This is a genomic window from Azospirillum sp. CT11-132, from assembly GCF_047302835.1.
Lineage (GTDB): Bacteria > Pseudomonadota > Alphaproteobacteria > Azospirillales > Azospirillaceae > Azospirillum.
Map to the genome: position 1 here is coordinate 120,157 of NZ_JBGLZA010000003.1, position 53,951 is coordinate 174,107.

Below are 53,951 nucleotides of genomic sequence, written 5' to 3' on the forward strand. Positions count from 1 at the left end.
TCAGAAGCCGGTGGTGACCAAGTCGCGCAAGTCGATCGCCCAGTTCAAGCTGCGCGAAGGCATGGCGATCGGCTGCAAGGTCACGCTCCGTCGCGACCGCATGTACGAGTTCCTGGATCGCCTGGTGACGATTGCGTTGCCGCGCGTCCGTGACTTCCGCGGTATCCCGGGTGACAGCTTTGACGGCCGTGGCAACTACGCCATGGGTGTCAAGGAGCAGATCATTTTCCCGGAGATCGATTACGACAAGATCGATCAGATCCGCGGCATGGACATCATCATCGTCACTTCGGCGAAGACCGACCAGGAAGCCAAGGCTCTCCTGAAGGGCTTCGACATGCCGTTCGTGAGCTGAGGCTGGAGCACGACCATGGCTAAGACCAGTGCCATCGAAAAGAACAAGCGTCGCGCCAAGCTGGCCAAGCAGTACGCGAACAAGCGTGCGCGCCTGAAGGCAATCGCGAACGACAAGACCCTCCCGCCGGAAGAGCAATTCGCTGCCCGCCTCAAGCTGGCCGAACTGCCGCGCAACTCCTCGAAGGTGCGCATCCGGAACCGCTGCGAAATGACCGGGCGTCCGCGCGCGTTCTATCGCAAGTTCAAGCTGTCCCGCGTCACGCTCCGCGAACTGGCCTCGACCGGCCAGATCCCGGGCATGACGAAGTCGAGCTGGTAAGGAGGGTCCGAGAATGTCTTTGAGCGATCCGCTCGGCGATATGCTGACCCGCATCCGCAACGGTCAGCACGCCCGCATGTCCGTTGTGGTTTCCCCGGCGTCTAAGCTGCGCGTCAACGTCCTGGAAGTTCTGAAGCGTGAAGGCTTCATCCGCGGCTGGTCCGAGGAAGAACTGCGTCCGGGCGTCAAGAACCTGAAGATCGAGCTGAAGTACCACGAAGGCGAGCCTGTCATTAAGCAGATCGCCCGTGTGTCCAAGCCCGGCCGTCGCGTGTATTCGAAGATCGCTGACCTGCCCCGTGTCTACAACGGGCTGGGTCTGTCGATCCTGTCGACCCCGCGCGGCGTGATGTCGGACAATGAGGCCCGCTCCGCCAACGTCGGCGGCGAAGTCCTCTGCCGCGTGTTCTAAGGGGGATTGGCAGATGTCGCGCATTGGCAAGCATCCCGTGCCGGTCCCGGCTGGCGTCGACGTGAAGGTCGACGGTCAGCAGGTCACGGCCAAGGGCAAGCTGGGGCAACTCAGCATGACCCTGATCGACGACATCACCGCCTCGCTGGAAGACGGCAAGGTGGTGGTGAAGCCGGCAAACGACAGCAAGCGCGCCCGCGTCATGTGGGCGACCTCGCGCACCCTGATCAACAACATGGTCACCGGTGTCAGCCAGGGCTTCACGATCAACCTGGAAATCAACGGCGTCGGTTACCGCGCGGCCGTGCAGGGCAAGGAGCTGGTTCTCCAGCTCGGCTTCTCGCACGACGTGAAGTACCCGATCCCGGAAGGCATCACGATCAAGTGCGACAAGCCGACGGCCATCTCGGTCAGCGGCTATGACAAGCACAAGGTCGGCCAGGTTGCCGCCGAGATCCGCGGTTGGAAGAAGCCGGAGCCCTATAAGGGCAAGGGCATCAAGTACGAGACCGAAACCGTCCTGCGCAAGGAAGGTAAGAAGAAGTAACCGCCATGCTGAAGCCAAAGCAACTCCACGAGCGCCGCAAGCAGCGCGTGCGCGCGCAGATTGCCAAGAAGGCCGGCGGGCGCGTTCGCCTCTCGGTCTTCCGGTCCAATCTGCACATCTACGCCCAGATCATCGACGACGAAAACGGCAAGACGCTCGCGTCCGCCTCGTCGCTCGAGAAGGAGCTGCGCGAGCAGCTCAAGCACGGCGGCAACGTCGATGCTGCCAAGCGCATCGGCGAGCTGATCGCCGAACGCGCCAAGGCCGCTGGGATTACCGAGGTCGTGTTCGATCGCGGTGGTTACATTTACCATGGCCGGGTCAAGGCCCTGGCCGACGCCGCCCGTGAGGGCGGGCTGTCGTTCTAAGGAGGCCCGGATATGGCACGTGAACGTGGGGAGCGGGACAACCGCGACCGGCAGCCGCGCGAGCGGGAAGAAAGCGAGCTGATTGAAAAGCTCGTCGGCATCAACCGCGTCGCCAAGGTCGTCAAGGGTGGTCGTCGCTTCGGCTTCGCCGCTCTGGTCGTCGTTGGCGACGGCAAGGGTCGCGTCGGCGTCGGCTCGGGCAAGGCCCGTGAAGTCCCGGAGGCCATCCGCAAGGCGACCGATCAGGCCAAGCGCGGCATGATCCGTGTTCCGCTGCGCGAAGGCCGTACGCTGCATCATGACACCAACGGCCACTTCGGTGCCGGCAAGGTCGTGCTGCGGGCTGCTCCGGCCGGTACCGGCATCATCGCCGGTGGTCCGATGCGCGCGATCTTCGAGGCTCTCGGCGTCGCTGACGTCGTGACCAAGTCGATCGGCACGTCGAACCCGCACAACATGATCAAGGCGACGTTCGACGCCCTGACCCAGGTCACCAGCCCGCGGTCCGTCGCGGCGCGTCGCGGTCGTCGCGTGAGCGACATCCTCGGCCGTCGCGAGGCCGGCGCCGGACAGGAGGCCTGATCATGGCGGAGAAGAAGACCGTCGTCGTGACCCAGATCGGCAGCCCGATCGGCCGCAAGCACGACCAGCGCGAGACGCTGGTCGGTCTGGGTCTCAACAAGCTGCACCGGACCCGCGAGCTGGAGGACACTCCGGCCGTGCGGGGCATGATCGCCAAGGTCGCGCACCTGGTCCGCGTCGAGAACGAGGGCTGAGATCATGACCAAGCTTAATGACCTGCGTGACAACGCCGGTGCCCGCAAGGCGCGCATGCGCGTCGGTCGCGGTATCGGTTCGGGCAAGGGCAAGACCGCTGGCCGCGGCGTGAAGGGTCAGACCTCGCGTACCGGCGTGGCGATCAACGGCTTCGAAGGCGGGCAGATGCCTCTGCACCGCCGCCTGCCGAAGCGTGGTTTCCGGAACATCTTCGCCAAGGAATACTCAGTGGTGAATCTGGGCATGATCCAGAAGGCCATCGACCTGGGCAAGCTGAACGCCGCCGAGACCATCGATGCCGCGGCGCTCAACGCCGCCGGCGTCACCGGCAAGGTGAAGAAGGACGGTGTCCGTCTGCTGGGCAAGGGCGAGCTGACCGCGAAGGTTTCCTTCACGGTCGCCGGCGCGTCCAAGTCGGCGATCGAAGCCGTCGAGAAGGCGGGTGGCAGCGTCACGCTGACCGCTCCCGCCGCCGAAGCCGCCGAGTAAAGTTCCGCGACAAGCCCGCGCTTGCGCGCGGGCTTTCGTGGCACTACAAAAAGCGAAGTCGCGAGGGGCGGCCTGCGTCATGCAGTGCCGCCCCGTTCGCGCTTACGGGACAGGGATTGGACCATGGCATCAGCGGCCGAGCAGCTTGCCGCCAACATCAATTTCGGGGCTTTCTCCAAGGCGACCGAGCTGAAAAAGCGGATTTGGTTCACCTTGGCGGCCCTGATCGTCTACCGGTTGGGCACTTACATCCCGATTCCGGGCATCGATCCGCACATCCTGCAGGACGTGTTCAAGCAGCAGGGCAGCGGCATCCTGGGCATGTTTGACATGCTGGCCGGCGGCGCGCTGCACCGCATGACCATCTTCGCGCTCAACATCATGCCGTACATTTCGGCGTCGATCATCGTGCAGTTGCTGACCGCCGTGTCGCCGCAGATGGAGGCGATGAAGAAGGAAGGCGAGGCCGGGCGCAAGAAGCTGAACCAGTACACCCGATTCGGCACGGTGGCACTCGCCACGGTGCAAGCCTACGGCCTTGCAGTCGGTCTCGAGTCGATGCGCGGCTCCACGGGAGCGGCGGTGCTCGACCCGGGCCTGTTCTTCCGCGTCGCCACGGTCATCACGCTGGTCGGCGGCACCATGTTCCTGATGTGGCTGGGTGAGCAGATCACCGCCCGCGGCATCGGCAACGGCACCTCGCTGATCATCTTCGCCGGTATCGTCGCGGAACTGCCGCGCGCGCTGGTCAACACGCTGGAACTCGGCCGTCAGGGCGCTCTGTCGACCGTCTTCATCATCCTGATGCTGCTGATGGCCGTCGGCGTGGTGTTCTTCATCGTCTTCATGGAACGCGCCCAGCGCCGTCTGCTGGTGCAGTACCCGAAGCGACAGGTCGGCAACCGGGTGTTCGGCGGCGAAGCGTCGCACCTGCCGCTCAAGATGAACACGGCCGGCGTCATTCCGCCGATCTTCGCGTCGTCGCTGCTGCTGCTGCCGCTGACCGCGGTGGGCTTCGCCGGCGGCGAGGGGCCGGAGTGGCTGCAGGCGGTGTCGCGCTACGTCGCGCACGGCACGCCGCTCTATATGCTGCTGTACGCCTCGCTGATCGTGTTCTTCTGCTTCTTCTACACCGCCATCGTCTTCAACCCGACGGAGACGGCCGACAACCTGCGCAAGTATGGTGGCTTCATCCCGGGCATCCGTCCGGGCAAGAACACCGCCGACCACATCGACTATGTGCTGACCCGGTTGACGGTCATCGGCTCCGCCTACCTTGTGGCGGTTTGTCTCCTCCCCGAAATCCTGATATCCCAGCACTCGGTTCCGTTTTATTTTGGCGGCACCAGCCTGCTGATCGTGGTCACCGTCACGATGGACACGGTTGCGCAGATTCATTCCCACCTGCTGGCTCACCAGTATGAGGGATTGATCAAGAAATCTAAGCTTCGGGGGAGAAAGTAATGAACCTCATACTGCTCGGTCCGCCGGGCGCCGGGAAGGGGACCCAGGCGCGCCGTCTTGAAGACACTCGTGGTCTGGTGCAGTTGTCGACCGGCGACATGCTCCGCGCCATGGTGGCGGAAGGCGGGCCGCTTGGGCAGCAGGCGAAGGAGATCATGGCTGCCGGCAAGCTGATGCCGGACGAGCTGATGGTCAGCATGATCGCCGAGCGCATTTCGAAGCCGGACGTGAAGAACGGCTTCATCCTCGACGGCTTCCCGCGCACCGTGGCCCAGGCCGAGGCGCTCGATAAGATGCTGGACGAGAAGGGCCTCAAGCTCGACCATGTGATCGAGATGCGGGTGGTCGACGACGTGCTGGTGGAACGCATCACCGGCCGCTACACCTGCGCCAAGTGCGGCAAGGGCTATCACGACAGCTTCGAGAAGCCGAAGGTCCAGGGCGTCTGCGACGTCTGCGGCAGCACCGAGTTCAAGCGGCGCGCCGACGACAATGCGGAGACGGTGACCACTCGTCTGGCCCAGTACCATCAGCAGACGGCGCCGATCCTGCCCTATTACCAGGGTCGTGGCGTGCTGAAGGTGGTGGACGGCATGGCCGACATCGATGAGGTGACCAAGCAGATCGAGACGATCCTCGCCAGCTGAGGATCGCCGCCGGTCGAATGTGAAAAGGCCGCAGTCTCCTTCGGGAGGCTGCGGCCTTTTTCATCGTCGGGGCAGAATGCAGAGATCAGGCGCCGGCGTCGTCGGTGGTGGGCGAGGTGCCCGCCTGGACCGCCGGCTCATCGGTCATGGTGCGGTAGCGCGCCAGAATCCAGCCGAGATGCGCGGTGACGGCATTGGCCGCGGCGTCGGGGTCGCGCCGGGCGATGGCCTGATGGATGGCGCGGTGGTGCTCGATCATCAGCGCCTCATGGTTTTCCATGAAGGGCTCGGTGTGCTTCATCTCCACCATGTTGCCGAGGATGTCGCGGATGGTCGACAGCAGGTGGAGATAGACCGGGCTGCCCGACGCCTGGGCGACGGCGACGTGGAAATCCATGTCGTCGGCCGCGCGTCCGCCGTCGCGGTTGGTTTCGCTCATCGCCGCCAGGATGCGGCCGATGGTGTCGATCTGCTCCTGCGTTGCGCGTTCGGCGGCACGGCGGGCGGCCCAGCTTTCCAGGGCCATACGGATCTCGACGAGGTCGCACAGGTTCTGGTGGGTGCTGCGCACCATGGTGGTGAGGGCGCCGTCCATCACGCCGGCCGATGAGACCACGCGGGTGCCGCCGCCCTGGACCGCGGTGAGGAATCCCTGGGTCTTCAGCTTCTGCAGGGCGGCGCGGACGGACACCCGGCTGACATGCAGCTGTTCGGCCAGCTGGCGTTCGCCCGGCAGGCGCTCCCCCGGCACCAGCTCGCCACGCGCGATGCGGTCGAGAAGCTGTTGGGCCACCCACTCCGAAATGCGCTGCGAGGAGGAGGGGACGTGAGCGCTGTCGTCGGTGCCGGACACGGGTTGTTCCCCTTTGGTCGGAAGGCGGTTCATCGATGATCGGTCCTACCGGTAACGGTCCCCGCGGGTGCGGTCAATGGGGCACAGGCACGCTGCGGCGCCTTGCCCGCGGGGCGGAAAAACATTGCGGCGATGGTCCGGCGCCGACGGTTCAACGGCCGCAGGGGCGAGCCATCAGGATGCCCACCAGGATCACCGCGGCACCGATCGCCTGCAAGGGCCCCAGGGGTTCGTTCAGCAGGATCCAGGCGAGGATTGCCGCCGCCGCCGGCTGCAGCAGGAGGCTGACCGACGAGAAGGAGGCCGGCAAGTGGGCCAGCGCGTAGGCGATCAGGCTCTGGCCGCAGGCATGGCTGAACAGGGCGAGGCCGGCCAGTACCGCCCATCCATTTGCGCTCGCCGGAAGCATGGCTTCGCCGTCATACAGGCCGATCGGCAGCAGAACGGCGGCGGATATGGCGCCGCTCCAGGTCATGATGGTTGCGGTGGAGAACTCGGCGCGCAGCCGCCCGACCGACAGGATATAGCCGGCATAGAATCCCGCGGTCAGCAGACCGAGCGCATCGCCGAACAGGTGGTCGGCGTTTAGCTGGAAACTTTGGCCCATCAGCACGATGGCACCGGCCAGCGCCAGCAGCATGCCGAGGACGAACCGGCCGGTGATCCGTTCCTTGAACAGGAACCATGCGGCCGGCGCCACGTAGAGCGGGGCAAAGTTGGCCAGCAGCGTGGAATTGGCGACCGACGTGTAGCGGATCGACGTGTGCCAGATCGCAAGGTCGCCGGCGAAGAACAGCCCGGCGAGCGACAGGCGCGCATAGTCTGAAAGCGAGGAGGGTCGCCGGCTGGCCCGTCCGCCCCGCTGCCGCGATTCGCTGCCCATCCACAGCGCCAGGACCGGGGTGGCCAGTGCCGTGCGCCAGAAGCCGGTGGCGACCGGACCGACCTCCGACAGCCGCACGAAGATGGGCGCGAAGGCGATGCCCAGGGCGCCGATCAGCAGCGCGATCAGGGCGATGCGCTGCGTCCGGTACAGATGGTCGGCGGTGAAGGCACTGGCGTCTGGCATGGACCGCTTATATCCGCCGTCCCACCGCCGGGCCAGCGGGACGCAAGTCATGGCTGCCGTGCGTCTCCGCAATTCCCCTGGAGGCTGCCGGATGGGGTGCCGATCAGCGCGGCCGGATGCGGCGAAGCGAGACCGCCTCGTCGTCTTCGGCGCTGTAGTCATCATAATGGACCGGGCAGCGGCCGTCCTTGCGCGGCTTGTCCTTCACCGTCGCCGGATACCAGTCGCCCTTCCACTGGACCTCCACCCGCATGCCGGGCTGGCACAGCGACGCACCGGCCTGATAGGCGGCGTTTGGAGCCGACGCCATCGGGTCCTGGGCGGCGCCCGGCGGGATGGGGCTCAGCATCGGCGCCGCGGCGAGTGCGGGGGCAGGCTTCTCCTGGTCGCAGAAGGCGGTGCAGACGCGCTTGGCGATCACCTGTCCGCCGCAGCTTCCGCCGAAGCAGTCGCGATAGTCGGCCTCGCACCGCGCTTCGCAGTTGCTGTTGCCGCAGGAGTAGGAGCGGTCGAAATCGCTCACCGACTTCTTGATCGGCTTCTTCTCCGCCTGCTGGCGGTTGACATAGGACTGATATTCATAAAGCGCCCGCGACCGTGCCTCGTTCACGCAGGCCTGCTGCGACATGCCGCAATTCTGACGGCAGTAATTGCGGTTCTGCTGGCACTGGTTGACGCAGAGCCGGCCTTCGGCCGAGCTTGGCGGGACGAGGCTGTATTGCGTCTCGTAAACGGGTCCGCAAGCGCTGAGCAGCGCCATCACGGCAAGGCAGAGGGTGAGCAGGCGAAGCATGCGGGGCGTCTTCCGGGTGGGTTCGCGCAGAGAGGGAGTCGGAGCGTATCAGCTTGCCGTTCGGGCTACCACCATCGGGCGCGCTTCCGCCCGGCGCGGCGGTTGCGCTAGTGTGGCATATGGCTTCATCACCTTCCGAACATCGCCAGCCCGTCACCGCTCCCGCGCCGGCGCCCCGTGCGGCAGCGCCTCTGCTGGGTCCGAATGATCCGCCGCCGGCGACCACGCTGAACCCGGATGCCGGCGGGCCGCTGCTGCTGGTGTGCGACCACGCCTCGCGTGCGATTCCTGCGTCACTCGGCGATCTCGGTTTGCCGGAGGAACAGCTCTGCCGCCACATCGCCTACGACATCGGCGCGGCGGAGGTGACGCGGCGGCTGGCCGACCGCTTCGGCGCCACCGCGGTGCTGTCCGGTTTCTCCCGTCTGGTGATCGACCCTAATCGTGCGATCGAGGATCCCACGGCGATTCCGGTGGTCAGCGACGACGTGGTGATTCCCGGCAACCGCGCGCTCGATGCCGAGGCCCAGGCCCAGCGGGTGGAGGCGCTGTTCAAGCCCTATCACGCCGCGGTGGCGGCGGCCGTCTCGGCGATCCGCACCGGTGGACAGGTGCCGGTGCTGGTGTCGGTCCACAGCTTCACGCCGGCAATGCGCGGTGTGGCGCGGCCCTGGCACATCGGCGTGCTGTGGGACAACGATCCGCGCCTGCCGGTGCCGCTGATCGAGGCGCTGAAGGCCGATGGCCGCTGGTGTGTCGGCGACAACCAGCCCTATTCCGGCCGTGGCACGCTGGGCGGGACCGTGGAGACCCACGCGACGCCCGCCGGCTATCCCAATGTCCTGCTGGAGGTTCGGCAGGACCTGATCGCCACGCCGGAGGGTGCCGAGCTGTGGGCGCAGGTGATCGGCGATGCGCTGGAGCCGTTGCTGTCCCTGCCGTCGCTGACGACCATCCACCATTATCCGCGGGCCTGAACACCGAATGGAAAGCGCCGTGCCAATGGAAAGCGCCGTGAGCGAACCGTCCTTCACCCTCGGTCTGGAAGAGGAGTATCTGCTGGTCGACCGCGGCACGCGCGACATCGTGCCCAGCCCGCCGGACGAGATGCTGGAAGCCTGTCAGGAACAGGCGCCCGGCCGCATCCACCCGGAATTCCTGCGCTGCCAGATCGAGGTGGGAACACCGGTCTGCAGGACGCTGGGCGAGGCGCGGACCGAACTGGCGGCTCTGCGCGCCACGGTGGCCGGGGTGGCCGACCGCTATGGGCTGGCGCCGATCGCCGCCTCCACCCATCCCTTCGCTGCGTGGGAGCCGCAGAAGCACACCAACCGCGACCGCTACAACATGCTGGCGCGCGATCTGGGGGCGCCGGCCCGCCGGCTGATGATCTGCGGCATGCATGTCCATGTCGGGATCGAGGACGACGACCTGCGCATCGACCTGATGAATCAGGTCCGCTATTTCCTGCCGCATCTGCTGGCGCTGTCGACCTCCTCGCCCTTCTGGCGCGGGCGCGACATGGAGCGCCGGTCCTACCGGCTCAGCGTCTGGCACGAGCTGCCGCGCACCGGCATGCCCGCCGGTTTCCAGAGCTTCGGCGAGTATCAGAGCCATGTCGCGGTGCTGGTGAATGCCGGGGTGATCGAGGACGCCAGCAAGCTGTGGTGGGACATCCGCCCATCCTCGCGATTCCCGACATTGGAGATGCGCATCACCGACATCTGCACCCGTCTGGACGATGCGGTGACGGTGGCGGCGCTCTATCGCTGCCTGCTGCGCATGCTGTGGCGGCTGAAGCTGCGCAACGTCACCTGGCGGCCCTACAAGAACCTGCTGATCGAGGAAAACCGCTGGCGTGCCCAGCGCTATGGCCTGGACAGCGGGCTGGTCGATTTCGGGCAGGGCCGCATCGTGCCCTATGCCGATCTGCTGGACGAGATCATCGACCTGACCCGCGAGGATGCGGAGCATTTCGGCTGCACGGCAGAGGTCGAACGGGCGCGCGAGATCATCAAGCGCGGCACCAGCGCCCATCGGCAGATCGAGATCTTCCAGGCGGCGCTCGCCGACGGCGCCGACGAGGACGAGGCGCTTCGCCGGGTGGTCGACTGGCTGGCGGAGGAGACGATGGTGGGGGTGGCGACCTGAGGGATACGGCTTAGGCGCCGCCCCCTCCCAACCGCCTTGACGCGCGCGTCATGTCTCCATACGCTTCCGCACCGTCGATGCCGCTGGAATGCGGGTTGAACAGGGCTGGCAAATAAAAAGCTGAAAAGCGAAGAGGGCCGCTCGTCGTTGGCGGCCCTCTTCCAACATCAAGGGGAGGGAGGAGCATGGCCGGCGCCAAGTTCCTGAAGTTCGATACGCAGAGCCTGCATGCAGGGCAAAGGCCCGATCCGGCGACCGGGGCGCGGGCGGTTCCGATCCACCTCACCTCCTCCTACGTCTTCAGCGACGTCGATCAGGCGGCGGCCCTGTTCAATTTGGAACGGCCCGGCCACATCTATTCGCGCATCTCCAACCCCACCGTCGCGGTGCTGGAGGAGCGGCTGGCGACGCTGGAAGGAGGGGTGGGCGCCGTCTGCACCGCCAGCGGACAGGCGGCTCTGACGCTCGCCATCATGACGCTGATGGGGGCGGGCGGGCACATCGTCGCCTCCTCCTCAATCTATGGCGGCAGCCGCAACCTGCTGGCCTACACGCTGCCGCGTTTCGGCATCACCACCACCTTCGTCCATCCGCGCGACCTCGACGGCATCCGCGCGGCAATCCGTCCGGAAACCCGCCTTGTCTTCGGCGAGGTGCTGGGCAATCCGGGACTGGAGGTTCTGGACGTGCCGAAGGTCGCGGCCATCGCCCATGAGGCCGGCATCCCGCTGCTGATCGACTCGACCTTCACCACCCCTTATCTCTGCCGTCCGTTCGAGCATGGCGCCGATCTGGTCTTGCATTCCTGCACCAAGTGGCTGGGCGGGCACGGCACCGCCATCGGCGGCGTGGTGATCGACGGCGGCCGCTTCGACTGGGAGGCGTCGGGCAAGTTTCCGACCCTGACCGAGCCCTATGCCGGCTATCACGGCATCGACTTCGCCGAGGAATACGGTCCGGCCGCCTTCATCGCCCGCGCCCGTGCCGAAGGCTTGCGCGATTTCGGCGCCTGCATGAGCCCGATGAACGCCTTCCAGATCCTGCAGGGCGTGGAAACGCTGCCGCTGCGGATGAAGGCGCACATCCACAACACCCGCAAGATCATCTGCTTCCTGGAAGGGGAGCTGAATGCGGAGAAGGGGGCGGTGGCCTGGGTCTCCTACCCGGAGCTGGTGGACCATCCCGACCACGCCCTGGCCGCCCGGCTGCTGCCACATGGCGCGGGCTCCATCATCTCCTTCGGCATCCGGGCCGGTGCGCATGGAGGCCGCGAGGCCGGGCGCCGTTTCATCGAATCGCTCAGCCTGTTCTCGCATCTCGCCAATGTCGGCGACGCCAAGTCGCTGGTGATCCATCCGGCCAGCACCACCCATGCCCAGTTGGATGCGGAGGCGCTCGCCGCCGCCGGGGTGGGGGAGGACATGATCCGCCTGTCCATCGGGCTGGAGGATTGCGAAGACCTGATCGACGACCTGAAGCAGGCGCTGCGCGCCGCCACCAAGGGCTGAGGGCCGCGCCATGCAACTGACCGTCAACGGAACCCCCGTCTTCGTCCACACCGGCGGCCGGGACATCGATTCCGCGCGCCCCGCAATCGTGCTGATCCACGGCGCCGGCATGGACCACAGCGTGTGGAGCCTGCAAAGCCGCTATCTCGCCCACCATGGCCGCTCGGTTTTGGCGATCGACCTGCCGGGCCATGGCCGCTCCGGTGGCGAGCCGCTGGGCAGCATCGCCGCGCTCGCCGATTGGGTGATCGCCCTGCTGGATGCCGCGGGGCTGGAGCGGGCTGCGCTGGTCGGTCATTCCATGGGCGCGCTGGTGGCGCTGGACGCCGCCGCCCGCCATGGCGCCCATCATGGTGGGCGGGTGGAGGCTATCGCTCTGCTGGGCATCGCGGAGCGGATGCCGGTCCACCCGGACCTGCTGGCCGCCGCCCATGCCGGCGAACAGTCCGCCATCGATATGGTGATCGGCTGGGGCTTTGGCCCGCGTGGCCATGGCGGCGCCCAGGGTGGCGGTTGCCCGACGCCGGGGCTGGCGCTGATCCCAGGCGGGCGCCGGCTGATGGCGTCGGTTCGTCCGGGCGTGCTGGGCGTCGATCTGGCCGCCTGCAACGACTATGGACAAGGGGCCGATGCCGCCGCGGCGGTCGATTGCCCGGCGCTGTTCCTGCTGGGGGCGCTCGACAAGATGACTCCGGCAAAGGCCGGCCGGTCGCTGGCGGCCCGCGTCAAGACTTCGCAGGTCGTCGTCCTGCCGCAGACCGGACACATGGTGATGACCGAAGCCCCCGATGCAGTGCTGGAGGCACTGACATCCTTCCTGTCCTTGCGCCGGGGATAAAGACGACGGGATAAGTGTTTCAGTGCCGAAATCAATGGCTTGGAGTGGGGTTAATCCTGACATGAACCATTGATGCCCCCTGATTACTCTGCATGGCGGGATCGAAGCCATCCCGCCATTCGCAGCAGGCTCGGGGGGTATCATCTTGCAGGATGGCGAGCATCGCGCGACCGCACTGGCTGTCGGCGCCCTGTTCCGCGATTGCCGGGAAGTCGTCGCACTGCTGTCGGCAGACGGGTGCGTGCTCCGCATCAGTGACGGCGTCGCGGATCTGCTGGGCCACCCTTCGGACAAGCTGACCGGCGCGTCGTTCGACGGCCATATCCATCCCGACGATGTGGAGGAGGCGCGGCGCCGGTTCCAGCTGCGCGCGGTGGCCCCGGCCGGCAGCAGTGGCCGCGCCGTTTTCCGTTTTCGCCATGCCGATGGCGGCTGGCGCTGGCTGGAAGTCACCACCCGCAACGAGTTGGCCGATCCGGCCATCGGCGGGCTGGTGCTGACCGTCCGCGACATCAGCCACCACATCGCCCTGTCGGAACGCCTGCGGGCCAGCGAAGCGCGCTACCGCACATTGGCGGAGGCGGTCCCGGTCGGCATCCTGCAGGCCGATGCCGACGGTCAGGTGCTGTTCGCCAATGCCCGGCTTGCCGGCATCACCGGGCTGGAGCCCGACCGGCTGCTCGGCGATGGCTGGTTCGATGCCGTCCATCCCGACGACCGGGCTCGGGTGGCGGCGGACTGGCGGCTGGACGCGACCGGCGATCCGGCGCCGACCGATTTCCGCTTCCACGACTCCGAGGGGGCCGGCGTCGACCGGCGGGTGCTGTGCCAGCGCATGGCCCTGGAGGATGGCGGCACCATCGCCACCATCACCGACGTCAGCGAATATGTGCACACCGCCAACGCCCTGCGCCTGTCGGAGGCGCGCAACGAGGCGATTCTCGACACCGCGGCCGAGGCGATCCTGACCATCGACGAGGCCGGCGTGCTGCACAGCTTCAACCGGGCGGCGGAGGCGATGTTCGGTGTTGCGGCGGGGGATCTGCTGTGGCGCCCTCTCGACCGCCTGATCCCGCTGACGGACCTACGGGAGGAGGGCGGCGTCCGGCTGGAGTTCGCGCCCGGCCAGACCACCGCGCTGATCGCCCGTGACCGTGCGGTGGAGGCGGAGCGCGCCGACGGCACCCGCTTTCCCGTGGAGTTGTCGGTCAGCGCCAGCGAGGTGGAGGGTCGAAGGCTCTACACCGCCATTCTCCGCGACGTCACCGAACGCCGTCGGACGGAGGCGGAGTTGCTGGCGGCCAAGGACGCGGCGGAGGCCGCCGACCGCGCCAAATCCACCTTCATCGCGGCGATGAGCCACGAGTTGCGCACCCCGTTGAACGCGGTGATCGGATTTTCCCAGCTTTTGGAGGCGCAGGCCGGGCGACCGGTTGGCGACGCGGGGCGGAACGATCAGATGCGCGATTGTGTCGGCGCGATCCGTCAGGCCGGCGAACAGCTGTTGGCGATCATCGACGACATCCTCGACATGGCGCGCATCGATGCCGGCGGGCTGTCCTTGACCGAAGCGCCCGTCGATTTGTCGGCGGTCGCCGACCGGGCCGTGGCAGACCTGCGCTTTCACGCCGCCCGTCAGAGTGTGACGGTCGAGGTGGTGGCCGATGGCGGGCTGCCGCCGATTCGTGGCGACCAACGGCGCCTGGTCCAGGCGCTGGGCAATTTGCTGTCCAACGCCATCAAATTCAGCCATCCGGGGGGTACCGTCACCCTGACGGCGGCATTGGCTGCCGACGGCTGGGTCGGGCTTTCGGTGCGGGACCGGGGCGTCGGCATGCGGCCGGAGGACATCGCGAAAGCCCTGACGCCCTTCGCCCAGCTTGACCAAGGTCCCACACGCCGTCACGAGGGCGTCGGACTCGGACTGCCGCTGGCATCGCGTCTGATGGAGGCCCATGGTGGGACACTCACGCTGGACAGCGCGCTGGGGCAGGGCTGTACCGCCACAATCCGGCTGCCGCCGTCGCGCATCATGACCGTCGCCGAGGTGCTGGCGGCGATGTCCTGATCTGGTCCGCGCTGCCCGGATGTGTCAGAAGCTGCTGCTTAGGATCCACCCGACGGACGGATGGCGAAGGAAAGGCAGGTGTGCGATGGCGGATCAGGACAGGTCAAAGCCGGCGGTGGTGCTGGTCAGCGGCGGACTCGACTCGACGACGGTGCTCGCCATCGCCAAGGCCGGGGGCTATCGGGTCAACGCCTTGAGCTTCCGCTATGGCCAGCGTCATTCGGTGGAGCTGGAGGCGGCGCGGCGGGTGGTCGCGGCAATGGGGGTGGAGCGGCATGTGATCGCGGACATCGACCTGCGCGCTTTCGGCGGCTCCGCGCTGACCGATGCCATCGACGTGCCGAAGCACGACAGTGCCGCCGATCTGGCGGCCGAGCTGGGGGAGGGCATCCCGGTCACCTATGTGCCGGCGCGCAACACCGTCTTCCTGTCCTTTGCGCTGGCCTGGGCGGAAACGCTGGGGGCGTCTGACCTGTTCATCGGCGTCAATGCCCTGGATTACTCCGGCTATCCTGACTGCCGCCCCGAATACATCGCGGCCTTCGAAACGCTGGCGAACCTCGCCACCAAGGCGGGGGTGGAGGGCACCAGCCGGTTCAAGATCCATGCGCCGCTGATGCAGATGGACAAGGCCGCCATCGTCCGCTGCGGGCTGGAGCTGGGGGTCGACTACAGCCTTACCCACTCCTGCTATGATCCGACGCCGGAGGGGCTGTCCTGCGGCGCCTGCGACAGCTGTCTGTTGCGCCTGAAGGGCTTTTCCGAAGCCGGAACGACCGATCCGATTCATTACGTCAGCGGAACGAGTAAGTAGCCGGTTCCCGTCGCTCCTGGGCGTCCGCGGCCGCAATCCCGACTTGCCGAACAAGATAAAATTTTATATAAAAGCGTATCGATTTGTTCGGGACGACGAGGGAGCGCAAGATGGCCGCCACCTCCTGGATGGGACAGCGCCTGAGCGGCCGCGCCGCCCGGGCTGTGCTGCGCGAGCATCGCCGTGCCAATGCCCGTAAGCGCGGCTGGTCGCGCGACATCGCCCGCCTGATGCTGGTCGCCTCCGTCCTGGTGCTGGCCGTGCTGGCGGTGGAGATCGGCCGCAAGGCTGTCACCATCCTCGGCCACAGCGCCGCCCAGCATTCGGTCGAGATCGTCGGCTGAAGACTTGGCCGAGGACTTGGCTTAGGGCAGGACCACCACATAGCGTTTGGTGGTGGCCGCGACCACCGTCCAGCTTCCCGTGAAGCCCGGTTCGATAACGAAACGGTCCCCGGCTTTCAAGGTCCAGGAGCGCCCGTCGTCATGGGCGACGACGCTCTCGCCCTCCAGGATCTCGCAATATTCCCACTCGTCATAGACGATGCGCCAGGATCCGGGCGTCGACCGCCACGTGCCTGCGAACCGCTTGCCGTCATCCGACTCGTAGCCGTTCCAGGTGGTGAAGACCGGTGACCCGGCCAGGATGCGGTCGGCGGCAGGCGCGCCGGTTTCCGGCGTGATGCCATCGAGGTCAGGCAGCATGGACAGGGTCATCGAAGGTCCTTCTCACCAGTCGGCCAGCAGCGCCGGCAGGTCGCGGATCGAGTCCAGCCGGCGGTAGTGATCGTCGGGCACCTCCGCCTCCTCATGCGCCCAGGTGATGGCATAGGGGATGTGGACGGCGTGGGCACCGGTGGCCAGCACCGGCAGGATGTCCGAGCGTACCGAATTGCCGACCATCAGGAAACGGGCCGGATCGATGCCGTGGCGGTCCATCACCCGCCGGTAGGTGGCCGGGTCCTTCTCGCTGACGATCTCCACCGCGTGGAACAGCTCCGACAGGCCGGAGCGCGCGATCTTGCTTTCCTGGTCGAACAGGTCGCCCTTGGTGATCAGAACCAGCCGGTGGCGGCCGGCCAGCGTCTCCACCACCTCCGCCACGCCGGGCAGCAGCTCCACCGGATGCTCCAGCATCGCCTTGCCGAAGTCGATCAGGCTCTGCAGGTCGCGGGCAGGGACATGGCCGTCGGTGACGGCAATTGCCGTCTCGATCATCGACAGCACGAAGCCCTTGATGCCGTAGCCATAGACGCGGAGGTTCGCCCGCTCCGCTTCCAGCAGGCGGCGGTCGAGGTCGGTAGGGTCCGCAGCATGAGCCAGCAGGCTGCGGAAGCGGTCCTGCGTCATCGAAAACAGCGATTCATTGTGCCAGAGCGTGTCGTCGCCATCGAAGCCGATGGTGTCGAAGGTCTGGCCGGCGGGGGTAATGGGGCTGTTCATGAACCTATCCACTGGTCCGCTGAATTGATCCGTAAGTAAAACAATACATCGCCCAAGTAGGTCGGCCTTGTCCAGGGGCTGTCGATGCAGGAGGCCATTATTGTCAGCGTAGCGAACCGTAAGTATCCGCAATGACGCTTTTGCCACAGATCGGTGACATTCCATGGCGAGTTCTTCGCTGCCTGCAAAGCGGGCATGTTGCCGTCGGGGGTGGCAACATGGCGCAAAGGAGCGTAATTATATTTCCACACAAGGAGGACGTGATCGCCGACCGGCGGACCCTCCATAACAAGACATCTCAGGAATCTCCATCATGGCAACCCTTCTGCATTCGGCCGAGACCGGCCACAGCACCTCCACCTTCGCCCATGTCGTCGAAGTCGCGTCGAACCTGCTGGGCCTGTGGCGCCAGCGCATCGTGACCCGCCGCGAACTGGGCTATCTGGACGACCGTATGCTCCAGGACATCGGCTTCAGCCGCCTGGATGCCGAGCGCGAGATGTCGAAGCCGTTCTGGCGCGAATGAGCGCTTGCACGCCGGCCGGCGAACGCACCGGAAAAGGCCGTTTCCGTTGATCGGAAACGGCCTTTTTCTTTGTCCGGTGCTTGGCATGTCCAAAAGCCAGGCTGCATAGAAAAGCGGCTGCCGGAAAAGAAAAGCCCGCCGCCGGTGAAACCGGCAGGCGGGCTTTTTCTTGGGCCGAGTCTGGGACGGGCAGGGTGTCGCCCTGCCGTCTCCTCAGATGCAGTAGTGGTGCAGCGGCGCGAAGCCGTTGAAGCAGACGGCCGAGTAGGTCGTGGTGTAGGCGCCGGTGGCATGGATGCGCACGCGGTCGCCAGCCTTCAGACCCATCGGCATCTTGTAGTCGGCACGCTCGTACAGCACGTCGGCGCTGTCGCAAGTCGGGCCGGCCAGGATCACCGCCTCGCGGTCGTCTTCCTGCTCATCGCCCAGCACCTCGATCGGGTACTGGATCGCCTCGTCCATCGTCTCGGCCAGACCGCCGAACTTGCCGATGTCCAGATAGACCCAGCGCTTGGGATCCTCGGCCGACTTGCGCGACACCAGGACCACTTCGCTCTCGATGATGCCGGCGCTGCCGACCATGCCGCGACCCGGCTCCACGATGGTCTCCGGCAGGTGGTTGCCGAAGTGGGTGCGCAGCGAGTCGAAGATCGCCTGGCCATAGGCGGTGCATTCCGGCACGTCGGTGCGGTAGCGGGTGGGAAAGCCGCCGCCCAGGTTGATCATGCCCAGGTCGACGCCCAGCACCTCAAGCTCGCGGAACAGCTGCGCCACCTGGAAAATGGCGTGGTCCCACTGCATCAGGTCCTTCTGCTGCGAGCCGACATGGAAGGACACGCCATAGGGCTGCACGTCCATGTCGCGGGCCTTCAGCAGCAGGTCGCGGGCCATCGGCAGGTCGCAGCCGAACTTGCGCGACAGCGGCCATTCGGCGCCCTCGCCCGAGGTCAGGATGCGGCAGAACACGCGGGCGCCGGGGGCGGCGCGCTCGATCTTCTCCAGTTCCGGCTCGCTGTCGAAGGCGAACAGGCGCACGCCCAGTTCATAGGCGCGGCGGATGTCGCTTTCCTTCTTGATGGTGTTGCCGAAGGAAATGCGCTCCGGGGTGGCGCCGGCGGCCAGCGCCATCTGGATTTCAGGGACCGAGGCGCAGTCGAAGGCGGAGCCGAGACGGGCCAGCAGGCTGAGGATTTCCGCGGCCGGGTTCGCCTTCACCGCATAGAAGATGCGGGCGTCGGGCAGGGCGTCGTGCAGATCGTTGTAGTTCTGCTCGACCACGTCCAGATCGATGACGAGGCAAGGGGTCTGCGGGCGCTGCTCTTCGAAAAAGCGCGCAATCTTCTGGGTCATCTCAGTCTCCTGGGACGCAAGATGATGGAACGGAAAGGGCGAAGTCGGGGGGACGGAGCGGCCGAGCGGGCCGATCAGCAACTGAAAAAGCTGATCAGGCGCTCAAGCCGCCAATACTGGATTGCCCCGTACAGAACCCTGTTCTGTCCGTGTGGTCCAGGAGCGGCAGATTTCGGAGACGGGTGAGCACGCGCCCACCCACAACAACATCAACCATCGTAACCTCCAAGTCGCCGCCTTGTTTAAGGGACGGTCGGGGATCACGCGTTACGTCGTTGCATAACCACATCTCGGAGACGCCGAGGGGCGGGCCAGCGGCACGTGCGCTTGCGAGTTCGCGTTACATAGATCCAACGCGATCGAATGCAAAGTGAAAAATGCCGTGTGCCCCAAAAAAGTGGCAGACCGTTTGGCAGGCGGAAAAACCGGAGTGATTTCATGGGCTTGACCGAGGTTCTGACAACGGAGGAGATGGGGTTGCGGCTGCTGGCGGCGGCCTTTTGCGGTGCGTTGCTTGGACTCGACCGCGAAATGCGGGGCAAGGCGGCGGGGCTGCGCACGCATACGCTGATCTCCATCAGCTGCGCCCTGACCACCATGGTTGCACTGGAGCTGTTCGCCGGCCTGCAGACCAGCGGCGACGAGCGGCCGAGCGACCCGGTGCGTGTCATCCAAGGGGTGGCGCAGGCGGTCGGCTTCATCAGCGCCGGCGTGATGTTCCGGTCCGGCGACAGCGTGCGGGGGGCGACGACCGCAGCGGTCATCTGGGTGGCGGGTGGGCTGGGCATCGCCTGCGGCGCCGGCTATTACACGCTTGCCGGCATGACGTTGGCCCTGTGCCTGATGGTGACCATCCTGTTCACCATCCTGATGGACCGCTTCCCGCAGTTGGGAGCGTCGGAGGCCGGGGCGAATTCGGAGGATGGCGACGGCAAGGCGCGGGAGCGGCGTCGCTCCACCTCCCGCCAGGGCCGGATCAGGCGGATCGCCCGCCACGCGCCGCGGGGATGACCAGCAGCCGGTGCGCCAGAAGCGCGCCCAACCCGACCAGACCGATGGCTCCCATCATCGGCAGGGCGGTGCCGTCGTTCAGATGGCCGACGACGATGCCGATGACCGCGGCGATGGCCATCTGTGCGAAGCCCAGCAGCGAAGAGGCCAGCCCAGCCATGGTGGGATAGGGGCCGACCGCGTTGGCGGTGGCGTTGGGCAGGGTCAGCCCGGCGCCCAGGATGAACAGGAAGACCGGGACCACGATGGCCAGCAGGTGCAGCACCCCGGCCAGCGCCAGCACCCCGCCCACCAACCCGCCGCCCAGCGACAGCAGCGTCCCGATGCGGATCATCCGCGCGCCGCCCAGCCGCGGCGTCAGCCGCCCGGCCAGGAAGGTGCCCAGCATATATCCCAGGACCACCGCGCCGAAGCTGGCGCCATACTGCGCCGGGGTCAGGTGCAACTGCTCGATCAGCACGAAGGACGAGCCGGAGATGAAGGAGAAGATGCCGCTGTAGGAAAAGGCCACCACCAGCACATAGCCGACGAAGCCGCGGTTGCGCATCAGCAGCAGGTAGTTGGCGGCGAGCCGGCCCGGCCGCAGCGCCTCCTCGTCGCGGTGGGCGTTGGTCTCGCCCAGCATCGACCACACCGCGGCCAGGATGCAGCAGGCGAATACGGTCAGCAGCATGAAGTTGGCGCGCCAGCCGAACCACTCCGTCAGGACGCCGCCCAGCATCGGCCCCACCGCCGGGGCGAGCGCCATCGCCATCGACATATAGGCCAGCACCGTCGCCGCCCGGTCGCGCCCGAACACGTCGCGCACCACCGCGCGCGCCACCACCGGCCCGCAGCAGGCGCCCAGAGCCTGGAAGAAACGGGCGGCGATCAGCGCGTCGATGCTGCTGGTCATGGCGCAGACGGCGCTGGCCGCCAGATAGATCGCCACCCCCACCAGCAGGGTCGGGCGCCGGCCGAAGCGGTCGGACATCGGGCCATAGACCAGCTGCGACACCGCGAAGCCGACCAGGAAGATCGACAGCGTCAGCTGCACCGTGGCGACATCGGTGTCGAACACCCGCACCAGAGTCGGCAGCGACGGTAGGTACAGGTCGGTGGACAGCGGGCCGAAGGCGACCAATGCCGTCAGCAGGACGCGGATGGACAGGGAATCGGGACGGGGCATGGAACGGCTTTGAAGCGAAGCGGAAACGGGGCGGCACTGTATCAGATGAAACCACCGCCGCCAGCGTGGATCGCTTGCCATCCCGTCACTTGGCCGGCAGCACCATGCGGATGCAGCGCGCCAGCACGGTGTTGCCGGTCATCTCGCGGTAATTCTGGATGATGATCGGCTCGGCCGCCTTGCATTGCTCCATGCTGGCGAAATCCAGCGTGGTCGGGCCGCCCTGGTTCAGCATGAACAGCAGCATCAACACGCGCTCCATCCTGCACGCCCTCCGGTCAGCCGGCCGCCAGCACGGCGCGGGCGGCGACGGCGTCCTTCACGATCTGGTCCTTCAGCACGTCGAAGCTGGGGAACTTCATCTCCGGCCGCAGAAAGTCGATCATCTGGACCCGCAGATGCAGATCGTACAGGTCAAGGTCGACGTCGAACAGGTGGGCCTCCAGCCGGGCGACCGTGCCGTCGACGGTCGGGCGGGCGCCGAGGTTGGCGACGCCCGGCAGCCAGACGGTCTCGCCGGCGCGGTCGATGCCGGCGCGCACCGCATAGACGCCGAAGGCCGGGCGCAGATACTCGCCCAGCTCGATGTTGGCTGTGGGGAAACCGATGGTGCGGCCGCGCTGGTCGCCATGGACGACGCGCCCCTCGATTTCCCAGGAATGGCCCAGAACGAAGGCGGCCTCGCGCGGCCGGCCGGCGGTCAGCGCATCGCGCACGCGGGTGGAGGAATAGACGCCGCCCTGCTCGTCGGACACCGGCCCGACCTCCGTCACGCCAAATCCCTGGGCGCGCCCGGCCTTCAGCAGAAAGGCGGGATCGCCCGACCGTTTATGCCCGAACAGGAAGTCATAGCCGCAGACGACGTGCCGCACGCCCAGCCCGCCGATCAGAACCTCGTCGACGAAGGCCTGCGCGGTCTTGTGGCGGAAGCTGTCGTCGAAATGGCAGACGATCAGCTGGTCGACGCCCAGCGCTTCGATGTGGCGGGTCTTGACGCGGAAGGGCGTCAGGCGGAAGGGCGGGTCGTCGGGGCGGAAGACGCTGCGCGGATGCGGTTCGAAGGTGACGACGGCCGACGGCACGCCCATTTCCGCCGCAAGGCGCTGGGCGGTGCCGATGACCGTCTGATGCCCGCGGTGCACGCCGTCGAAATTGCCGAGCGCAACGACGGCGCCCCGCTCTTCGGCCGGCAGGTCGGCGGTGTGTCTGTACAGTCGCATGCGCGCCCCGGTGCTGTGGGCGGACCCCGGCGGGTCCGCTTGCTCGGGCGTCTATATAGACCGACGCCGGCGCGGGGTAAACGCGCCGGCGTGTTTTACGCTCCCAAGCAGGCCGATTGGCCGGAGTGCTGGCCGCGGCCGATCAACCGCGAGAGGGGACCATCAGCAGCGCCTCGCCCTCGACCACCACGGTCTCGCCGACGGTGCAGACGGTCTTGATGACGCAACGGCGCTTTTCCGGGATCAGTTCGGTGATGGTGGCGCGGGCGGTGACGGTGTCGCCGGCGCGGACCGGCGCCTTGAACTTCAGCGTCTGGCTCATGTAGATGCAGCCCGGCCCCGGCAGCTTGGTGCCCAGCACGGCCGAAATGAAGCCGACCGTCAGCATGCCGTGGGCGATACGGCCCTGGAACATGGTGGTGGCGGCGTATTCCTGGTTGATGTGGACCGGGTTGGTGTCACCGGAAATGCCCGCGAACAGGACGATGTCGGCTTCCGTCACCGTCTTGGCGAAGCTTGCCGTCATGCCGACGGACAGGTCTTCGATGCAGTATCCTTCGATATCCTTGCGGACCTGACGCACGTCGTCCATCGCAGCAATTCCTCTTTCTCTCGGTGCCTGTTCCGGCGTCTGACGCCTGGGCGCCGCGCCGTTCGCTGCAGTGCGTGGTGTGCGCCGCAGCGATGGGAATGGCACCACGTCTCCTCCAAAAATGCAAAAAAATCTCTAACGTTCCGCACAAGTCCGCAGGAAAGGCGGATGCCCCCTTCGGCAGGCTTCGCCGCAATCGAAGCCGTTATGGTGCCGGTGGATTACTTCGGGCCGAAGGTATAGTGATGGAAATGGTGCCGGATCAGTGGCTTAACGGTAAAACTCACAGCTGCGGGGCGGCTGCGCCACCGCTGGTGCGACTTTGTCGTCGCCAGATGGTGCCCTGCCGGTGAAGCCCGTTTCTTTTCAGAGGCCTGACCATCCGGTGACTGTTGGTTCGGGGATTGAACGGAAATCCGGCAGCGGGCGCGGCTAATCGGAAGCCGTCTTCGCCGCGCCGCAGCATTACTTGCCGGACCCGGAGTGCGACACTGTGTCGCTTTTGCTTCCCCCGCTGCTGCCGTTTCGGCGGGTGTCCCCCTGGGCGACCTGGCTGTCGGGGGTGAGCTGGTCCACCTTGTCCTCCACCTTTTCGCGGGCGGCTTCGGTCGGCTGCTCCGACGGCTTGACCTCCACCGTCACCGGCGCGGTGCCGTCGTCGATCATGTCCAGCTTCTTGGCGGCAGACCGCGACAGGTCGATCACGCGACCATCGACATAAGGGCCGCGGTCGTTGACGATGACGTCGACGCTCTTGCCGTTCTCCTCATTCGTGACGGTCGCCTTGGCGCCCAGCGGCAGGGTGCGCGAGGCGGCGGTCGCCTTGTTCTGGTTCATCGTTTCGCCGCTCGCGGTGGTGCGGCCATGGAATTTCTGGCTGTAGAAGGACGCTTCCCCCTTGTGGACGAGGATCTCCTCGCCATCCTCATGCTCGACATGCACGGGCGGAACCTTGGCCTTTCCATTCGCCAGCGCAGGGACGGCAGTCCCACTCAGGGTCGCGGCGGCAATCGCCAGGACGATGATGCGTGTTGTCTTCATCGGTTCACCTCCAACGGCGGACCAACGGCATTCAAGGAAAAGAGTTCCCTCTCGCAGCCGACACAAGACATCCCTACTATTTCTGGTTTTCTATATCTTGACGAATTCGAAATGGGTGGCCCATCCGGGCGCTCTTCCGGTCTGCAACACAACGGTCAGGGGAGAAAGCATGGCCGATGATGCCGCTTGGACTGCATCCGAATTTGCGGCGAAGCCCGGCGGCGGAACCGCTGCCGACCCGGCCTCCGATTCCGTGGAGATGCGCTTCGTCGCGATGCCCGATGGGGCCAAGCTGCGCGTCGCCGTCTGGCCGGTGCCGGAGCGGGTTCGCGGCACGGCGCTGGTGCTGACCGGCCGGGCGGAGTTCATCGAGAAATATGCCGAAACCGCGGAGGCGCTGGCCGCCCGCGGCTTCCGCGTCGTGGCGTTGGACTGGCGCAATCAGGGCCTGTCCGACCGGCCCTTGCCCAACCGGCAGATCCACCATCTGACCGACTTCGCGACGCTGGTGGACGATCTCGACGAGGTTCATCGGCAGGTGGTGGCACCGGTCGCCGCGAAGACGGGCGGGCCGCTGATCCTGCTGGCCCATTCCATGGGCGGGCTTGTGGCGACGCTGGCGCTGGCCCGCCATGCCGACGATGATCCCGACCGCTATGCTGCCGTCCTGCTGTCGGCGCCGATGTACGCCATCCACAGCGGGCCGCTGCCGCGCTGGCTGGTCCGGGTGCTGGCCGACGTCGGGCTCGCCTGCGGCCTGGGTGCCCGCTATGCGCTGGGGCAGGGCGACTACGACCCGGCGGAGGGGCGCTTCAGCCTGGACAACAAGATCACCGCCGATCCGCGGCGCTACGCCGCCTTCCACGGCCCCTATGCCGAGCGGCCGGAACTGCGCGTCGGCGGCGTCAGCTTCGCCTGGGTCGCCGCCGCCCTGGATGCGGAGGATGCGCTGCGCCATACCCTGCCGCTGGAGCGGGTGCGCACGCCGGTGCTGCTGTTGAGCGCGCCGGACGACCGGGTGGTGCGGGCGGCGGCGCACCGCGCGGTGGTCGCCCGCCTCGGCAACGCCCATCTTGCCGACTATCCCGGGGCGCGGCACGAACTGCTGATGGAATGCGACGCCATCCGCGACCGGGTGTGGGCGGACATCGACGCCTTTCTCGACAGGACCCTTTAGCACAAGACTCTTGCGCCGGCCGGCGGCTCTGTCGTCGGATAGGTGCCTTCAGGACCAAAGGTGCCCAGCAGCATGACCGATTTCTGGACGGCGTCCGGTTTCCACCTGTTGACCCGCGATGCCGACAACCATCTGGCGGTGACGCCCGATTTCCTGCGCGCCTACCTGCTCCGGCCGGAGATGCGGCCGCCGGAAGAAGCCTGTGACGCCGAGCGCACGCTGCATGCCGCCTTGCTGGACGATCCGGCGCGGACGGTGCCGGCACCGCTGCTCGACGCCATCGCCGACCCGGATGCGCGGGAGAATTTCCAGGTTTGGCTGGCCTTCCGCGATCGGCTGCTCGCCGCCGGAACGCTGGAAGGCTGCTACATCCGCCTGTTCCGCGAGGGTGCCCGCGGGGTGCCCGGCCTGTTTATCGACCAGTTGGTCCACGCCATCCTGCGCGGCATCCTGGATGAAACGCCGTCCGGCCTGCGGGCGCGGGCGGGGGAGCTGTTCTTCCGCGAACAGACGGTGTCGGTGGAGGACGGCCGCGTCCGCGTCGCCGATGCCGAGACGGTGGAGACAATGGCGGCGTCCGGCGGCTTCGGTTCGCTCGGCCGTCTGGTGGTGGAGGCCGGCACCGCTCCCCGCAGCGTCGAATTGGACATCCTGGACGAGACCAACCACCCGCTCTATTGGGGCCGTGACGCCCGTCACGACACCGTGCTGGACATCACATTCGCCGCGGCCGGGCTGGACGCGCTGGCCCGCGTGCTGGAGGCCTGGGTCGGGCATTTCCTGGGCGTGACGGTCAGCATCCAGCCGGTGCAGAACATCCGCGACGACCGCTGGGTCTGGCATGTCGGGCTCGACAGTTCCGCCACCGCGATCCTCAACGACCTGTACAATGGCGTGGAGGTGGGGGAGGACCGGCTGGCCCGCATCCTCGCCCTGTTCCGCCTGGACTTTGCCGATCCCGCCGCCATGCGCCCCGATCTCGCCGGCCGGCCGGTCTATCTGGGGCTGGCGATGACGGAAGTACGGCGGCTGAAGCTGAAGCCGCAGAACCTGCTGGTCAATCTGCCGCTGGCTTCGGTGGCGTGAGGGGGCGGCGGCCTCCTCAATCCCCCAGCAGCGCACCCACCGGCTTCAGCGGTTCGTGCGCGTCGAACAGGATCTTCAGGATCGCCAGGATCGGTACGGCCAGCAGCGCGCCGGGAATGCCCCACAGCCAGCCCCAGAACAGGATCGACACGAACACCGCGATGGGGTTCAGCGACAGCCGGCGGCCGACGATCATCGGCGTCAGGAAATTGCCCTCCAGCGTGGTCAGCGCCACGAAGGACAGCGGCGGCAGGATGATGGTGCCGAGGCTGTCGAAGGTCAGGACCGATACCAGGAAGAACACGCCGGTCATCACCGCCGGGCCGATGAAGGGGATGTAGTTGGCCAGCGCCACCATCACTCCCCACAGCGCCGGGTTCGGCAGCCCCCACATCCACATCACCAGCCCGGTCGCCAGACCCAGCACCGCATTGATGACGGTGATGGTCAGCAGATAGGCGGCGATGTTCTGCTGCAGCGTCGCCGCGACCATCGCGTAATGCACGCGGTCATCGACGTTGCGCATGGTGCCGATCAGCGACTCCAACGAATGGCGGCCGCGGGCGAGGAAGAAATAGAGCAGCACCAGCAGGATCACGACATTGGCGAGAACCGATTCGACCTGGCTGACCGCCTGTTCCATCAGGGTCGGACCGCGCACCACCACTTCGCGCACCGGCCCGGCCTCGCCGGTTTCCTTGGTGATCTCCTCGATCTGGCGGGAGGCTTCGCGGGCGCGGTCGATGCCGGCGCGGATGTCGCCCAGCTTGAATTCCAACTCATGCAGGACCCGCGGCATGCGGTTCACCCACTCCGCCGCCGGGGTGGACAAGGTATAGACCGCCAGCAGCACGCCGCCGAACAGCATGACGACCATGACGGCGGCGCCGAGCCCCTCGGGCACCCCGACGCGGTAGAGGGCGCGGACCAGCGGTCGCAGAAGGAAGCTGAGGATCAGCGCCAGCATGATCGGCAGCAGCACGTCGCGTCCGAAATAGAGCGCGAACAGAACGGCGATGACGAACAGGCCGACGACGGCGATGGTCATCGGATCGCGGCGGTGGCCGGGTGAGGGCAAGGGTTCGGTCGCCGGTTCCGGCGTGCCGGCAAGCGGGGCCTCGGGGGCGGAGGGAAGCGAGGCGAGCGGGCTGCGGTCTGTCATCGCGGTGGCCGGACCTCCGGAGGGAGGCGCTTGACGGCGGCGCCCGACCCTCCGATCTAGGGGAGTGTTTTTCCGGGCCGCCCACCCTGCGGTCCCCGCCCGTCCTTGCCGGAGACCCGATCGAGATGCGCAGCCCGTTTCCCCTGATGAACGCTTCCGCCGGCCTTTTGGTTCTGGGTCTGTTGACCGCCGCGCTCCCGCTGCGTACGGCGGCGGCCGACGAGGTGGTCGGCCGCTTCTCCAACGACTGGACCGGCAACGGGTTGGAGATCCAGGCGATCGAGGATCCCAAGGTGAAGGGAATCACCTGCCATCTGGTCGATTTCGACCGCAGCCTGATCGACCGGCTGAGCAAGGGCAACTGGTTCGAGGACCCTTCCAACGCCTCCATCGCCTGCCGTCAGACCGGGCCGGTGACCGTCGGTGACATTGAGTTGTCGCAGAAGGGGGAGGAGGTCTTCTCCGAACGGAAGAGCCTGATTTTCAAGTCGATCGCCATTCGCCGCATCTACGACCGGCCGAACGACACGATGGTTTATGTGGTGTACAGCCGACAGGTGAAGGACGCCTCGGCCAAGACCTCGATCTCCACCGTGCCGTTGTTCGCCGCGAATGCGACCTGGACGAAGGGCAAGCCGGCGGCGAAGTGAGGGGGCTGGCGACTTGGGAACCTGCAGCTTTGGATGGCAAGGTTGACACGGATGTCACGGATTTAGACACGGATTACACGGATTTTTTTTGATCTTGCGGACGCCCCGGCTTGTCCCGGAAGCCCGGGCTCTGGGACGCCATATCCGTGAAATCCGTGCCTAAATCCGTGTAATCCGTGTCGATCTTGCCCGCACCCGCAGGACGCAGCAAAGATCGACCGACTTCACCCGACGATCCGCCCCAGCCGCACCGCCGTCTGGCCGGCTTTCACCCGGCGGGCGGGCATGATGAGGACGCAGTCGTCATGGGGCGTCAGGATCGCGCGCGTGTCGTCCCAGCCGATGACGGTGCCGGCGCGGCCGATCACCTCCATGCCGACGAAGGGGGCGGTGAAGCGGAACCGCTCGGTGGAGGCGGTGACGGCGTCGGTGACCTCGACCACCCGCTGCGGATCGCTGCGTGGGCGCAGGCGGGGACCGTTCATCGGTGGATCGATCATCTCCAGGCCGCGAAGCAGGCGCAGACAGCTTTCCAGCGCGACCGTCGCCGTCTCGGTCCGCCAATGCTGGCCGCATTCGACCAGGATCGCGGTGTGCGACCCCTCCGGCTCGGCGAAGCTGCCGTAATCGATCAGCCGCTTGCCCCCGGCATGGCCGCCGTCCGCCACCACCCAGGCCGGATAGCCGAGTCCGAGCGCCAAGTCGCGCCCGCGCGTGGTCCGGCCGCACAGGGTCAGCGGCGCGGTGTCCGCCGTCATCGAATGCAGGTCGAGCAGCAGGTCCGCCGACTCGTAGACCGGGCGCAGGACGCGGGCGCGGCGAAGCTCCACGCTATCGCGGCGGCCGTCGAGATGTTCCGGCGACCACAGCCGGTTGAAATCCTCGTCCAGATAGCGCGAGGCATAAGGGTTCTGGCGGTCGAAGGTGGCGTAGGCGGCGGTGTTGGCGAAGACGAAGGTCAGCCGTCCGCGCGTCGGCCGCAGCCCCATCCGCAGCAGCGCATCCAGGGCGATGGCGCCGCACAGCTCGTTGCCATGGACGAGCGCGTTCAGCACCACATGCGGCCCCGGCTCCGCCGCCGACAGGCTGGTGACGTGGTCGATGCCGGTGTTGCCACGCCGGTGGGGCGCGATGTCCGGCGGGGTGAGTTCGACGGGGGCGAAGAGCGGGTCGGTCAAGCGGCAGCTCGCCAGCGGTGGGCGCTCCGAACAGTATGGCGGACCAAGCGACTCCGCGCCAGTGTGGGCCGGTTGGGTAGGGCGGTTTTTTTGGCTGATGCGCGCTGTGCGATGTTGCGGCAGCATGGCAGGATCATGACGAATTGCCGTCGACTGAGGCTTGACGCTTGGGTTATAGGATCCGCCTGATCAATCAGGGCGGCGGTTGACCTTGCGGCAATTGAACTGGCGGTTGTTTTCATCCTGTCGTCTGGTCGGGGCCGGTCGATGAGCTTCGTGATCGATGACGTTCTTGTCCGCAACGACCCGGTGGGCGAGCGCCTTCCGGTGCTGTTCGATTCGCCGCACAGCGGCAGCGTCTATCCCGCCGATTTCCGGGTGATCTGTCCGCATCCCCTGCTGCGCCAGGGCGAGGACAGCCATGTGGAGGAGCTGTTCGCCACGGCGCCCGACCATGGCGCCACCCTGCTGTGCGCGCTGTTTCCCCGCACCTGCATCGACGTGAACCGCGCGGTCGACGACATCGACCCGGCGCTGATCGACGGCGACTGGCCGGCGCCGCTGCGGCCGACCCCGCGCAGCACGCTGGGCATGGGGCTGATCCGCAGTATGCTGCGGCCGGGCGTGCCGCTCTATGACGGGAAGCTGCCGGCGGCGGCGGTGGCCGACCGCATCGATCGCTATTACCGCCCCTACCATGCCCAGATGCGGCTTGCGCTGGATGGCTTGGCGGCGCGGTTCGGCGCGGTGTGGCACGTCAACTGCCATTCCATGCCGTCGTCGCTGCGGCCGGACGGGCGCGACCCGCTGGCGGTGGATTTCGTCATCGGCGACCGCGACGGCACCACCAGCGAGCCCGGATTCGTCCGGCTGGTGGCGGAGACCCTGCGCGGCTTCGGCCATCGCGTGGCGATCAACGATCCGTACAAGGGGGTGGAGTTGTTGGCGCGCTATGGCGATCCGGCGCGCGGCCGTCATTCGATCCAGCTTGAGATCAACCGCCGCCTCTACATGAACGAGGAGACGCTGGAACGCCACGACGGCTTTGCCCGGCTGAAGGGCGAGATCGACATGCTGATCCGCCGCATCGCCGACTATGCCGGGCAGCGCCTCTTGCACCGGGCCGCGGAGTAGGCGTCCCGCCGCACGGCCGTTGCGGCGGCGGGTCCGCGTGAGGCGGGCTCAGGCTCCCCGGATCAGCCCTGAGTCACGTGCTCGCGCGCGATGTCCAGGAAATGCGCCATCTGCTTTTCCACCCGGTGTTCGGAGATGTCGACTCCGCGGGCGTTCAGGTCGGCGCACAGCTTGTCCCGGATGTCGTGCGGGCCGGCGGTGGCGATGTCGGTGTCCACGATCTGGCGCGCATAGGCCTCGGCCTCCGCCCCGGACAGCCCCATCAGGTCGGCGGCCCATTCGCCGGCCAGACGGTCGCGCCGGGCGCGGATGCGGAAGAGCAGGTCCGCGTCGTGCTGGAACTTGTTCTCAAAAGCCTTTTCGCGGTCGTCGAAGGTCGTCATGGGGACCCAGGCTCCTTATTGGTTTCGCTCCCGTTTCCAATGATTATATAGCCCGGAAGCGGTTGTCGTCACTGTCCCGCCGCGTCGCAGCCGCGGATATTCTGCAGAGTTTCCTCGGGGCGGCGGGATACCCTTGGGCACCACAAAAGACAAGGCATCGCATGTGCAGCGTGATCCTCCTGCGGCGACCCGACGCAACCTGGCCGCTGGTCGTCGCCGGAAACCGTGACGAGATGACAGGGCGCCCCTGGCTTCCTCCCGCCCGCCACTGGCCCGACCGCCCGAACGTGGTCGCCGGGCTGGACGAACTGGCCGGCGGCTCCTGGATGGGGCTGAACGACGAGGGGGTGGTGGCGATCATCCTCAACCGCTTCGGCACGCTGGGGCCGGAGGCCGGCAAGCGGTCGCGCGGCGAACTGGTGCTGGACGCGCTGGACCATGCCGACGCCGCCGATGCCGCGCGCAGCTTCGCGGACCTCGACATCCGTGCCTATCGCCCCTTCAATCTGGTGATCGCCGACAACCGCGACGCCTATCTGGTCGTCCATCGCGGCGCCAACCCGCGCCACCGGCCGGAGGTGTCGTCGATCCCCGCCGGCGTCCACATGCTGACCGCCTTCGAGCTGGACGACCCGCAGGACCCGCGCACCGCCTTCTATCGCCCGCTGTTCGAGCATGCGGTGCCACCGGCTGTGGACGTCTCCGACGCGGAGTCCTTCGCCTGGGGCGGCTGGCCGGAGTTGATGGGCAGCCGCATCTGGGAAGGCACGCCGGACGAGCGCGGCGCCATGGACTTCCTGCTGCCGAACGGATTCGGCACCTCGTCCAGCTCCCTGCTGGCGGTGCCGCGGGTGGAGCGGCCCGACCTGAACCCGATCTGGCACTTCGCCCCCGGCCGCCCGCATGCCGTGCCCTATGCGCCGGTGGAACTGTGAGAGAGTGCGGCTAACCGGGTCAGGCACATACCGGCCGACAAGATTGACACGGATGTCACGGATTTAGACACGGATTACACGGATTTTTTTGATCTTGCGGACGGTCCGGCTTTTCAGGCAGTCCACAGCTTCGGAACGCCACATCCGTGAAATCCGTGTTCAAATCCGTGACATCCGTGGAGATCTTGCCTCCGACGCCGCGCCTTTCGGGATCAGCGACCGCACAATCCTGCCCTCCCGCCCCCGTCGTTGTGTTCGTGCACCCGGCTTGCTATATCACTCTGGCACATTCCTGGGCCGGCAAGCTCGCTTGACCGGTCCTTACGTATTTGGACGATCACGCGATGACACGACGCCGGCGCATCTACGAAGGCAAGGCCAAGGTACTCTTCGAAGGGCCGGAGCCGGGCACCCTGGTGCAATACTTCAAGGACGACGCCACCGCCTTCAACAACCAGAAGAAGGGCGTCATCACCGGCAAGGGGGTGCTGAACAACCGCATCTCCGAGTATCTGATGAGCCGTCTGTCCGAGATCGGCGTGCCCACGCACTTCATGCGCCGCCTGAACATGCGCGAGCAGCTGGTGCGCGAGGTCGAGATCATCCCGATCGAGGTCGTGGTCCGCAACGTCGCCGCCGGCAGCCTGTCGCGCCGCTTCGGCATTCCCGAAGGCACGCCGCTGCCGCGGTCGATCATCGAATACTACTACAAGTCGGACGAGCTGAACGATCCGATGGTTTCCGAGGAGCACATCACCGCCTTCGGCTGGGCGGCTCCGCAGGACCTCGACGACATGGTCGCGCTGTCGCTCCGCGTGAACGACTATCTGTCCGGCCTTTTCCTTGGCATCGGGCTCAAGCTGGTGGATTTCAAGCTGGAATTCGGCCGGCTGTGGGAGAACGAGGAGATGCGGATCGTCCTGGCGGACGAGATCAGCCCCGACAATTGCCGCCTGTGGGACGTCAAGACCAACGAGAAGCTGGACAAGGACCGGTTCCGCCAGGACCTGGGCCGCGTCGAGGAAGCCTATCAGGAGGTCGCGCGTCGCCTCGGCATCCTGCCGGAAGGCGGGCCGAGCGACGTCAAGGGTCCCAAGACGATCCAGTGACTGCCATCCAATAACCACCCCCTCCACCAACACCCCAAAGCGAGCGGACATCCGATGAAGGCCAAGGTTCACGTCACCCTCAAGCGCGGCGTTCTCGACCCCCAGGGCAAGGCCATCGCGCACGCGCTGCACACGCTGGGCTTCGACGGCGTCGAGGACGTCCGCGCCGGCAAGGTGATCGAGCTGCAGCTCAAGAGCACCGACGAGGCGACCGCCCGCAAGGAGGTCGAGGCGATGTGCAGCAAGCTGCTCGCCAACACCGTGATCGAGGACTACGCCATCGAGCTGGTGGCCTGATCTAACGGTTGTCTGGAGTGGAGCGCGGCCGATGAGCGTTGAACATCTGGCTGCGCTCGACCCCATTTTTGCCGAATGTTTGCGCGTCGGCGGCCCGGTGATCCGCGATTTCACCCGGCCGACCGGATTCGTCGGCCTGCTGCGCATGGTGATGGAGCAGCAGCTCTCCACCAAGGTGGCGCTGGCCTTGTGGGCCAAGCTGCAGGACCGGCTGGGCGACGACGTTACGCCTGAAGCCATCCTGGCGCTGGACGACGAGAATTTGCGCGCCTGCGGCTTCTCCCGCCAGAAGATCGGCTATGCCCGCGGCCTTGCCGAGGCGGTGGCGAGCGGCCGGCTCGATTTCGACGTCATCCATGACCTGCCCGATGAAGAGGCGATCGCCCAGCTCGTCGCGCTGAAGGGCATCGGCCGCTGGAGCGCCGAGGTCTATCTGATGACCACGCTCGACCGGCCGGACATCTGGCCCATCGGCGATCTGGCGATCCAGCTTGGCGTGCAGCGGCTGAAGGGTTGGGCCGACAAGCCGACGGCGAAGCAGCTGATCGAGGTGGCGGAGCCCTGGCGGCCCTACCGCTCGCTGGCTGCGCGGCTGGTCTGGCACCATTACGTCGCGCTGCAGGAGCAGGCGAGGGCGGCGAGGGGCCTGCCACCCTCACGGTGATTGGCTCTCACCCCGCCAGCACCGGCAACCGCCACCCCGCCAGCGTGATCTCCACCGGCAGCCGCGCCAGCACGTCGCCGTCGCCCTGCACCGCATCGGCGAACAGCCCGTCATCCGCCGGCCCGTCGATCCGCACTCGCTTCGCCGTCACCACGCGATACTCCGGAAAGCGCGCCAGCCGCCCGGCGGTGACGCCCCAGACATAGCGCAACGCATTCAGCCGCCCGCCGCGCGGGAACAGGCAGACATGCAGTTCCGGCGCGGTCAGCCGCGCATCCGGCGCGCAGATGAACCGGCCGCCGTAGAAATGCCCCTTGGCGACGATGACCGACGCCACCTCCTGCGGCGGGCCGTCGTCCAGCGTCACCCGATAGCGGTGGTCCGGCCGGGTCGCCAACTGCACCAGCGTTTCGGCCACATAGGCGCCCTTGCCGATCAGCCGCTTCACCCTGGGATCGACCCGCTCCACCACCCGCGCGTCCAGCCCGACCCCGGCCATCAGCGAAAACACGCGCCCGTTGGCCTGTGCCGGCCAGATCATCGTCCGCTGTCCGCCGGCAATCGCCGCGGCAATGCGCTCCGGGTCGGTCGTCAGGCCCAGTTCGGCCGCCAGCACATTGGCGGTGCCCATCGGCACGATGCCGAGCGGCAGCGGCCGGTCCGCGTCGGCATGGACCGCCAGCCCATTGATGACCTCGTTGATGGTGCCGTCGCCGCCGGCCGCAATCACCGCATCGACGTCGGCGGGATCGGCCTCGCGGGCGAAGGCCTCGGCATCGCCGCGCTTGCCCGTCGGCTTGACGGTGACCGACAGGCCGCGCGCCTCCAACCGGGAGACAACCGCGCGCAGCCGCCGCGCCCGCCGCCCGCCGGCCGTCGGGTTGTGGATCACCAGAAGCCGCCGCATATCGACCGCCGCCGCCCCGCCGCCGCCATCGATCTCCGGATCCTCGTTCATCAGCACCGTGTCGCGCACCGATTCGCTCTCCCTGACCGGCGCGTGGGGCGCCTTCTGTTGCAAAACCGTGAAGGGATCACGGCGGTTCCGTTGCAGTAAAAATGCAAGAAGATGACGATATAAGAAATATCCGTGGCGAATAGGTGCGGGTGTTCCAAATCGTTGTCAAGGTGTGCGTCTTTCCTTTATACGGCAGTTGTCTTGATGGCCACCGGCCATGGCGACGACGGAGCGGAAGATGGACGCCGTCCCAGCGGTCAAGCGCTACCGCAGCATTTGGATATCCGACGTTCATCTGGGAACGCGCGGCTGTCAGGCGGAGCTGCTTCTCGATTTCCTGAAACACACCGAATCGGATCACCTGTTCCTGGTCGGCGACATCGTCGATGGCTGGCGGCTGAAGAAAAGCTGGTACTGGCCGCAGGCCCACAATGACGTGGTGCAGAAGATCATGCGCCGCGCCCGCAAGGGTGTGGAGGTCTATTACATCCCCGGCAACCATGACGAGGCGGCGCGCGACTATGTCGGGCTGCAGTTCGGCGGGGTGCATGTGGTGGACGAATGGGTCCACACCACCGCCGACGGCCGGCGCCTGCTGATCACCCACGGCGACAAGTTCGACGCGGTGGTGCGCTACGCCAAGTGGCTGGCCCTGCTGGGCGACCACGCCTATGTCACGCTGCTGCACGTCAACACCCTGTTCAACTGGGTCCGGCGCAGGCTGGGCTTCAATTACTGGTCGCTGTCGGCCTACCTGAAGCACAAGGCCAAGACCGCGGTCGAGTTCATCGGAAAATACGAAGAAGCCCTGGGCGAGGAAGCCCGCCGTCGCAAGGTCGACGGCGTCGTCTGCGGCCACATCCACACCGCCGAGATGCGCGATATCGAAGGAATCCTCTATTGCAACGACGGCGATTGGGTCGAGTCCTGTACCGCCTTGGTCGAGCACGACAGCGGCGCGCTGGAGATCATCCACTGGACGGAGGTCATGGCGCAGCGACTGCCGGCCCCTGGTCCCAGTGCAGGCAAGCTGACGGCGAAGGAACGGGAAGCAGCGTGAACATCCTGATCGTCAGCGACGCCTGGCACCCGCAGGTGAACGGCGTCGTGCGCACCATCGGCACCGTGCGCGATGAGCTGGAGGCGATGGGGCACAGTGTCGAGGTGATCGGTCCCGACCGCTTCCGCACCCTGCCGATGCCGACCTATCCGGAGATCCGGCTGGCGCTGGGGGCGAAGCGGCGGCTGTGGGCGATGATCGAGGGCATGCGGCCCGACTGCATCCACATCGCCACCGAAGGGCCGCTGGGCTTCGCCGCGCGGTCCTATTGCCTGAAGCATGGCAAGCCCTTCACCACCGCCTATCACACGCGTTTTCCCGAATATGTGCGCGACCGCGCACCGATCCCATTGGCCTTGTCCTATGCGGTGGTCCGCCGGTTCCACAAGCCGTCCTCGGCGGTGATGGTGGCGACCCAGACCATCGAGGACGCGCTGACGCACCGCGGTTTCGCCAACATCCGCCGCTGGACCCGCGGCGTCGATACCGACCTGTTCCGGCCCCGCGACAAGGATTTCCTCGATCTGCCGCGCCCGGTGTCGATGTATGTCGGCCGCGTCGCGGTGGAAAAGAACCTGGAGGATTTCCTGCGCCTCGATCTGCCCGGCACCAAGGTGGTGGTCGGCGACGGCCCGGCGCGGGAGGAGTTGCAGCGCAAATACCCCGGCGTCCGCTGGGTCGGCGCCAAGCATGGCGAGGATCTGGCGAAGCATTACGCGGCGGCCGACGTCTTCGTCTTCCCGTCGCGCACCGACACCTTCGGTCTTGTCCTGCTGGAGGCGCTGGCCTCCGGCGTGCCGGTGGCGGCCTACCCGGTGCCGGGCCCGCTCGACGTGGTCGACGGCTCCGGTGCCGGCTGCCTGGACGAAGATTTGAAGCGGGCGGTCGAAGGGGCGCTGGCGATCCCGGCGCAGACCTGCCGGGACTATGCGCTGGGCTATTCCTGGCGCCGCTCGGCCGAACAGTTCCTGTCGAACCTGCGGCCGTTTACGTAAGCGGGGGACCGCATTCCGCTTGGCGAAGATCGGGTGCCATGGTTCCATTTCGCCGGATCATCACTCCCGCGCGAGGTTCCCGGCCATGACCCCCGACTTCCTCATCACCTCCCTGATCGTCGTCGCCTCGCCCGGAACCGGGGTGCTGCTGACGCTGGCGGCAGGGTTGTCGCAGGGCGCGCGCGCCAGCGCGGTGACGGCCTTCGGCTGCACGTTGGGGATCGTGCCGCACATGGCGGCGGCGGTGCTGGGACTGGCCGCCCTGATGCACACCAGCGCGGTGGCGTTCCAGGGGCTGAAGATCCTGGGCGTGCTCTATCTGCTCTACATGGCGTGGGCGACGCTGAAGGAGCAAGGGTCGCTGAGCGTAGAGGCGGACGGGACGAAGCACTCCGCCGGGCGGATGATCCTGCGGGCGGTGCTGGTCAATGTGCTGAACCCGAAGCTGTCGATCTTCTTCCTGGCCTTCCTGCCGCAGTTCGTCAGCGACGCCGACCCGCAGCCGCTCGCCCGCATGCTGGAACTCAGCGGCGTGTTCATGGCGCTGACCTTCGCGGTCTTCGTCGTCTACGGCCTGTTCGCCGCCGCGGTGCGCGATCAAGTGGTCTCCCGCCCGCGGGTGATTGCCTGGATGCGCCGCAGCTTCGCCGCCGCCTTCGCGGCGCTGGGCGCCAAGCTGGCGCTGGCGGAGCGGTGAGGGAGCTCCATCGCACCGTCCCCTGTTACGGAATGGTTGCCGCGTGCTAAGGTGCCGCCGGGCGCGTCGCCGGTTGTCCGTATCAGGGGGACCGGCAACGCGCCCGTTGTCGTACGTTTCCAGTTCCGGGCCTTGATGCTGCAATCCCTCTACCGTGGCCTGACGACCGTCGCCGGGCCGGCGGTGCGCCTCTATCTCGACCGCCGCCGCGCCGCCGGCAAGGAAGACCCCGCCCGTCAGGCGGAGCGGTTCGGCATGGCCTCGCGCGCCCGGCCGGACGGTCCGCTGGCCTGGATCCACGCGGCCAGCGTGGGGGAGGCGAATTCGGTCCTGGTGCTGATCGGTCGGCTGCTGGACAGCGCACCCGACCTGACCGTGCTGATGACCACCGGCACCGTCACCTCGGCCGAGCTGATGGGGCGGCGGCTGCCGGAGCGCGCCATCCATCAATATGTGCCGGTCGATTTGCCGGACGCCGTCGATCGCTTCCTCGACCATTGGCGGCCCGACGCGGTGCTGTGGACGGAATCGGAGATCTGGCCGAACCTGCTGGCCGGCATCCGCGCCCGCTCGATCCCGGCCGCGCTGGTCAACGCCCGCATGTCCGAACGCAGCTTTTCCCGCTGGCGCAACGCGCCCGGTCTGATCGGCGGCTTGCTGTCCACCTTCCAGGTCACGCTGGCCCAGACCGAAGGCGATGCGGAGCGGCTGCGCCGGCTGGGCGCCTCCGGCGTCGCCAGCGTCGGCAACCTGAAATTTTCCGCCGAGCCGCCTCCCGCCGCATCCGACGCGATGGAGCCGCTGCGCGCTGCCCTGGCCGGCCGGCCTGTCTGGCTGCTCGCCAGCTCCCACCCGGGGGAGGACGAGATCGCCGCGGCGGTCCATGCCGCGCTGGCCCCGGCTCTGCCCGGCCTGCTGACGGTCATCGCACCGCGTCATGCCCATCGTGGCGACGTCATCGCCGAGTTGATGCGGGCGCGCGGTTTGGCGGTTCTGCAGCGCACGGCCGGGCACCTGCTGCCGGGGCCGGAGCATGCCGTCTACATCGCCGACACCATGGGCGAATTGGGGCTGTTCTACCGTGCCGCGCCGGTGGTGTGCATGGGCGGCTCCTTCATCCCCCATGGCGGCCAGAACCCGGTGGAGCCGGCGCAGTTGGGCTGCGCGGTGCTGTACGGCCCGCACATGTTCAATTTCGGCGAGATCACCCACATGCTGGAGGCCGCCGGCGGCGCCCTGCCGGTTGCGGACGGCGATGCGCTGACCCGCGAGGCCCGGCGGCTGCTGACCGACGACCGGGCGCGCGAACGCATCGTCGCGGGGGCGGCTCGGGTGACGGCGGACAACCGGCGGATCATTGACCGGGCGCTGGGGGCGCTGTCCCCGGTGCTGGGCGCCGCCGGCATCCGGACCGCTGCCTGAGGGGACGCGGAGCCGTGAAGACCCCCGCCTTCTGGTATCGGCCGCCCGGCCTTGCCTCCACCCTGCTGGCGCCGCTGGGGGCGCTCTATGGGCTGGCCGGACGGCGGCGCCTTGCCGGGACCGTTCCGCGCCGGGTCGGCGTTCCGGTTGCCTGTGTCGGCAATCTGGTGGCTGGCGGTGCCGGCAAGACACCGGTCGGGCTGGCGCTGATCGCGGCGCTGCAGGCTCGCGGGATCGCCGTCCATGCGCTGACCCGCGGCCATGGCGGGCGGGAGGCCGGTCCGCTGGCGGTCGATCCCGGCCGCCATGGCGCCGCCGATGTCGGCGATGAGGCTCTGCTGCTGGCCGGGGCCGCTCCCTGTTGGGTGGCGCGCGACCGGCTGGCGGGGGCGGAGTGCGCGGTCGCTGCCGGGGCAGGGGCCATCGTCATGGATGACGGGTTCCAGAACCCGGCCCTGCACAAGGATCTGGCGCTGATCGTCGCCGACGGCGCCGTCGGATTCGGCAACGGCCGGCTGGTGCCGGCTGGTCCGCTGCGGGAACGGGTGGCCGACGGCCTTGCGCGCGCCGACGCGCTGGTGATCCTGGGCGAGGACCGCCACGGTCTGGCGGCGCTGGCCGGCGGGCACCCGGTGCTGGCGGCGCGGCTGGAGCCCGAATCCGAGGCCGCCGCCCTGCTGGCCGGACGCGATGTCCTGGCATTCGCCGGCATCGGCCGGCCGGAGAAGTTCTTCGCCACGCTGGAGGCGCTCGGCGCCCGCGTGGTCGGGCGGGTGCCCTTTGCCGACCACCACCCCTACCGAGCGGCCGAGGTCGCGGCCCTGATCGACCGTGCCGCGGCGCTGGGCGCCTTGCCTGTCACCACCGCCAAGGATGCCGTGCGCCTGCCGCCGGACCTGCGGGCGCAGGTCGCCATCCTGCCGGTGTCGGTGCGCTGGGCCGACGAGCGGGCGCTCTCCATGCTTTTGACCTCCGTGTTGCTGAAGGGAAGCCCCGATGGCCAAGCCGCGTAGTCCGCTGCAGAAATGGCTGACGCGCCGGATCGGCTATCCGCTGGAGGCGGCGCTTGTCCACACCGTCTGCTGGCTGTTCCGGGTGCTGCCCCTCGACCGGGCCTCGGCGCTCGGCGGCTGGATCGGACGGACGGTGGGTCCGTGGCTGCCCAACAGCGCCCGCGCGCGGCGCAACCTGACTCGGGCCTTCCCGGAGAAGGGCAGGGCGGAAATCGACGCGATCCTGCGCGGCATGTGGGACAATCTGGGCCGCACCATCGCCGAATACCCGCATCTGGAGCAGATCGGCCGCGAACGCACCGAAGTGGTCGGCATCGAATATGTCAATGCGCTGCGCGAGGACGGCAAGGCCGGCATCCTGGTCTCCGGCCATCTGGCGAACTGGGAGGTTCAATCGGTCGCCGCCCGCATGCACGGGCTGGATTTGGGGGTGGTCTATCGCGCGCCCAACAACCCGATCGTCGGCGATTTGCTGGTGAAGCTGCGCGGAGCGGCGACCGGCACTCAGATCCCCAAGGGACCGGAGGGGGCCAGAATCCTGCTTCGTTACCTGACCAAGGGCGGCCATGTCGGCATGCTGATCGACCAGAAGATGAATGACGGCATTCCCGTCTCCTTCTTCGGCCGCGACGCCATGACCGCGCCGGCCGCCGCCGTGCTGGGCATGAAGATGCAATTGCCGCTGTGTCCAACGCGGACCGAGCGGCTGGAGGGTGCGCATTTCCGCATCACCGTCCTGCCGCCGGAGGAATACCCGACCAGCGGCGACCGCAATGCGGATGCGCGAATTCTGATGGAACGGCTGAACCGTCTGTTGGAGGATTGGATCCGCGAAAGGCCGGCGCAATGGCTGTGGATTCACCGCCGCTGGCCGGATTGAACGCCCGCCCCACCGTCCTTCAAGGTTCGCCCGCGATGGCCCTGCCGCTCGACCTCCATCTGCTGCAACTCTATATGGTCGCCGTCTGCGTCCTGGTTCTGGCGCCGGGACCGGACTCGCTTCTGGTGCTGACCCGCAGCATCGCCGACGGCCGGCAGGCCGGGGTGGTGGCGACGGTGGGCATCTGCGTCGGCAACACCGTCCATTCGCTGCTGGCCGCCGCCGGGATCTCCGCTCTCATCGCGGCGTCGGCATCGCTGTTCGACCTGCTGCGTTATGCCGGCGGCGCCTATCTCGCCTGGATCGGCTTGCGGTCGCTGTGGAGCGTCTGGGCCAGCCGCGGCGCCGAGCCCGCGGTCGTGGTCGAGGCCCCGGCCCCGGCGCCTGCGGGCCGTGTCTTCGTCCAGGCGCTGCTGACCAACCTGCTGAACCCGAAGATCATCCTGTTCCAACTGGCCTTCGTGCCGCAGTTCATCGCCCCCGACCTGGGCCATGTGGCGCTGCAGACCTTCATCCTCGGCAACATCATCTCGGTACTGGGCGGCATCTATCTGGTCGGCATCGCGGCACTCAGCGCCGGAGCCGCGCGGCGGGTGCTGTCCAGCCCGCGGGTGCGGACGGCGATGGACGGCATCGCCGGCGTTCTGTTCCTGGGCTTCGCGGTGCGCCTGCTGCTGACCGACCGCAAGTTTGCGTGAGAGTTGGTGGGGACATACCGCAGTCCCCACCCTCACCACAGATCGTCCTCATCCTCCGCCCCGGTGTCGACGTCGAAGGTGGCCGTCTGGCGGACGATCGGGTGGCTGTCCTTCCATTCCTCGAAATCCGACACCACCGCCGGGCGGATGCCGAGCGCCAGCACCGGGCAGCCGCCGCCGCGGCCGGCGTCCAGGCGGTAGAGCAGTTTCTTCATCCAGGTGGTGCTGGCGCCGTATTTGTTCTGGAAGTTCTTCATCTCCACCCGCCGCGCCACCTCGGTGAACAGCGGGATCAGTTCGGCGCTGCGGGTCAGCAGCACGCCGGCATTGATGATGCCGCATTCGTAGAAGGTGCGGGCGGCGTAGAGGTCGCGGTCGAAGGTCTGGTCCTTGCTGTTCCATTCCAGGTCGAAGGACACGCGCTCCTTCACGAAGTCGATCTTGTGCCCGTCGATGAAGCCGTTGACCTTGTACAGCTCCTCGCGCTGGCGCTGCTCGGTCACGGTCTGGCCACGGTTCTTGCCGGCGACGCGGCGCTTTTCCTCGTGGGTCACGATCATCTTGGTGATGAACAGGTCGCCGCGGATGCGCGTCTCGTTCCAGCCCAGCGGGTTCAGCATCCGCTCCATCGTCTTGGCGATCTGCGACTTGTTGCCGCCCGACGCCACGATGTCCTCGGTGCGGATGCGGAACTCCATCAGCCGTTCGGTGATCTCGCGGAACTCGGCCGTGCAGGCATAGGCCAGGATGCGCGCGGCGTTGCGGTAGCTGTGCACCTCGTACAGGTCGAGGAAGCCCGGCGGGAACAGGTCGCCCAGGTCGGGATCCCGCGCTTCGATCAGCGGAGCCTTGTCGTGGATGCAGGCAAGCAAATTCATGACGGCACATGCGCGATGGAAAACGGCGCCACCATGGCGGCTGCCGCCCGGCAAATCCACCCTTTCCGCCTGCCGGCACCACCTGACGGTGCCGGCCGGGGGCCGAACTGGCGGCCATTCCCCGACATATGATAAGGTCGCCCGCGCGCCGGGGTGGAAAAAGCGCGGTTGTTTCGCCGGGGGACCGTGATGAGCGACGAATTCCTGTTCGCGGAGGAGGAACCCGCCGTCGAGGTGGCGGCCGAGGCTGCCGAACCGGTCGAACCCTGGCTGATCCTGATCGTCGACGACGACCCCGCCATCCATGCCACCACCAAGATGGTGCTGCGCGGCTTCGCCTTCGAAGGGCGTCCGGCGCAGTTCCTGTCGGCCGCCACCGCGGCGGAGGCGCGTGGGGTGCTGCGCGACAACCCGGCCATCGCGGTGATCCTGCTGGACGTCGTGATGGAATCCGACGATGCCGGCCTGCGTCTGGTCCGCTACATCCGCAACGAACTGAGCAACCGCCGTGTGCGCATCATCCTGCGCACCGGCCAGCCGGGGCAGGCGCCGGAACGCGACGTCATCCTCAGCTACGACATCAACGACTACAAATCGAAGACGGAGCTGACGGCGCAGAAGCTGTTCACCTCCGTCGTCGCCGCGCTCCGCGGCTACCAGGACATCACCGCCATCGAGGACCACCGCGAGGGGCTGGAGCGCATCCTCGACTCCTCGTCCACCCTGCTGGGCAAGCGGACGATGGCGGAGTTCGTGCGCCATGCCGTGGCGCAGATCGTCGGCGTCTGCCCGCAGGGTGACGGGGTGGCGCTGGTCAGCCGCCTGTCCGACGGGCCGCGGCCGGCGGAGCCGCTGGTGCTTGGCGGCGCCGGTTGCCATGTCGGGATGGAAGGGACGCCGCTGTTCCTGGCCCTGCCGCCCGATGCGGTGCAGGCGGTGACGGCGGCGCTGTCCGACGGCCGTAACCGCTACGAACGTGGCCACAGCGTTCTGGTCTTCCGCTCCGCCACCCGGCACCACGACACTGCGGTCTATCTCGGCCATGGGCGGGCACTGACGGCCGACGAGCGCAGGTTGCTGGAAGTGTTCTGCGCCAAGGTCGCCATCGGCTTCGACAACGTCCATTTGTACGAGGAACTGACCGAGCTGAACCGCAGCCTGGAGGGCCAAGTGGCGGAGCGCACGCGCGACCTCGTCGCGGCGCGCGAGGCGGCGGAGGCGGCGCGGTCGGAGGCGGAGGCGGCCAACCAGGCGAAGTCGCTGTTCCTGGCGACGATGAGCCACGAGATCCGCACGCCGATGAACGGCATCCAGGGCATGCTGGAGCTGCTGGAGCACACCAGCCTGACCGGCGACCAGCGCGAACTGGTCAGCGTGGTGCGGGAGTCTGCCGGCGCGCTGCTGACGATCATCAACGATATCCTCGACTTCTCGAAGATCGAGGCCGGGCGGCTCGACCTGGAGCGGGTGCCGGTCTCCCTCGCCAATGTGGTGGAGGGGGTGGCCGAAACGCTGGCGCCGGGCGCACGGGGCAAGGGGCTGTCGCTGGTCACCTACATCGACCCCGATCTGCCGGCGGAGGTCGTCGGCGATCCGGTCCGCATCCGGCAGGTGCTGTTCAACATCGCCGGCAATGCGGTGAAGTTCACCCAGTCCGGTTCGGTGACCATGCGGGTGGAACTGGCGCAGTTCGACGGCGACCGCGTCACCATCCGCGTCGCGGTGACCGACACCGGCATCGGCATCTCCAAGGAAAATCAGGTTCGCCTGTTCCGCCCCTTCACACAGGCGGAGGCATCGACCACCCGGCGTTTCGGCGGCACCGGGCTTGGTCTGTCGATCTGCCGGCGTCTGGCCGAACTGATGGGCGGCGACATCGGCGTCATCAGTGAGGTCAATGTCGGCTCGACCTTCTGGTTCACCTTCGCCGCCGATCTGGTCCCGGCGGCGATCGAGCCCGCCCCGACGCAGCGGGCGCCGCTGCAGGGGGTGACCGTGCTTCTTCTGGCGGCGGATGCGCAGGAGCGCGGCTTCCTCGCCCGCTATCTGAATGCCGACGGCGCCCAACTGGTGGAGGCGGCCGACGCCGATGCGGCCTTGCGCACCCTGCTGCCGACCGCCGCCTGCGACGTGCTAGTCTCCACGCTGGGCACCGACCTTGCTGCGCTGGACAATGACCCGCGCGGCCGGGTGCGCGGGCGCGTGCTGATCGGCGGCGACGCGCTAACCGCGGGCGACGCGGCGGAACTGGGTGCGTCCGGCGCCGGGACTGTGGTTCTCGGCCGGCCGGTGCGGCGGGGCGGGCTGGTCCGCGCCATCCTGGCCGCCGCAGGGCGGATGGCGGTAGGGGAGGGGGGCCGTACCGATCGCCATCCCGAACCGGAACCCGCCACCCCGGCGGCTGGCCGACGCCGCCTGCCCACGGTGGAGGAGGCACGGGCGCAGGGCCGGCTGATCCTGGTGGCGGAAGATCATCCGACCAACCGTCAGGTCATCCAGCGCCAGCTGACCCTACTCGGCCATGTGATGGAGACTGCGGAAGACGGCGCCCAAGCGCTGGCGATGTGGCGGGCCGGCGGCCATGGCCTGCTGCTGACCGACTGCCAGATGCCGGAGATGGACGGCATGGAACTGGCCCGCAGCATCCGCGCCGCCGAGGCGGCCGGTGGAGGCCCGCGCCTGCCCATCGTCGCCATCACCGCCAACGCGACGGAAAACGAAGCGCAGCTTTGCCTGGCGTCGGGCATGGACGACACGTTGGCCAAGCCGGTCAGCCTCGCCGATCTGCGCCAAGTGGTCGACCGTTTCCTACCCCCTGCGGACGGCAAAGGCTGGGAGGGGGCGGAGCCGTGCGAATCTTCGGAAGGCATGGAAGCGATGAACGACGAGTTGCAGCAACCCTCCCCTCAGCCGGCATCTCCGCCAACCCCCGCAATCGCCGACCTGCCGCCGCTCGACCTTGAGGCGCTGACCGCGCTGTTCGATGGCGACGGCGAGTTCGTCCGGCATCTGCTGGGCGAGTTCGTCACCTCCAACAGCGCCTCGCATCGCTGGCTGATGGATGCGCTGGCCGGCGAGATCTGGGACGAGGTGCGGCAGGCAGCCCACAAGCTGGCGGGGTCCTCGCGCACCGTCGGCGCCCGCGACCTCGCCGCCGCCGCCGATGCGGTGGAACTGGCGGTGATCGACCACCGGCTGGAGGGCATCGCCTCCCTGGTCGCCCGCGTCGGCATCGAGCTGGACCGCGTCATCGCCCACATCGAGGCGGTCTGATCCCGCACCCGCAGCGGCTGTAGTAGAGGCTGTAGCGAAACCGACATGAGCGTCCCCTTGTCGCCTTTGCGACAAGTGTGAGGCGCGTCCCGCTCCTCAGAAAAATCCTGCATTTCCCGTGACTTGGCCGGCTTGCGCCGGCTGGCACGCCGCTTGCTTTTCTGGGTGTATCCCGGCCCGGTGCCGGCCCCAAACCCACATGCGCGTCACAGCGAGAGCGGAAGCCAAGGAGAACGGGATGCACATCGTCGTCTGTATCAAACAGGTGCCCGACAGCGCCCAGATCCGCATCCATCCCGTCACCAACACCATCATGCGGCAGGGCGTGCCCGCCATCATCAACCCTTTTGACCTGTTCTCGCTGGAAGAAGCGCTGCGGCTGAAGGACAAGGTGGGCGCCCGCGTCACCGTGCTGACCATGGGGCCGCCGATGGCGGAGACCTCGCTGCGCAAGGCACTGTCGCTGGGGGCCGACGACGCGGTGCTGCTGACCGACCGCAAATTCGCGGGCTCCGACACGCTGGCGACCTCCTACGCCCTGACCTCGGCCATCCAGAAGCTGGCGGAGGAGGAACCAGTCGACATCGTCTTCTGCGGCAAGCAGACGGTGGACGGCGACACCGCCCAGGTCGGCCCCGGCATCGCCACCCGCCTGGGCTTCGAGCAGCTGACCTACATCACCAAGATCGAGGATCTGAACATCGCGTCCAAGGAGATCGTGGTGCAGCGCCGTTCCGAGGGCGGCGTGCAGGTGCTGAAGACCAAGCTGCCCTGCATGATCACCATGCTGGAGGGCACCAACACCATCCGCTTCGGCAAGATGGACGACCTGTTCCGTGCCGCCCGCTACGAGCTGAAGACCTGGAGCCGCGACTTCACCGGTGCCGAAGAGGGGCGCGTCGGGCTGAAGGGCTCGCCGACCGTGGTGTCGAAGGTCTTCGTGCCGAAGCCGCGGGCGGAGAAGGCGAAGATGATCGTCGCCGATGCGGACACCCCCGACGCGATGGCTGCCGCCGCCATCGATGCCATCTTCGCCGCCCAGCCCAAGCTGGCCGGCGACCTGCTCGCCCGCGCCGCGGCCGGGCTTTGACGATCCATCCGCGGGAGACCCGACGATGAGCGAACCGAGCAAGCCCCAGGGCCGCAAGTTCCAGCTTCCCGAACACCTGAAAATTTACAAGAACGTCTGGGTGATCGTGGAGCAGGAGCGCGGCATCGTCCACTCCGTGTCGCTGGAACTGTTGGGCGAAGCCCGCAAGCTGGCCGACAAGCTGGGGGTGGAGGTCGGTGCCGTGGTCCTGGGTGCCGAAAGCCCTGACCTGAACCGCATCTGCGGCGACGCCATCGGCTATGGCGCCGACATCGTCTACAAGGTGACTGACCCGGCGCTGGCCGACTACCGCACCGATCCCTATTGCCGCGTCATGACCGAGGTGGTGAACACCCACAAGCCGGAGATCGTGCTGCTGGGCGCCACCACGCTGGGCCGCGATCTGGCCGGAGCCATCGCCACCACGCTGGCGACCGGCCTGACCGCCGACTGCACCGAACTGGATATCTACGCCGATAACCGCTCGCTGGCCGCCACCCGGCCGACCTTCGGCGGCACGCTGCTCTGCACCATCCAGACGCTGGCCTACCGGCCGCAGATGGCGACGGTGCGCCCGCGCGTCATGGCGATGCCGGAGCGCGACGACGCCCGCACCGGCCGCGTCATCGAAATCCAGCCGGATCTCCGCGAAGAGGACATCGTCACCAAGGTCCTGAACTTCATCGCCGACCGCGAGCAGAACGAGGCGCAGCTGGCCTTCGCCGACATCATCGTGTCGGCCGGCAAGGGGCTGGGTAAGGTCGAGAACATGAAGCTGGTCTTCGACCTCGCCAAGGTTCTGGGCGCCGAGGTCGGGGTGACCCGGCCGCTGGTCCAGGCCGGCTGGGCCACCAACGACCGTCAGGTCGGGCAGACCGGCAAGACGGTGCGGCCGAAGCTCTACATCGCCGCCGGCATCTCCGGCGCCATCCAGCATCGGGTCGGCATGGAGAAGTCCGACCTGATCCTGGCGATCAACACCGATCCCAACGCGACGATCTTCGACTTCGCCCATTTTGGGCTGGTCGGCGACGCGCTGAAGATCCTGCCGGCGCTGACCGATGCCTTCGGCCGCCGCCTCTCCGTCAACCGCATGGCCGGCTGACCGCCGGACGAGAAAGGAGCCTGTCGACATGGTCGAAAAGTTCGACGCCATCGTCATCGGTGCCGGCCCGTCCGGCAACGCCGCGACCTATACGCTGGCCAAGCAGGGGCTGAAGGTCCTGCAGCTTGAGCGCGGCGAATATCCCGGCGCCAAGAATGTCCAGGGCGGCATCATGTATTCGCATGAGCTGGAGAAGATCATCCCGGATTTCCGGGACGATTGCCCGACCGAGCGCCACATCATCGAACAGCGCGTCTGGCTGCTGGGCGACGACAGCTATGTCGGCACCAACTACCGCTCGGAAGCCTTCAACAGCGACAAGCCGAACCGCTACACCATCATCCGCGCCAACATCGACAAATGGTGGGGCGAGCAGATCCGCAAGGTCGGTGGCCTCCAGATCTGCGAGACCACGGTGACCGAGTTGATCCGCGACCCGTCCGGCAAGGTGATCGGCGTGCGCACCGACCGCGAGGGTGGGGAGATCCACGCCGACGTCGTCATCATGGCCGACGGCGTGAATGCCCTGCTGGCCAAGCGCGCCGGTCTTCAGGTGGAGGCGGCGCCGGAGAATGTGGCGCTGGCGGTCAAGGAAATCCTCTTCATCGATCCGGAGCTGATCCAGCAGCGCTTCGGCATCAAGGAGGATGAAGGCGTCGTCATCGAGATCATGGGTAAGGTGACCAAGGGGATGGTCGGCACCGCCTTCCTCTACACCAACAAGGAATCGCTGACGATCGGTATCGGCTGCCTGATCTCCGACTTCAAGAACGGCGACTGCCCGCCTTACCGGATGCTGGAGGATCTGAAGAACCATCCCGTCATCAAGCCGCTGATCGAGGGGGCGGAGATGAAGGAGTATGCCGCCCACATGATCCCGGAGGGTGGCTACAAGGCGGTCCCGCAGCTCTACGGCGACGGCTGGATGGTGGTTGGCGACGCCGCCCACTTCAACAATGCCGCCCACCGCGAGGGCTCCAACCTCGCCATGGCGTCGGGCCGGATGGCGGCGGAGACGGTGATCGAGCTGAAGGCCGCCGGCAAGGGCTACAGCGCGTCGAACCTGGCCGCCTACAAGAAGAAGCTGGATGACAGCTTCATCATGAAGGACCTGAAGAAGTATCGCGAGCTGCCCGGCATCATGCACGGCAACAAGCAGTTCTTCGGTGCCTATCCCGACGAAATCACCGCGGCGGCCCACAACTGGTTCACCGTGGACAGCATCGACAAGAAATCGAAGGAAAAGCAGATCATGAAGTCCTTCATCAAGCGCCGCTCGGTGATGGGACTGGTCGGTGACGCAATCAAGCTGGTGAGGGCCGTGCGATGAGCATCATGGTCAAGGTCGAAGAGAAGCTTTATCAGAACCGCTACATCGTCGATGAAAGCAGGCCGCACATCCGGATCAAGAGCGTCGAGGCCTGCCAGAGCTGTGAGAAACAGGCCTGCACCTTCTGCTGCCCGGCCGCCTGCTACAGCAAGAACGAGACGGGCGGCGTGACGCTGGTGACCGACGGCTGCCTGGAATGCGGCACCTGCCGCGTCGTCTGCCAGGACAAGGGCAACATCGCCTGGGACTATCCGCGCAGCGGTTACGGCATCAGCTACAAGTTCGGCTGATCGCGTCCGTCTGGTGTCTTCCCCCGGAACTGGATGGCCTCCGCGCAGTCTTGTGCGGGGGCCGATTTGTCTTTGGGGAGTGCTCGCTGATTGCCCCCACCCCAACCCTCCCCCGCTGGGCGGGGGAGGGGGCAAGTGCTTGTTCGGGAGGGTGGCGGCAGTCCCTCCCCCGCCCAGCGGGGGAGGCTAGGTGGGGGTAATCAGCCACCTCCCCTCAACGCCTCCACCGCCTGCCCCAGCGCCCGCTGCAGCTCGGCCGGGAAGTAGGGTTTGCGGACGAAGCCGAAGGGGTCGCACTCCGCGGCACGGTGGCGGGTCTCGGGGTCGCCGAAGGCGGAGGTGAAGATGCAGCGGATGCCCGTCCGCTCGCGGATCGCCGCCGCCGCCTCGATCCCGTCACGCGGGCCGAGCAGGCGGATGTCCATCATCACGACATCCGGACGCAGCCGTTCGGCCGCCTCGACCGCGGCGTCGGCATTGTCCTCGATCCCGACGACGGCGAATCCCAGCATCCCGAGAATTTCCTCCAATGCCATGGCGGCGAGGCTCTCGTCTTCAATGATGAGGATGCGCAGGGGAGCGTCGGAGGCAGGCGTAAGATCTGTCATCGTGATCGCATAGGGGGCTGTCACAGCGATTTTACAGGAGCCGAGTGATCGGCAAACCAAAAAGCGCAGGATTATGACCAATGGCGCAGCCTGCGCCGGACGCATGGGGCACGGAGCGGAAGCGTCGCAGGATGTCGCCGCACCCTTGTTTTTTACCCGTACGAAGCACCATCTCTGTCTCAGGGTTGTTTTCACCAGCGAGCATTGCGGACCCGCGCCTGTCCATTATGGAAGGCCGGCGGGGCCGCTCCCTTTTCCATGAGGAGACCGGCGATGGACCTGCGAGTCTGTTTCGAAAACATGGAAAGCGTCAACGTCAACGACGCGGCGATGATGAAGCATTACACCAAGAGCTATCTCGCGGATTTCAATCCGGAATGGGCCGGATTCATCATGTTGCCCCATGACGAGACGCTGCGCGCGACGATGGAGCCCGCCTGGCAGGTGCTGATCCGCGACGCCTCGCCGCGGACGGAGCAGGAGCTGCTGCGCTACATCGACGAGAACCCGATGGCGGCCTATCACGTCCATGTCTACCGGCGCGACGGCGGCCGGAACGAGAGCAAAATCCACTGACGGCAAAGGGGGCGCTGCAAGACGCCCCCTCCGTCAAAGCTCTTGCGCAGGCGGTTCAGCCGATCGGCGATCCCAACAGGCTGTCCAGGGGCACGAAGCGGTCGGCCATCTTGCGCGCTTCTTCCTTGTGGACCTTGAAGGTCTTTTCCGCGATGGCGTTGGACACCACGAAGTCCTGATAGGCGCGTTCCAGGTGAAAACGGTAGCGCGCCGACATGCCGTCGTCGTCCAGCCCCTCCATCCCATGGTCAGCCGACAGGTAATCGTGGAAGCGCTGCAGGATGTGCAGGCGGTTCACGTTGATCACGCGCTGGTCGTAAGTGACGTGGAAGAAGCGCAGGAAGTCTTCCGCGGTTTCCAGATCGTCGAGGTCGTCGGTGAAATCGCTCATCGTCGAAGGCTCCTCACGCATGCTGCTGGGTGGAAGGGGAGGGGCCGCAGCCCTCCTGGTCGCAGATGTTTCCACAGGCGCTGCAGGCAACGCCGTCCAAACGGGCATCGCCCAGCCGCATTTCCGACAGTCGGATGTTCTTATCAGGAAACTGTGACGGTACGGTTGCGGTGTGAGCATCCAACCGGGCTTCGATGCGGTTGATGTGCTCGATCAGGCAGGCGATGGCCTTTCCGACCGGGTCCGGCATCAGATGATGTTCCAGGTCGATGCCATGTCCAGATTGCTTGCGGCCGGATAGCTGGCGATGCGCATCATGCCGCACCACGCGGCCGGGGATGCCGACCACGGTCATGCCATCCGGCACCGGCTTGGTCACCACGGAATTGGCGCCGACCCGCGCGTTGGTGCCGACGGTGATCGGCCCCAGGATTTTGGCGCCGGCGCCGACCAGCACGCCGTCCATCAGCGTCGGGTGTCGCTTGCCCTTGGTCCAGGAGGTGCCGCCCAGCGTCACCCCATGATAGAGCGTCACGTCGTCGCCGATCTCCGCCGTCTCGCCGATCACCACGCCGGCGCCATGGTCGATGAAGAATCGGCGGCCGATGCCGGCGCCGGGATGGATGTCGATGTTGGTCAAAGCGCGCGCCACATAGGATAGGAAACGCGCCGGCCAGCGCAGCCCCCGCCGCCAGGCTGCATTGGCGAAGCGGTGCATCACCAGCGCGTGGATGCCGGGATAGCAGGTCAGCACATCGAAGACGTTGCGCGCCGCCGGGTCGCGGTCGAAGACGCAGGCGACGTCCTCGCGCAGTAGAGCGATGATGCCCGGAGAATCTTTGGATTTGCTCATGTCGCCGCCTCCAGGAAGGCGTGCAGTTCCTCAGGAGTCGGCGGCCGTTTGGCACGGGTGGCCAGCGCGCGGACGCGCGGCAGCACAGCCTGGGCCGTGGCGTCGTCGCAGGGGATGCCCAGCCGTTCATAGGCCAGTTTCACCGCCGCGGTGCCGGAATGCTTGCCCAGCACGATGCGATGTTCGCGTCCGACCTCGGCCGGGTCGAAATTCTGGTAGGTGGCGCGGTCGCGCAGCAGACCGTCGACATGGATGCCGGCCTCGTGGGTAAAGACGGCGGACCCGACGATCGACTTGTTGACCGCGACCGGCCGGTTGGAGGCTCTCTCCACCAGATCGCTGATGGCGCCGAGTGACCGTGTCTCCACGCCGCTGTCGATGTGGTAGAGGTGTTTCAGCGACACCACCACCTCCTCCAGCGGGGCGTTGCCGGCGCGCTCGCCGAGACCGTTCACCGTGGTGTTCACATGGGTGGCGCCGCCCAGCACCGCCGCCAGCGAATTGGCGTTGGCGAGGCCCAGATCGTCATGGGCGTGGATCTCGATCTCCAGGTCGGTGGCCCGGCGCAGCCGTTCGATGCAGGCGCGCGTCTGGAAGGGGTCGAGCACGCCCAGCGTGTCGGCGAAGCGGAAGCGCCGCGCGCCCGCCTTCTGCGCCACCGTGGCGGCGGCGATCAGGAAATCCATGTCGGCACGGGAGGAATCCTCGCCGCCGACGCTGACCTCCAGCCCATGGTCGCGCGCCTGTTTGACTTTGCGTTCAATTTCCGCGAGCGCCCAATCCCGGCTGCGCTTCAGCTTCTTCGTGATGTGGATGTCGGACACCGGCATCGACAGGTTGACGAAGCCGACATTGCAGGACAGCGCCGCCTTCAGGTCGGTGTCGTGCATGCGGCACCACACCATCAGCCGTCCTTTCAGCCCCAGCGACGCCACGGCGCGGATGCCCTCGCGCTCCTCCTCGCCCATCGCGGGGATGCCGATCTCCTGCTCCGGCACGCCGGCGGCGTCGAGCACCTTGGCGATGGCGATTTTCTCGTCGAGCGTGAAGGCGACGCCGGCGGTCTGCTCGCCGTCGCGCAGCGTGGTGTCGTTGATGGTGGCGAAGGTGGTGGGCATGGGGGCACCTCGCATCGTCGTCGCCAATTGCCCCCACCCCGACCCTCCCCCGCTGGGCGGGGGAGGGGGATTGAGCGCTTGTTCGGGAGGGCGGCGGCAGTTCCCTCCCCCGCCCAGCGGGGGAGGGTTAGGGTGGGGGCAAGCACTGTCCCCTTTGAAAAGTGTCGCAGGCCGGGCCGGGGACCCGCCCCGACGGGGTGTCGTCGGGCGGGGTGCCGGGACGGGCCATCGACCCGGCCTGCGATCTCGGTGTTACGAATAAACGGGTGCGAATTCCTTCGGCCGGTCCGCACCCTGCTGCCAGTAGGGCGACAGGCTGCGCAGCTTGGCGATGATGCCCGGCACCACGGCGATGACCCGGTCGATCTCCTCCTCCGTCGTGTCGCGCGACAGGGAGAAGCGGGTGGCGCCATGGGCGGCGGTGTAGGGCACGCCCATGGCGCGCATGACGTGGCTCGGCTCCAGCGAGCCGGATGTGCAGGCGGAGCCGGAGGACGCGGCGATGCCGGCCTCGTTCAGCAGCAGCAGGATTGCCTCGCCCTCGATATACTCGAAGGCGATGTTGCAGGTGTTGGGCAGACGGTTGTCCGGGTTGCCGGTGACGAAGCAACTCGGCACCGCCGCCAGGATCGCCTGTTCCAGCCTGTCGCGCAGCGCCTTTACCCGCGTGTTCTCCTCGCCCATATGGACCAGCGCCAGTTGGGCGGCGGCACCCAGCCCGACGATGCCGGGCGCATTCTCCGTCCCGGCGCGGCGGGAGCGTTCCTGATGGCCGCCGCGCAGCATCGGACGGAAACGCAGGCCGCGCTTGACGTAGAGCGCGCCGATGCCCTTGGGGGCGTGCAGCTTGTGGCCGGACAGCGACAGCATGTCGATGGCGCTGTCGGCCAGCTTCATCGGGATCTTGCCGACCGACTGCACCGCGTCGGTGTGGAAGAGGGCGCCGACCTCCTTCGCCATGCGCGCCAGTTCCTCCACCGGGAAGATCGTCCCGGTCTCGTTGTTGGCCCACATGATGGAGACGATGGCGACCTGATCGGACAGCGCGGCACGGTAGGCCTCCATGTCGAGGTTGCCCTTGCCATCCACCGGGATGCGGTGGACCGTATAGCCGCGC

Annotated in this window: 61 protein-coding genes (2 of these 61 only partly in view); 40 read left to right on the plus strand and 21 right to left on the minus strand. The window is 67.1% G+C overall.

Annotation, left to right across the window (positions count from 1 at the left end; all coding sequences use genetic code 11):
• The 10 genes from rplE to ACCD06_RS06365 all read left to right on the plus strand — a co-directional run.
• Positions 1–355, plus strand: the 3' portion of a protein-coding gene (gene rplE, locus ACCD06_RS06320) for a 50S ribosomal protein L5 (RefSeq protein WP_012973217.1). It extends 188 nt beyond the left edge of the window; only the last 355 of its 543 coding nucleotides appear in the window; its start codon lies beyond the left edge, outside the window; the stop codon is at positions 353–355.
• Positions 356–370: 15 nt separating this feature from the next.
• Positions 371–676, plus strand: coding sequence for a 30S ribosomal protein S14 (gene rpsN, locus ACCD06_RS06325; protein WP_012973218.1), 306 nt, complete (start codon positions 371–373; stop codon positions 674–676).
• Positions 677–689: 13 nt separating this feature from the next.
• Positions 690–1,088, plus strand: coding sequence for a 30S ribosomal protein S8 (gene rpsH / locus ACCD06_RS06330; RefSeq protein WP_085088120.1), 399 nt, complete (start codon positions 690–692; stop codon positions 1,086–1,088).
• A gap of 13 nt (positions 1,089–1,101) precedes the next feature.
• Positions 1,102–1,635 (plus strand): 50S ribosomal protein L6, encoded by a 534-nt coding sequence (gene rplF, locus ACCD06_RS06335; protein ID WP_109076313.1) that lies wholly within the window; start codon positions 1,102–1,104, stop codon positions 1,633–1,635.
• 5 nt (positions 1,636–1,640) lie between these two features.
• Positions 1,641–2,003, plus strand: a complete 363-nt coding sequence (gene rplR / locus ACCD06_RS06340) for a 50S ribosomal protein L18 (protein ID WP_014246901.1) — start codon at positions 1,641–1,643, stop codon at positions 2,001–2,003.
• Positions 2,004–2,015: 12 nt separating this feature from the next.
• Positions 2,016–2,585 carry a 30S ribosomal protein S5 gene (gene rpsE, locus ACCD06_RS06345; protein ID WP_014246902.1) on the plus strand — a complete coding sequence of 190 codons (570 nt, stop codon included), beginning with the start codon at positions 2,016–2,018 and terminating at the stop codon, positions 2,583–2,585.
• 2 nt (positions 2,586–2,587) lie between these two features.
• The gene (gene rpmD, locus ACCD06_RS06350; RefSeq protein ID WP_014246903.1) at positions 2,588–2,779 is read left to right on the plus strand and encodes a 50S ribosomal protein L30; all 192 of its coding nucleotides are present in this window, start codon (positions 2,588–2,590) and stop codon (positions 2,777–2,779) included.
• A 4-nt stretch (positions 2,780–2,783) separates the two neighbouring features.
• Positions 2,784–3,269: a 50S ribosomal protein L15 gene (gene rplO, locus ACCD06_RS06355; protein WP_109154398.1), complete on the plus strand. Its 486-nt coding sequence runs from the start codon at positions 2,784–2,786 to the stop codon at positions 3,267–3,269.
• A 123-nt stretch (positions 3,270–3,392) separates the two neighbouring features.
• A complete protein-coding gene (secY, locus tag ACCD06_RS06360; protein ID WP_136705169.1) occupies positions 3,393–4,733 on the plus strand; it encodes a preprotein translocase subunit SecY in 1,341 nt (446 codons plus the stop codon).
• Complete coding sequence (locus tag ACCD06_RS06365; protein WP_413339549.1) at positions 4,733–5,380, plus strand: adenylate kinase; 648 nt, start codon at positions 4,733–4,735, stop codon at positions 5,378–5,380. Before secY ends, ACCD06_RS06365 begins: the two co-directional genes overlap by 1 nt.
• Before the next feature lie 85 nt (positions 5,381–5,465).
• On the opposite strand, the gene ACCD06_RS06370 is transcribed toward ACCD06_RS06365, so the two are convergent.
• From ACCD06_RS06370 to ACCD06_RS06380, 3 genes are all read right to left on the minus strand, one after another.
• Complete coding sequence (locus tag ACCD06_RS06370) at positions 5,466–6,233, minus strand: FadR/GntR family transcriptional regulator (protein ID WP_413339551.1); 768 nt, start codon at positions 6,231–6,233, stop codon at positions 5,466–5,468.
• Between the two features lie 151 nt (positions 6,234–6,384).
• Positions 6,385–7,302 carry a DMT family transporter gene (locus ACCD06_RS06375; RefSeq protein WP_413339553.1) on the minus strand — a complete coding sequence of 306 codons (918 nt, stop codon included), beginning with the start codon at positions 7,300–7,302 and terminating at the stop codon, positions 6,385–6,387.
• A gap of 103 nt (positions 7,303–7,405) precedes the next feature.
• A complete protein-coding gene (locus ACCD06_RS06380) occupies positions 7,406–8,095 on the minus strand; it encodes an agenet domain-containing protein (protein WP_413339555.1) in 690 nt (229 codons plus the stop codon).
• Between the two features lie 119 nt (positions 8,096–8,214).
• On the opposite strand from ACCD06_RS06380, the gene ACCD06_RS06385 reads away from it, so the two are divergent.
• The 7 genes from ACCD06_RS06385 (at position 8,215) to ACCD06_RS06415 (ending at position 15,818) form a co-directional block, all read left to right on the plus strand.
• A complete protein-coding gene (locus ACCD06_RS06385) occupies positions 8,215–9,072 on the plus strand; it encodes an N-formylglutamate amidohydrolase (RefSeq protein WP_413339557.1) in 858 nt (285 codons plus the stop codon).
• Positions 9,073–9,109: 37 nt separating this feature from the next.
• Positions 9,110–10,246: a carboxylate-amine ligase gene (locus ACCD06_RS06390; RefSeq protein ID WP_169055042.1), complete on the plus strand. Its 1,137-nt coding sequence runs from the start codon at positions 9,110–9,112 to the stop codon at positions 10,244–10,246.
• Between the two features lie 185 nt (positions 10,247–10,431).
• Positions 10,432–11,754 carry an O-acetylhomoserine aminocarboxypropyltransferase gene (locus tag ACCD06_RS06395; protein WP_413339559.1) on the plus strand — a complete coding sequence of 441 codons (1,323 nt, stop codon included), beginning with the start codon at positions 10,432–10,434 and terminating at the stop codon, positions 11,752–11,754.
• Between the two features lie 10 nt (positions 11,755–11,764).
• Positions 11,765–12,592: an alpha/beta fold hydrolase gene (locus ACCD06_RS06400; RefSeq protein ID WP_413339561.1), complete on the plus strand. Its 828-nt coding sequence runs from the start codon at positions 11,765–11,767 to the stop codon at positions 12,590–12,592.
• A 145-nt stretch (positions 12,593–12,737) separates the two neighbouring features.
• On the plus strand, positions 12,738–14,660 hold the full coding sequence (locus ACCD06_RS06405; RefSeq protein ID WP_413339563.1) for a PAS domain S-box protein: 1,923 nt from the start codon (positions 12,738–12,740) through the stop codon (positions 14,658–14,660).
• A gap of 85 nt (positions 14,661–14,745) precedes the next feature.
• On the plus strand, positions 14,746–15,474 hold the full coding sequence (queC, locus tag ACCD06_RS06410; RefSeq protein WP_413339565.1) for a 7-cyano-7-deazaguanine synthase QueC: 729 nt from the start codon (positions 14,746–14,748) through the stop codon (positions 15,472–15,474).
• A gap of 110 nt (positions 15,475–15,584) precedes the next feature.
• Positions 15,585–15,818 carry a hypothetical protein gene (locus ACCD06_RS06415; protein WP_136705178.1) on the plus strand — a complete coding sequence of 78 codons (234 nt, stop codon included), beginning with the start codon at positions 15,585–15,587 and terminating at the stop codon, positions 15,816–15,818.
• A gap of 21 nt (positions 15,819–15,839) precedes the next feature.
• Here ACCD06_RS06415 and ACCD06_RS06420 read toward each other — a convergent pair whose 3' ends face one another.
• Together ACCD06_RS06420 and ACCD06_RS06425 are read right to left on the minus strand one after the other, a co-directional pair.
• Positions 15,840–16,190: a cupin domain-containing protein gene (locus tag ACCD06_RS06420; RefSeq protein WP_136705179.1), complete on the minus strand. Its 351-nt coding sequence runs from the start codon at positions 16,188–16,190 to the stop codon at positions 15,840–15,842.
• Between the two features lie 12 nt (positions 16,191–16,202).
• A complete protein-coding gene (locus ACCD06_RS06425; RefSeq protein WP_109076325.1) occupies positions 16,203–16,916 on the minus strand; it encodes an HAD family hydrolase in 714 nt (237 codons plus the stop codon).
• Between the two features lie 313 nt (positions 16,917–17,229).
• Here ACCD06_RS06425 and ACCD06_RS06430 point away from each other — a divergent pair, with 313 nt between their 5' ends.
• Positions 17,230–17,442 carry a DUF1127 domain-containing protein gene (locus ACCD06_RS06430; RefSeq protein ID WP_136705180.1) on the plus strand — a complete coding sequence of 71 codons (213 nt, stop codon included), beginning with the start codon at positions 17,230–17,232 and terminating at the stop codon, positions 17,440–17,442.
• A 213-nt stretch (positions 17,443–17,655) separates the two neighbouring features.
• Here ACCD06_RS06430 and ACCD06_RS06435 read toward each other — a convergent pair whose 3' ends face one another.
• Entirely contained in the window at positions 17,656–18,792 is a 1,137-nt protein-coding gene (locus tag ACCD06_RS06435) for a type III PLP-dependent enzyme (protein WP_109076327.1), read from the minus strand.
• 438 nt (positions 18,793–19,230) lie between these two features.
• Here ACCD06_RS06435 and ACCD06_RS06440 point away from each other — a divergent pair, with 438 nt between their 5' ends.
• A complete protein-coding gene (locus tag ACCD06_RS06440; RefSeq protein WP_413339569.1) occupies positions 19,231–19,803 on the plus strand; it encodes an MgtC/SapB family protein in 573 nt (190 codons plus the stop codon).
• On the opposite strand, the gene ACCD06_RS06445 is transcribed toward ACCD06_RS06440, so the two are convergent.
• From ACCD06_RS06445 to ACCD06_RS06465, 5 genes are all read right to left on the minus strand, one after another.
• Positions 19,769–20,971: a multidrug effflux MFS transporter gene (locus ACCD06_RS06445; RefSeq protein WP_413339571.1), complete on the minus strand. Its 1,203-nt coding sequence runs from the start codon at positions 20,969–20,971 to the stop codon at positions 19,769–19,771. The genes ACCD06_RS06440 and ACCD06_RS06445 overlap by 35 nt on opposite strands.
• A gap of 85 nt (positions 20,972–21,056) precedes the next feature.
• Positions 21,057–21,233, minus strand: coding sequence for a hypothetical protein (locus tag ACCD06_RS06450; RefSeq protein ID WP_167393315.1), 177 nt, complete (start codon positions 21,231–21,233; stop codon positions 21,057–21,059).
• A gap of 16 nt (positions 21,234–21,249) precedes the next feature.
• Positions 21,250–22,191: a bifunctional riboflavin kinase/FAD synthetase gene (locus tag ACCD06_RS06455; RefSeq protein WP_109076330.1), complete on the minus strand. Its 942-nt coding sequence runs from the start codon at positions 22,189–22,191 to the stop codon at positions 21,250–21,252.
• Between the two features lie 142 nt (positions 22,192–22,333).
• Positions 22,334–22,783: a MaoC family dehydratase gene (locus ACCD06_RS06460; protein WP_109076331.1), complete on the minus strand. Its 450-nt coding sequence runs from the start codon at positions 22,781–22,783 to the stop codon at positions 22,334–22,336.
• A 465-nt stretch (positions 22,784–23,248) separates the two neighbouring features.
• Positions 23,249–23,824, minus strand: a complete 576-nt coding sequence (locus tag ACCD06_RS06465; protein ID WP_109076332.1) for a septal ring lytic transglycosylase RlpA family protein — start codon at positions 23,822–23,824, stop codon at positions 23,249–23,251.
• Positions 23,825–23,993: 169 nt separating this feature from the next.
• Between ACCD06_RS06465 and ACCD06_RS06470 the strand changes: the two genes are divergently transcribed.
• Positions 23,994–25,001, plus strand: a complete 1,008-nt coding sequence (locus tag ACCD06_RS06470) for an alpha/beta hydrolase (RefSeq protein WP_413339574.1) — start codon at positions 23,994–23,996, stop codon at positions 24,999–25,001.
• A gap of 72 nt (positions 25,002–25,073) precedes the next feature.
• The gene (locus ACCD06_RS06475; RefSeq protein WP_413339576.1) at positions 25,074–26,087 is read left to right on the plus strand and encodes a DUF6352 family protein; all 1,014 of its coding nucleotides are present in this window, start codon (positions 25,074–25,076) and stop codon (positions 26,085–26,087) included.
• 16 nt (positions 26,088–26,103) lie between these two features.
• On the opposite strand, the gene ACCD06_RS06480 is transcribed toward ACCD06_RS06475, so the two are convergent.
• On the minus strand, positions 26,104–27,249 hold the full coding sequence (locus ACCD06_RS06480) for an AI-2E family transporter (protein WP_413339578.1): 1,146 nt from the start codon (positions 27,247–27,249) through the stop codon (positions 26,104–26,106).
• Positions 27,250–27,374: 125 nt separating this feature from the next.
• Between ACCD06_RS06480 and ACCD06_RS06485 the strand changes: the two genes are divergently transcribed.
• Positions 27,375–27,899 carry a CreA family protein gene (locus ACCD06_RS06485; protein ID WP_413339580.1) on the plus strand — a complete coding sequence of 175 codons (525 nt, stop codon included), beginning with the start codon at positions 27,375–27,377 and terminating at the stop codon, positions 27,897–27,899.
• 224 nt (positions 27,900–28,123) lie between these two features.
• Here ACCD06_RS06485 and ACCD06_RS06490 read toward each other — a convergent pair whose 3' ends face one another.
• On the minus strand, positions 28,124–29,077 hold the full coding sequence (locus tag ACCD06_RS06490; protein ID WP_413339582.1) for a succinylglutamate desuccinylase/aspartoacylase family protein: 954 nt from the start codon (positions 29,075–29,077) through the stop codon (positions 28,124–28,126).
• A gap of 267 nt (positions 29,078–29,344) precedes the next feature.
• Here ACCD06_RS06490 and ACCD06_RS06495 point away from each other — a divergent pair, with 267 nt between their 5' ends.
• Positions 29,345–30,211 carry an N-formylglutamate amidohydrolase gene (locus tag ACCD06_RS06495; protein WP_413339584.1) on the plus strand — a complete coding sequence of 289 codons (867 nt, stop codon included), beginning with the start codon at positions 29,345–29,347 and terminating at the stop codon, positions 30,209–30,211.
• Between the two features lie 62 nt (positions 30,212–30,273).
• Here the strand turns inward: ACCD06_RS06495 and ACCD06_RS06500 are convergent, their stop codons facing one another.
• Positions 30,274–30,594: a DUF1476 domain-containing protein gene (locus tag ACCD06_RS06500; RefSeq protein WP_109076338.1), complete on the minus strand. Its 321-nt coding sequence runs from the start codon at positions 30,592–30,594 to the stop codon at positions 30,274–30,276.
• Between the two features lie 161 nt (positions 30,595–30,755).
• Here ACCD06_RS06500 and ACCD06_RS06505 point away from each other — a divergent pair, with 161 nt between their 5' ends.
• From ACCD06_RS06505 to ACCD06_RS06520, 4 genes are all read left to right on the plus strand, one after another.
• Positions 30,756–31,529: an NRDE family protein gene (locus tag ACCD06_RS06505; RefSeq protein ID WP_413339586.1), complete on the plus strand. Its 774-nt coding sequence runs from the start codon at positions 30,756–30,758 to the stop codon at positions 31,527–31,529.
• A gap of 344 nt (positions 31,530–31,873) precedes the next feature.
• Positions 31,874–32,638, plus strand: a complete 765-nt coding sequence (gene purC / locus ACCD06_RS06510) for a phosphoribosylaminoimidazolesuccinocarboxamide synthase (protein ID WP_042697247.1) — start codon at positions 31,874–31,876, stop codon at positions 32,636–32,638.
• Positions 32,639–32,692: 54 nt separating this feature from the next.
• The gene (gene purS, locus ACCD06_RS06515) at positions 32,693–32,935 is read left to right on the plus strand and encodes a phosphoribosylformylglycinamidine synthase subunit PurS (protein ID WP_014246942.1); all 243 of its coding nucleotides are present in this window, start codon (positions 32,693–32,695) and stop codon (positions 32,933–32,935) included.
• A 31-nt stretch (positions 32,936–32,966) separates the two neighbouring features.
• Positions 32,967–33,599 (plus strand): DNA-3-methyladenine glycosylase family protein, encoded by a 633-nt coding sequence (locus ACCD06_RS06520; RefSeq protein WP_413339589.1) that lies wholly within the window; start codon positions 32,967–32,969, stop codon positions 33,597–33,599.
• A 7-nt stretch (positions 33,600–33,606) separates the two neighbouring features.
• Here ACCD06_RS06520 and ACCD06_RS06525 read toward each other — a convergent pair whose 3' ends face one another.
• Positions 33,607–34,575 carry a diacylglycerol/lipid kinase family protein gene (locus ACCD06_RS06525; protein WP_413339591.1) on the minus strand — a complete coding sequence of 323 codons (969 nt, stop codon included), beginning with the start codon at positions 34,573–34,575 and terminating at the stop codon, positions 33,607–33,609.
• 220 nt (positions 34,576–34,795) lie between these two features.
• Between ACCD06_RS06525 and ACCD06_RS06530 the strand changes: the two genes are divergently transcribed.
• The 7 genes from ACCD06_RS06530 to ACCD06_RS06560 all read left to right on the plus strand — a co-directional run bounded on the left by ACCD06_RS06530 (position 34,796) and on the right by ACCD06_RS06560 (position 41,322).
• The gene (locus tag ACCD06_RS06530; RefSeq protein WP_136705191.1) at positions 34,796–35,617 is read left to right on the plus strand and encodes a UDP-2,3-diacylglucosamine diphosphatase; all 822 of its coding nucleotides are present in this window, start codon (positions 34,796–34,798) and stop codon (positions 35,615–35,617) included.
• Positions 35,614–36,612: a glycosyltransferase family 4 protein gene (locus ACCD06_RS06535; RefSeq protein WP_413339593.1), complete on the plus strand. Its 999-nt coding sequence runs from the start codon at positions 35,614–35,616 to the stop codon at positions 36,610–36,612. Before ACCD06_RS06530 ends, ACCD06_RS06535 begins: the two co-directional genes overlap by 4 nt.
• Before the next feature lie 85 nt (positions 36,613–36,697).
• Entirely contained in the window at positions 36,698–37,309 is a 612-nt protein-coding gene (locus tag ACCD06_RS06540; RefSeq protein WP_109076343.1) for a LysE family translocator, read from the plus strand.
• Between the two features lie 135 nt (positions 37,310–37,444).
• Positions 37,445–38,731, plus strand: coding sequence for a 3-deoxy-D-manno-octulosonic acid transferase (locus ACCD06_RS06545; RefSeq protein WP_413342462.1), 1,287 nt, complete (start codon positions 37,445–37,447; stop codon positions 38,729–38,731).
• 14 nt (positions 38,732–38,745) lie between these two features.
• The gene (gene lpxK / locus ACCD06_RS06550) at positions 38,746–39,744 is read left to right on the plus strand and encodes a tetraacyldisaccharide 4'-kinase (protein WP_413339595.1); all 999 of its coding nucleotides are present in this window, start codon (positions 38,746–38,748) and stop codon (positions 39,742–39,744) included.
• Complete coding sequence (locus ACCD06_RS06555; protein WP_413339597.1) at positions 39,728–40,624, plus strand: lauroyl acyltransferase; 897 nt, start codon at positions 39,728–39,730, stop codon at positions 40,622–40,624. The genes lpxK and ACCD06_RS06555 overlap by 17 nt, the downstream gene beginning before the upstream one ends.
• The gene (locus ACCD06_RS06560; RefSeq protein ID WP_247871406.1) at positions 40,591–41,322 is read left to right on the plus strand and encodes a LysE family translocator; all 732 of its coding nucleotides are present in this window, start codon (positions 40,591–40,593) and stop codon (positions 41,320–41,322) included. Before ACCD06_RS06555 ends, ACCD06_RS06560 begins: the two co-directional genes overlap by 34 nt.
• Before the next feature lie 32 nt (positions 41,323–41,354).
• Here the strand turns inward: ACCD06_RS06560 and ACCD06_RS06565 are convergent, their stop codons facing one another.
• A complete protein-coding gene (locus tag ACCD06_RS06565) occupies positions 41,355–42,200 on the minus strand; it encodes a BglII/BstYI family type II restriction endonuclease (RefSeq protein ID WP_109154403.1) in 846 nt (281 codons plus the stop codon).
• 189 nt (positions 42,201–42,389) lie between these two features.
• Here ACCD06_RS06565 and ACCD06_RS06570 point away from each other — a divergent pair, with 189 nt between their 5' ends.
• The 5 genes from ACCD06_RS06570 (at position 42,390) to ACCD06_RS06590 (ending at position 49,288) form a co-directional block, all read left to right on the plus strand.
• Entirely contained in the window at positions 42,390–45,473 is a 3,084-nt protein-coding gene (locus ACCD06_RS06570; RefSeq protein ID WP_413339600.1) for a DUF3369 domain-containing protein, read from the plus strand.
• Positions 45,474–45,711: 238 nt separating this feature from the next.
• Positions 45,712–46,563: an electron transfer flavoprotein subunit beta/FixA family protein gene (locus ACCD06_RS06575; protein WP_413339602.1), complete on the plus strand. Its 852-nt coding sequence runs from the start codon at positions 45,712–45,714 to the stop codon at positions 46,561–46,563.
• A 25-nt stretch (positions 46,564–46,588) separates the two neighbouring features.
• Complete coding sequence (locus tag ACCD06_RS06580; RefSeq protein WP_413339604.1) at positions 46,589–47,668, plus strand: electron transfer flavoprotein subunit alpha/FixB family protein; 1,080 nt, start codon at positions 46,589–46,591, stop codon at positions 47,666–47,668.
• Positions 47,669–47,696: 28 nt separating this feature from the next.
• Complete coding sequence (locus ACCD06_RS06585; RefSeq protein WP_413339606.1) at positions 47,697–48,998, plus strand: FAD-dependent monooxygenase; 1,302 nt, start codon at positions 47,697–47,699, stop codon at positions 48,996–48,998.
• Complete coding sequence (locus tag ACCD06_RS06590) at positions 48,995–49,288, plus strand: ferredoxin family protein (RefSeq protein WP_413339608.1); 294 nt, start codon at positions 48,995–48,997, stop codon at positions 49,286–49,288. Before ACCD06_RS06585 ends, ACCD06_RS06590 begins: the two co-directional genes overlap by 4 nt.
• A gap of 200 nt (positions 49,289–49,488) precedes the next feature.
• On the opposite strand, the gene ACCD06_RS06595 is transcribed toward ACCD06_RS06590, so the two are convergent.
• Positions 49,489–49,896: a response regulator gene (locus ACCD06_RS06595; protein WP_413339610.1), complete on the minus strand. Its 408-nt coding sequence runs from the start codon at positions 49,894–49,896 to the stop codon at positions 49,489–49,491.
• A gap of 273 nt (positions 49,897–50,169) precedes the next feature.
• Here ACCD06_RS06595 and ACCD06_RS06600 point away from each other — a divergent pair, with 273 nt between their 5' ends.
• Entirely contained in the window at positions 50,170–50,472 is a 303-nt protein-coding gene (locus ACCD06_RS06600; protein WP_109154361.1) for a hypothetical protein, read from the plus strand.
• A 55-nt stretch (positions 50,473–50,527) separates the two neighbouring features.
• On the opposite strand, the gene nifW is transcribed toward ACCD06_RS06600, so the two are convergent.
• The 4 genes from nifW to nifS all read right to left on the minus strand — a co-directional run.
• Positions 50,528–50,863 carry a nitrogenase-stabilizing/protective protein NifW gene (gene nifW / locus ACCD06_RS06605; RefSeq protein WP_413339612.1) on the minus strand — a complete coding sequence of 112 codons (336 nt, stop codon included), beginning with the start codon at positions 50,861–50,863 and terminating at the stop codon, positions 50,528–50,530.
• A 13-nt stretch (positions 50,864–50,876) separates the two neighbouring features.
• A complete protein-coding gene (cysE, locus tag ACCD06_RS06610) occupies positions 50,877–51,689 on the minus strand; it encodes a serine O-acetyltransferase (protein WP_413342464.1) in 813 nt (270 codons plus the stop codon).
• Between the two features lie 23 nt (positions 51,690–51,712).
• Positions 51,713–52,834, minus strand: coding sequence for a homocitrate synthase (nifV, locus tag ACCD06_RS06615; protein ID WP_413339614.1), 1,122 nt, complete (start codon positions 52,832–52,834; stop codon positions 51,713–51,715).
• Positions 52,835–53,086: 252 nt separating this feature from the next.
• Positions 53,087–53,951 carry the 3' portion of a cysteine desulfurase NifS gene (gene nifS, locus ACCD06_RS06620; RefSeq protein ID WP_413339616.1) on the minus strand. 341 nt of this gene lie beyond the right edge of the window, so the window shows 865 of its 1,206 coding nt (coding positions 342–1,206); its start codon lies off the right edge, out of view; it ends in the stop codon at positions 53,087–53,089.

Coding starts and splice junctions, on each gene's coding strand:
- rplO (WP_109154398.1), top strand. CDS start 2,784: ATGACCAAGCTTAATGACCTGCGTGACAACGCCGGTGCCCGCAAGGCG.
- ACCD06_RS06520 (WP_413339589.1), top strand. CDS start 32,967: ATGAGCGTTGAACATCTGGCTGCGCTCGACCCCATTTTTGCCGAATGT.
- rpsH (WP_085088120.1), top strand. CDS start 690: ATGTCTTTGAGCGATCCGCTCGGCGATATGCTGACCCGCATCCGCAAC.
- ACCD06_RS06395 (WP_413339559.1), top strand. CDS start 10,432: ATGGCCGGCGCCAAGTTCCTGAAGTTCGATACGCAGAGCCTGCATGCA.
- purC (WP_042697247.1), top strand. CDS start 31,874: ATGACACGACGCCGGCGCATCTACGAAGGCAAGGCCAAGGTACTCTTC.
- ACCD06_RS06500 (WP_109076338.1), bottom strand. CDS start 30,594: ATGACGACCTTCGACGACCGCGAAAAGGCTTTTGAGAACAAGTTCCAG.
- ACCD06_RS06485 (WP_413339580.1), top strand. CDS start 27,375: ATGCGCAGCCCGTTTCCCCTGATGAACGCTTCCGCCGGCCTTTTGGTT.
- ACCD06_RS06545 (WP_413342462.1), top strand. CDS start 37,445: ATGCTGCAATCCCTCTACCGTGGCCTGACGACCGTCGCCGGGCCGGCG.
- secY (WP_136705169.1), top strand. CDS start 3,393: ATGGCATCAGCGGCCGAGCAGCTTGCCGCCAACATCAATTTCGGGGCT.
- rpsE (WP_014246902.1), top strand. CDS start 2,016: ATGGCACGTGAACGTGGGGAGCGGGACAACCGCGACCGGCAGCCGCGC.
- nifW (WP_413339612.1), bottom strand. CDS start 50,863: ATGAGCGATTTCACCGACGACCTCGACGATCTGGAAACCGCGGAAGAC.
- ACCD06_RS06450 (WP_167393315.1), bottom strand. CDS start 21,233: ATGGAGCGCGTGTTGATGCTGCTGTTCATGCTGAACCAGGGCGGCCCG.
- ACCD06_RS06595 (WP_413339610.1), bottom strand. CDS start 49,896: ATGACAGATCTTACGCCTGCCTCCGACGCTCCCCTGCGCATCCTCATC.
- rplR (WP_014246901.1), top strand. CDS start 1,641: ATGCTGAAGCCAAAGCAACTCCACGAGCGCCGCAAGCAGCGCGTGCGC.
- ACCD06_RS06575 (WP_413339602.1), top strand. CDS start 45,712: ATGCACATCGTCGTCTGTATCAAACAGGTGCCCGACAGCGCCCAGATC.
- rpsN (WP_012973218.1), top strand. CDS start 371: ATGGCTAAGACCAGTGCCATCGAAAAGAACAAGCGTCGCGCCAAGCTG.
- ACCD06_RS06385 (WP_413339557.1), top strand. CDS start 8,215: ATGGCTTCATCACCTTCCGAACATCGCCAGCCCGTCACCGCTCCCGCG.
- nifV (WP_413339614.1), bottom strand. CDS start 52,834: ATGCCCACCACCTTCGCCACCATCAACGACACCACGCTGCGCGACGGC.
- ACCD06_RS06570 (WP_413339600.1), top strand. CDS start 42,390: ATGAGCGACGAATTCCTGTTCGCGGAGGAGGAACCCGCCGTCGAGGTG.
- ACCD06_RS06560 (WP_247871406.1), top strand. CDS start 40,591: ATGGCTGTGGATTCACCGCCGCTGGCCGGATTGAACGCCCGCCCCACC.
- ACCD06_RS06445 (WP_413339571.1), bottom strand. CDS start 20,971: ATGCCCCGTCCCGATTCCCTGTCCATCCGCGTCCTGCTGACGGCATTG.
- ACCD06_RS06365 (WP_413339549.1), top strand. CDS start 4,733: ATGAACCTCATACTGCTCGGTCCGCCGGGCGCCGGGAAGGGGACCCAG.
- rplF (WP_109076313.1), top strand. CDS start 1,102: ATGTCGCGCATTGGCAAGCATCCCGTGCCGGTCCCGGCTGGCGTCGAC.
- ACCD06_RS06460 (WP_109076331.1), bottom strand. CDS start 22,783: ATGGACGACGTGCGTCAGGTCCGCAAGGATATCGAAGGATACTGCATC.
- ACCD06_RS06495 (WP_413339584.1), top strand. CDS start 29,345: ATGAGCTTCGTGATCGATGACGTTCTTGTCCGCAACGACCCGGTGGGC.
- queC (WP_413339565.1), top strand. CDS start 14,746: ATGGCGGATCAGGACAGGTCAAAGCCGGCGGTGGTGCTGGTCAGCGGC.
- rpmD (WP_014246903.1), top strand. CDS start 2,588: ATGGCGGAGAAGAAGACCGTCGTCGTGACCCAGATCGGCAGCCCGATC.
- ACCD06_RS06440 (WP_413339569.1), top strand. CDS start 19,231: ATGGGCTTGACCGAGGTTCTGACAACGGAGGAGATGGGGTTGCGGCTG.
- ACCD06_RS06380 (WP_413339555.1), bottom strand. CDS start 8,095: ATGCTTCGCCTGCTCACCCTCTGCCTTGCCGTGATGGCGCTGCTCAGC.
- ACCD06_RS06480 (WP_413339578.1), bottom strand. CDS start 27,249: ATGACAGACCGCAGCCCGCTCGCCTCGCTTCCCTCCGCCCCCGAGGCC.
- ACCD06_RS06475 (WP_413339576.1), top strand. CDS start 25,074: ATGACCGATTTCTGGACGGCGTCCGGTTTCCACCTGTTGACCCGCGAT.
- ACCD06_RS06430 (WP_136705180.1), top strand. CDS start 17,230: ATGGCAACCCTTCTGCATTCGGCCGAGACCGGCCACAGCACCTCCACC.
- ACCD06_RS06415 (WP_136705178.1), top strand. CDS start 15,585: ATGGCCGCCACCTCCTGGATGGGACAGCGCCTGAGCGGCCGCGCCGCC.
- ACCD06_RS06600 (WP_109154361.1), top strand. CDS start 50,170: ATGGACCTGCGAGTCTGTTTCGAAAACATGGAAAGCGTCAACGTCAAC.
- ACCD06_RS06580 (WP_413339604.1), top strand. CDS start 46,589: ATGAGCGAACCGAGCAAGCCCCAGGGCCGCAAGTTCCAGCTTCCCGAA.
- ACCD06_RS06435 (WP_109076327.1), bottom strand. CDS start 18,792: ATGACCCAGAAGATTGCGCGCTTTTTCGAAGAGCAGCGCCCGCAGACC.
- ACCD06_RS06425 (WP_109076325.1), bottom strand. CDS start 16,916: ATGAACAGCCCCATTACCCCCGCCGGCCAGACCTTCGACACCATCGGC.
- purS (WP_014246942.1), top strand. CDS start 32,693: ATGAAGGCCAAGGTTCACGTCACCCTCAAGCGCGGCGTTCTCGACCCC.
- ACCD06_RS06565 (WP_109154403.1), bottom strand. CDS start 42,200: ATGAATTTGCTTGCCTGCATCCACGACAAGGCTCCGCTGATCGAAGCG.
- ACCD06_RS06470 (WP_413339574.1), top strand. CDS start 23,994: ATGGCCGATGATGCCGCTTGGACTGCATCCGAATTTGCGGCGAAGCCC.
- ACCD06_RS06465 (WP_109076332.1), bottom strand. CDS start 23,824: ATGAAGACAACACGCATCATCGTCCTGGCGATTGCCGCCGCGACCCTG.
- ACCD06_RS06400 (WP_413339561.1), top strand. CDS start 11,765: ATGCAACTGACCGTCAACGGAACCCCCGTCTTCGTCCACACCGGCGGC.
- ACCD06_RS06590 (WP_413339608.1), top strand. CDS start 48,995: ATGAGCATCATGGTCAAGGTCGAAGAGAAGCTTTATCAGAACCGCTAC.
- ACCD06_RS06540 (WP_109076343.1), top strand. CDS start 36,698: ATGACCCCCGACTTCCTCATCACCTCCCTGATCGTCGTCGCCTCGCCC.
- ACCD06_RS06530 (WP_136705191.1), top strand. CDS start 34,796: ATGGACGCCGTCCCAGCGGTCAAGCGCTACCGCAGCATTTGGATATCC.
- ACCD06_RS06555 (WP_413339597.1), top strand. CDS start 39,728: ATGGCCAAGCCGCGTAGTCCGCTGCAGAAATGGCTGACGCGCCGGATC.
- ACCD06_RS06505 (WP_413339586.1), top strand. CDS start 30,756: ATGTGCAGCGTGATCCTCCTGCGGCGACCCGACGCAACCTGGCCGCTG.
- ACCD06_RS06455 (WP_109076330.1), bottom strand. CDS start 22,191: ATGCGACTGTACAGACACACCGCCGACCTGCCGGCCGAAGAGCGGGGC.
- ACCD06_RS06420 (WP_136705179.1), bottom strand. CDS start 16,190: ATGACCCTGTCCATGCTGCCTGACCTCGATGGCATCACGCCGGAAACC.
- ACCD06_RS06585 (WP_413339606.1), top strand. CDS start 47,697: ATGGTCGAAAAGTTCGACGCCATCGTCATCGGTGCCGGCCCGTCCGGC.
- ACCD06_RS06375 (WP_413339553.1), bottom strand. CDS start 7,302: ATGCCAGACGCCAGTGCCTTCACCGCCGACCATCTGTACCGGACGCAG.